The 54415-nt window shown below is 61.0% G+C and carries 60 protein-coding genes (2 of these 60 only partly in view); 20 read left to right on the plus strand and 40 right to left on the minus strand.

Annotated elements, in window-relative coordinates; all coding sequences use genetic code 11:
• The 13 genes from ACYJ11_RS08475 to ACYJ11_RS08535 form a co-directional block, all read right to left on the minus strand.
• Positions 1-243, minus strand: partial view of a cupin domain-containing protein gene (locus ACYJ11_RS08475; protein ID WP_461647466.1) — the 5' end (the start) only. The gene continues 297 nt to the left of window position 1, outside the view; the window shows 243 of its 540 coding nt (coding positions 1-243); its start codon is at positions 241-243; the stop codon falls past the left edge of the window.
• A 111-nt stretch (positions 244-354) separates the two neighbouring features.
• Positions 355-1602, minus strand: coding sequence for an aminotransferase class V-fold PLP-dependent enzyme (locus ACYJ11_RS08480; RefSeq protein ID WP_188977555.1), 1248 nt, complete (start codon positions 1600-1602; stop codon positions 355-357).
• Between the two features lie 223 nt (positions 1603-1825).
• On the minus strand, positions 1826-3205 hold the full coding sequence (locus tag ACYJ11_RS08485; RefSeq protein WP_461647467.1) for a nucleotide sugar dehydrogenase: 1380 nt from the start codon (positions 3203-3205) through the stop codon (positions 1826-1828).
• Complete coding sequence (locus tag ACYJ11_RS08490; protein WP_461647468.1) at positions 3189-4181, minus strand: Gfo/Idh/MocA family oxidoreductase; 993 nt, start codon at positions 4179-4181, stop codon at positions 3189-3191. Before ACYJ11_RS08490 ends, ACYJ11_RS08485 begins: the two co-directional genes overlap by 17 nt.
• Positions 4174-5247 (minus strand): DegT/DnrJ/EryC1/StrS family aminotransferase, encoded by a 1074-nt coding sequence (locus ACYJ11_RS08495; protein WP_461647469.1) that lies wholly within the window; start codon positions 5245-5247, stop codon positions 4174-4176. Before ACYJ11_RS08495 ends, ACYJ11_RS08490 begins: the two co-directional genes overlap by 8 nt.
• Positions 5244-5828, minus strand: coding sequence for an acyltransferase (locus ACYJ11_RS08500; RefSeq protein WP_461647470.1), 585 nt, complete (start codon positions 5826-5828; stop codon positions 5244-5246). Before ACYJ11_RS08500 ends, ACYJ11_RS08495 begins: the two co-directional genes overlap by 4 nt.
• 245 nt (positions 5829-6073) lie before the next feature.
• Positions 6074-7099: a GNAT family N-acetyltransferase gene (locus ACYJ11_RS08505; protein WP_461647471.1), complete on the minus strand. Its 1026-nt coding sequence runs from the start codon at positions 7097-7099 to the stop codon at positions 6074-6076.
• 27 nt (positions 7100-7126) lie between these two features.
• Positions 7127-8206: a GNAT family N-acetyltransferase gene (locus ACYJ11_RS08510; RefSeq protein ID WP_461647472.1), complete on the minus strand. Its 1080-nt coding sequence runs from the start codon at positions 8204-8206 to the stop codon at positions 7127-7129.
• A complete protein-coding gene (locus ACYJ11_RS08515; RefSeq protein ID WP_461647473.1) occupies positions 8203-9126 on the minus strand; it encodes a glycosyltransferase in 924 nt (307 codons plus the stop codon). The genes ACYJ11_RS08510 and ACYJ11_RS08515 overlap by 4 nt, the downstream gene beginning before the upstream one ends.
• A gap of 54 nt (positions 9127-9180) precedes the next feature.
• Positions 9181-10173 (minus strand): glycosyltransferase family 2 protein, encoded by a 993-nt coding sequence (locus ACYJ11_RS08520; protein ID WP_461647474.1) that lies wholly within the window; start codon positions 10171-10173, stop codon positions 9181-9183.
• A 162-nt stretch (positions 10174-10335) separates the two neighbouring features.
• Positions 10336-11265, minus strand: a complete 930-nt coding sequence (locus ACYJ11_RS08525) for a polysaccharide deacetylase family protein (RefSeq protein ID WP_461647475.1) — start codon at positions 11263-11265, stop codon at positions 10336-10338.
• Positions 11266-11319: 54 nt separating this feature from the next.
• A complete protein-coding gene (locus tag ACYJ11_RS08530) occupies positions 11320-12909 on the minus strand; it encodes a right-handed parallel beta-helix repeat-containing protein (RefSeq protein WP_461647476.1) in 1590 nt (529 codons plus the stop codon).
• A 236-nt stretch (positions 12910-13145) separates the two neighbouring features.
• On the minus strand, positions 13146-14468 hold the full coding sequence (locus ACYJ11_RS08535; RefSeq protein ID WP_461647477.1) for a twin-arginine translocation signal domain-containing protein: 1323 nt from the start codon (positions 14466-14468) through the stop codon (positions 13146-13148).
• Positions 14469-14681: 213 nt separating this feature from the next.
• Here ACYJ11_RS08535 and ACYJ11_RS08540 point away from each other — a divergent pair, with 213 nt between their 5' ends.
• Positions 14682-15893: a glycosyltransferase gene (locus ACYJ11_RS08540; RefSeq protein WP_461647478.1), complete on the plus strand. Its 1212-nt coding sequence runs from the start codon at positions 14682-14684 to the stop codon at positions 15891-15893.
• Here ACYJ11_RS08540 and ACYJ11_RS08545 read toward each other — a convergent pair.
• The 7 genes from ACYJ11_RS08545 to ACYJ11_RS08575 all read right to left on the minus strand — a co-directional run bounded on the left by ACYJ11_RS08545 (position 15868) and on the right by ACYJ11_RS08575 (position 23433).
• A complete protein-coding gene (locus tag ACYJ11_RS08545; RefSeq protein WP_461647479.1) occupies positions 15868-17286 on the minus strand; it encodes an oligosaccharide flippase family protein in 1419 nt (472 codons plus the stop codon). The genes ACYJ11_RS08540 and ACYJ11_RS08545 overlap by 26 nt on opposite strands.
• Positions 17287-17429: 143 nt before the next feature.
• Entirely contained in the window at positions 17430-18479 is a 1050-nt protein-coding gene (locus ACYJ11_RS08550) for a DUF354 domain-containing protein (protein ID WP_461647480.1), read from the minus strand.
• 157 nt (positions 18480-18636) lie between these two features.
• A complete protein-coding gene (locus ACYJ11_RS08555; protein WP_461647481.1) occupies positions 18637-19617 on the minus strand; it encodes a DUF1616 domain-containing protein in 981 nt (326 codons plus the stop codon).
• Between the two features lie 6 nt (positions 19618-19623).
• Entirely contained in the window at positions 19624-21360 is a 1737-nt protein-coding gene (locus ACYJ11_RS08560) for a hypothetical protein (protein ID WP_461647482.1), read from the minus strand.
• A gap of 546 nt (positions 21361-21906) precedes the next feature.
• Positions 21907-22353, minus strand: a complete 447-nt coding sequence (locus ACYJ11_RS08565; protein WP_461647483.1) for a hypothetical protein — start codon at positions 22351-22353, stop codon at positions 21907-21909.
• A 64-nt stretch (positions 22354-22417) separates the two neighbouring features.
• A complete protein-coding gene (locus ACYJ11_RS08570) occupies positions 22418-22708 on the minus strand; it encodes a DUF424 domain-containing protein (protein WP_461647484.1) in 291 nt (96 codons plus the stop codon).
• A complete protein-coding gene (locus ACYJ11_RS08575) occupies positions 22705-23433 on the minus strand; it encodes a tetratricopeptide repeat protein (protein WP_170097644.1) in 729 nt (242 codons plus the stop codon). The genes ACYJ11_RS08570 and ACYJ11_RS08575 overlap by 4 nt, the downstream gene beginning before the upstream one ends.
• A 202-nt stretch (positions 23434-23635) precedes the next feature.
• On the opposite strand from ACYJ11_RS08575, the gene thpR reads away from it, so the two are divergent.
• Together thpR and ACYJ11_RS08585 are read left to right on the plus strand one after the other, a co-directional pair.
• Positions 23636-24199 carry an RNA 2',3'-cyclic phosphodiesterase gene (gene thpR, locus ACYJ11_RS08580; RefSeq protein ID WP_461647485.1) on the plus strand — a complete coding sequence of 188 codons (564 nt, stop codon included), beginning with the start codon at positions 23636-23638 and terminating at the stop codon, positions 24197-24199.
• A 257-nt stretch (positions 24200-24456) separates the two neighbouring features.
• Positions 24457-25269: a ZIP family metal transporter gene (locus tag ACYJ11_RS08585; RefSeq protein WP_170097642.1), complete on the plus strand. Its 813-nt coding sequence runs from the start codon at positions 24457-24459 to the stop codon at positions 25267-25269.
• Here ACYJ11_RS08585 and ACYJ11_RS08590 read toward each other — a convergent pair.
• The gene (locus tag ACYJ11_RS08590; RefSeq protein ID WP_461648424.1) at positions 25266-25718 is read right to left on the minus strand and encodes a hypothetical protein; all 453 of its coding nucleotides are present in this window, start codon (positions 25716-25718) and stop codon (positions 25266-25268) included. The genes ACYJ11_RS08585 and ACYJ11_RS08590 overlap by 4 nt on opposite strands.
• Before the next feature lie 186 nt (positions 25719-25904).
• On the opposite strand from ACYJ11_RS08590, the gene ACYJ11_RS08595 reads away from it, so the two are divergent.
• Genes ACYJ11_RS08595 through ACYJ11_RS08605 form a run of 3 tightly spaced genes read left to right on the plus strand, consistent with a single transcriptional unit; the run spans position 25905 to position 27003 of the window.
• Positions 25905-26057 (plus strand): 50S ribosomal protein L39e, encoded by a 153-nt coding sequence (locus tag ACYJ11_RS08595; protein WP_004518346.1) that lies wholly within the window; start codon positions 25905-25907, stop codon positions 26055-26057.
• Entirely contained in the window at positions 26057-26335 is a 279-nt protein-coding gene (locus ACYJ11_RS08600) for a 50S ribosomal protein L31e (protein ID WP_004518347.1), read from the plus strand. Before ACYJ11_RS08595 ends, ACYJ11_RS08600 begins: the two co-directional genes overlap by 1 nt.
• Before the next feature lie 2 nt (positions 26336-26337).
• A complete protein-coding gene (locus tag ACYJ11_RS08605; RefSeq protein ID WP_461647486.1) occupies positions 26338-27003 on the plus strand; it encodes a translation initiation factor IF-6 in 666 nt (221 codons plus the stop codon).
• A gap of 20 nt (positions 27004-27023) precedes the next feature.
• Here the strand turns inward: ACYJ11_RS08605 and ACYJ11_RS08610 are convergent, their stop codons facing one another.
• Positions 27024-27188, minus strand: coding sequence for a hypothetical protein (locus tag ACYJ11_RS08610; protein WP_461647487.1), 165 nt, complete (start codon positions 27186-27188; stop codon positions 27024-27026).
• A 383-nt stretch (positions 27189-27571) separates the two neighbouring features.
• Here ACYJ11_RS08610 and rpl18a point away from each other — a divergent pair, with 383 nt between their 5' ends.
• The 4 genes from rpl18a (at position 27572) to ACYJ11_RS08630 (ending at position 30887) form a co-directional block, all read left to right on the plus strand.
• A complete protein-coding gene (gene rpl18a, locus ACYJ11_RS08615; RefSeq protein ID WP_004594032.1) occupies positions 27572-27745 on the plus strand; it encodes a 50S ribosomal protein L18Ae in 174 nt (57 codons plus the stop codon).
• Positions 27742-28203 (plus strand): prefoldin subunit alpha, encoded by a 462-nt coding sequence (gene pfdA, locus ACYJ11_RS08620; protein ID WP_188852004.1) that lies wholly within the window; start codon positions 27742-27744, stop codon positions 28201-28203. Before rpl18a ends, pfdA begins: the two co-directional genes overlap by 4 nt.
• Positions 28204-28209: 6 nt before the next feature.
• Positions 28210-29502, plus strand: a complete 1293-nt coding sequence (ftsY, locus tag ACYJ11_RS08625; RefSeq protein ID WP_461647488.1) for a signal recognition particle-docking protein FtsY — start codon at positions 28210-28212, stop codon at positions 29500-29502.
• A gap of 863 nt (positions 29503-30365) precedes the next feature.
• Complete coding sequence (locus tag ACYJ11_RS08630) at positions 30366-30887, plus strand: cell wall anchor protein (protein ID WP_461647489.1); 522 nt, start codon at positions 30366-30368, stop codon at positions 30885-30887.
• A 51-nt stretch (positions 30888-30938) separates the two neighbouring features.
• Here the strand turns inward: ACYJ11_RS08630 and ACYJ11_RS08635 are convergent, their stop codons facing one another.
• Genes ACYJ11_RS08635 through ACYJ11_RS08645 form a run of 3 tightly spaced genes read right to left on the minus strand, consistent with a single transcriptional unit; the run spans position 30939 to position 32974 of the window.
• On the minus strand, positions 30939-31589 hold the full coding sequence (locus tag ACYJ11_RS08635; protein ID WP_004964639.1) for a bifunctional 4-hydroxy-2-oxoglutarate aldolase/2-dehydro-3-deoxy-phosphogluconate aldolase: 651 nt from the start codon (positions 31587-31589) through the stop codon (positions 30939-30941).
• Between the two features lie 53 nt (positions 31590-31642).
• Entirely contained in the window at positions 31643-32017 is a 375-nt protein-coding gene (locus ACYJ11_RS08640) for a cupin domain-containing protein (RefSeq protein WP_461647490.1), read from the minus strand.
• A 48-nt stretch (positions 32018-32065) separates the two neighbouring features.
• Complete coding sequence (locus ACYJ11_RS08645) at positions 32066-32974, minus strand: AEC family transporter (protein ID WP_461647491.1); 909 nt, start codon at positions 32972-32974, stop codon at positions 32066-32068.
• Between the two features lie 178 nt (positions 32975-33152).
• Here ACYJ11_RS08645 and ACYJ11_RS08650 point away from each other — a divergent pair, with 178 nt between their 5' ends.
• The 3 genes from ACYJ11_RS08650 to ACYJ11_RS08660 all read left to right on the plus strand — a co-directional run bounded on the left by ACYJ11_RS08650 (position 33153) and on the right by ACYJ11_RS08660 (position 35700).
• Complete coding sequence (locus tag ACYJ11_RS08650) at positions 33153-33665, plus strand: hypothetical protein (RefSeq protein WP_461647492.1); 513 nt, start codon at positions 33153-33155, stop codon at positions 33663-33665.
• A gap of 117 nt (positions 33666-33782) precedes the next feature.
• On the plus strand, positions 33783-35192 hold the full coding sequence (locus ACYJ11_RS08655) for a signal recognition particle protein Srp54 (protein ID WP_461647493.1): 1410 nt from the start codon (positions 33783-33785) through the stop codon (positions 35190-35192).
• A 109-nt stretch (positions 35193-35301) separates the two neighbouring features.
• Complete coding sequence (locus tag ACYJ11_RS08660; protein ID WP_004594022.1) at positions 35302-35700, plus strand: universal stress protein; 399 nt, start codon at positions 35302-35304, stop codon at positions 35698-35700.
• Positions 35701-35708: 8 nt separating this feature from the next.
• Here the strand turns inward: ACYJ11_RS08660 and ACYJ11_RS08665 are convergent, their stop codons facing one another.
• The 6 genes from ACYJ11_RS08665 to ACYJ11_RS08690 all read right to left on the minus strand — a co-directional run bounded on the left by ACYJ11_RS08665 (position 35709) and on the right by ACYJ11_RS08690 (position 41444).
• Positions 35709-36392: a thioredoxin family protein gene (locus ACYJ11_RS08665; RefSeq protein ID WP_461647494.1), complete on the minus strand. Its 684-nt coding sequence runs from the start codon at positions 36390-36392 to the stop codon at positions 35709-35711.
• The gene (locus ACYJ11_RS08670; RefSeq protein ID WP_461647495.1) at positions 36393-37136 is read right to left on the minus strand and encodes an ABC transporter ATP-binding protein; all 744 of its coding nucleotides are present in this window, start codon (positions 37134-37136) and stop codon (positions 36393-36395) included.
• Positions 37133-37891, minus strand: coding sequence for an ABC transporter ATP-binding protein (locus tag ACYJ11_RS08675; protein WP_188977575.1), 759 nt, complete (start codon positions 37889-37891; stop codon positions 37133-37135). Before ACYJ11_RS08675 ends, ACYJ11_RS08670 begins: the two co-directional genes overlap by 4 nt.
• Positions 37888-38979, minus strand: coding sequence for a branched-chain amino acid ABC transporter permease (locus ACYJ11_RS08680; RefSeq protein ID WP_461647496.1), 1092 nt, complete (start codon positions 38977-38979; stop codon positions 37888-37890). Before ACYJ11_RS08680 ends, ACYJ11_RS08675 begins: the two co-directional genes overlap by 4 nt.
• The gene (locus tag ACYJ11_RS08685; RefSeq protein ID WP_461648425.1) at positions 38976-39914 is read right to left on the minus strand and encodes a branched-chain amino acid ABC transporter permease; all 939 of its coding nucleotides are present in this window, start codon (positions 39912-39914) and stop codon (positions 38976-38978) included. Before ACYJ11_RS08685 ends, ACYJ11_RS08680 begins: the two co-directional genes overlap by 4 nt.
• Before the next feature lie 132 nt (positions 39915-40046).
• Positions 40047-41444 carry a substrate-binding protein gene (locus ACYJ11_RS08690; RefSeq protein WP_461647497.1) on the minus strand — a complete coding sequence of 466 codons (1398 nt, stop codon included), beginning with the start codon at positions 41442-41444 and terminating at the stop codon, positions 40047-40049.
• Between the two features lie 131 nt (positions 41445-41575).
• On the opposite strand from ACYJ11_RS08690, the gene ACYJ11_RS08695 reads away from it, so the two are divergent.
• The 4 genes from ACYJ11_RS08695 to ACYJ11_RS08710 all read left to right on the plus strand — a co-directional run bounded on the left by ACYJ11_RS08695 (position 41576) and on the right by ACYJ11_RS08710 (position 44796).
• Complete coding sequence (locus ACYJ11_RS08695; RefSeq protein ID WP_461647498.1) at positions 41576-42427, plus strand: hypothetical protein; 852 nt, start codon at positions 41576-41578, stop codon at positions 42425-42427.
• A gap of 54 nt (positions 42428-42481) precedes the next feature.
• Positions 42482-43060: a magnesium transporter gene (locus tag ACYJ11_RS08700; protein ID WP_461647499.1), complete on the plus strand. Its 579-nt coding sequence runs from the start codon at positions 42482-42484 to the stop codon at positions 43058-43060.
• A complete protein-coding gene (locus ACYJ11_RS08705; RefSeq protein WP_461647500.1) occupies positions 43061-43627 on the plus strand; it encodes a magnesium transporter in 567 nt (188 codons plus the stop codon).
• Between the two features lie 122 nt (positions 43628-43749).
• Positions 43750-44796, plus strand: coding sequence for a nucleoside recognition protein (locus tag ACYJ11_RS08710; RefSeq protein ID WP_461647501.1), 1047 nt, complete (start codon positions 43750-43752; stop codon positions 44794-44796).
• Between the two features lie 21 nt (positions 44797-44817).
• Here ACYJ11_RS08710 and ACYJ11_RS08715 read toward each other — a convergent pair whose 3' ends face one another.
• Both ACYJ11_RS08715 and ACYJ11_RS08720 read right to left on the minus strand, forming a co-directional pair.
• Positions 44818-45552, minus strand: coding sequence for a GNAT family N-acetyltransferase (locus ACYJ11_RS08715; RefSeq protein WP_461647502.1), 735 nt, complete (start codon positions 45550-45552; stop codon positions 44818-44820).
• Positions 45553-45675: 123 nt separating this feature from the next.
• Entirely contained in the window at positions 45676-46569 is an 894-nt protein-coding gene (locus ACYJ11_RS08720; RefSeq protein WP_461647503.1) for a CBS domain-containing protein, read from the minus strand.
• A gap of 87 nt (positions 46570-46656) precedes the next feature.
• Between ACYJ11_RS08720 and ACYJ11_RS08725 the strand changes: the two genes are divergently transcribed.
• The 3 genes from ACYJ11_RS08725 (at position 46657) to ACYJ11_RS08735 (ending at position 49305) form a co-directional block, all read left to right on the plus strand.
• Positions 46657-47613: a lamin tail domain-containing protein gene (locus ACYJ11_RS08725; RefSeq protein ID WP_461647504.1), complete on the plus strand. Its 957-nt coding sequence runs from the start codon at positions 46657-46659 to the stop codon at positions 47611-47613.
• A 51-nt stretch (positions 47614-47664) separates the two neighbouring features.
• A complete protein-coding gene (locus tag ACYJ11_RS08730; RefSeq protein WP_461647505.1) occupies positions 47665-48720 on the plus strand; it encodes a molybdopterin-dependent oxidoreductase in 1056 nt (351 codons plus the stop codon).
• A gap of 240 nt (positions 48721-48960) precedes the next feature.
• Entirely contained in the window at positions 48961-49305 is a 345-nt protein-coding gene (locus ACYJ11_RS08735; protein ID WP_049944018.1) for a hypothetical protein, read from the plus strand.
• Positions 49306-49356: 51 nt separating this feature from the next.
• Here ACYJ11_RS08735 and ACYJ11_RS08740 read toward each other — a convergent pair whose 3' ends face one another.
• From ACYJ11_RS08740 to ACYJ11_RS08770, 7 genes are all read right to left on the minus strand, one after another.
• Positions 49357-49980, minus strand: coding sequence for an HAD family hydrolase (locus tag ACYJ11_RS08740; protein ID WP_461647506.1), 624 nt, complete (start codon positions 49978-49980; stop codon positions 49357-49359).
• A complete protein-coding gene (locus ACYJ11_RS08745; RefSeq protein ID WP_461647507.1) occupies positions 49977-50399 on the minus strand; it encodes an RNA-binding domain-containing protein in 423 nt (140 codons plus the stop codon). The genes ACYJ11_RS08740 and ACYJ11_RS08745 overlap by 4 nt, the downstream gene beginning before the upstream one ends.
• Entirely contained in the window at positions 50396-50959 is a 564-nt protein-coding gene (locus ACYJ11_RS08750; RefSeq protein WP_461647508.1) for an AAA family ATPase, read from the minus strand. The genes ACYJ11_RS08745 and ACYJ11_RS08750 overlap by 4 nt, the downstream gene beginning before the upstream one ends.
• A gap of 44 nt (positions 50960-51003) precedes the next feature.
• The gene (locus ACYJ11_RS08755) at positions 51004-51846 is read right to left on the minus strand and encodes a polyprenyl synthetase family protein (RefSeq protein WP_005536231.1); all 843 of its coding nucleotides are present in this window, start codon (positions 51844-51846) and stop codon (positions 51004-51006) included.
• Positions 51847-51907: 61 nt separating this feature from the next.
• The gene (locus ACYJ11_RS08760) at positions 51908-52858 is read right to left on the minus strand and encodes an electron transfer flavoprotein subunit alpha/FixB family protein (protein WP_461647509.1); all 951 of its coding nucleotides are present in this window, start codon (positions 52856-52858) and stop codon (positions 51908-51910) included.
• Complete coding sequence (locus tag ACYJ11_RS08765; RefSeq protein WP_188851984.1) at positions 52858-53649, minus strand: electron transfer flavoprotein subunit beta/FixA family protein; 792 nt, start codon at positions 53647-53649, stop codon at positions 52858-52860. Before ACYJ11_RS08765 ends, ACYJ11_RS08760 begins: the two co-directional genes overlap by 1 nt.
• Before the next feature lie 85 nt (positions 53650-53734).
• On the minus strand, positions 53735-54415 hold the 3' portion of the coding sequence (locus tag ACYJ11_RS08770; protein WP_461647510.1) for a helix-turn-helix transcriptional regulator. The gene runs 414 nt beyond the window's last position; only the last 681 of its 1095 coding nucleotides appear in the window; the start codon falls outside the window, past its right edge; its stop codon occupies positions 53735-53737.

A 54415-nucleotide genomic window follows, 5' to 3' on the forward strand; every position in this document is an offset into this window, starting at 1 on the left:
ACACACCTCGTCGAAACTGGGCGCGTGCGTGTGCCAGTCGATGACCGCGCCAGGGTCCATCTCGAAGTACAGCAGCTTGAATTCGTTCGTGAAACACACCGGATACGTCCGGATGTCGTCCCCACCCTGTTCGAAGTGGCTGGCATCGTCGAGCGACACCTTGTACATCGTCTGCTCGGGGAGGTGCGTGTAATCGAGCGATGCAGGCGTCAGCGGCCGCTCCGCTTCATCAGTATCAGTCATCGTCCCGACAAAAGTTATCGTCGGAGTGTCATATAGCTGCCGTGTACATCGGCACTATATCACAACTGAAAATACCATCTGTTGCATCCCATATAGGGACTGAGCGTGCGATTACGCGAACAACTGTCGGGCGTCGTCGATAGCCGACACGAGCTTGTCCACTTCCTCGCGCGTGTTGTAGATGTAGAACGAGGCTCGCGCAGAGGCAGGGACGCCCATCTTGTCGTGGAGCGGTTGCGTACAGTGGTCGCCGGCGCGGATAGCGACGGCGGAGTCGTTGAGGATCGAGGAGAGGTCGTGAGCGTGCACCGAGTCGAGGTTGAACGAGACGAGGCCACCGCGCTCCGTTCCCGCCGACGGACCGTACGTTTCCACGTCACCCTCCTCTTGGAGCTGTTCCAGCGCATACTGTGCGAGCTGTTCTTCGTGGCGCTGGATGCGTTCCATCCCGATGTCGTCGAGGTAGTCACAGGCCTCCGCGAGCGCGATGCCCTGGCAGATGACCGGTGTGCCGGCCTCGAACTTCCACGGAAGGTCGTTCCAGGTGGCGTCCTCGAAGGTGACTTTCTTGATCATCTCGCCGCCGTAGAGGTACGGCTCCATCTCTTCGAGGATGTGTTTCTTGCCGTAGAGGACGCCAATACCGGTCGGACCGGCCATCTTGTGTCCTGAGAAGGCTAGGAAGTCGGCGTCGATGGCCTCCACGTCGACCGGGCGGTTCGGGACCGACTGCGCGCCGTCGACGAAGATGTACGAATCGTGGTCGTGGGCGATGTCCGCCAGTTCCGAGACGGGGTTGACCGTCCCCAGCGTGTTCGAGACGTGGACGACGCTGACCATCGCGGTGTCGTCGGTGATGATTTCCCGGGCGTGGTCCATGTCGAGCGTGCCGTCCTCGTCGACGCTGATGTACCGGCAGGTCGCACCGGTCTTCTTGGCGATCTGCTGCCACGTCACGAGTGAGGCGTGGTGTTCCATCTCCGTGAGGACGACCTCGTCCTCGGGCCCAAGTTCGTTCAGGCCCCAGGCGTAAGCGACGAGGTTCTCGCTTTCGGTGGTGTTCTTGGTGAAGATGATCTCCTCGCGTTCGCCCGACGCGCCGATGAACTCGGCGACGCGGTCGTGGGCGTCCTCGTAGGCGACGCTGGCCTCCTGACTGAGCTGGTGGAGGCCGCGGTGGACGTTGGCGTTGGTCGTCCGGTAGTAGTCGGCGATGGTCTCGACGACCGGTTCGGGCGTCTGCGTGGTGGCCGCGTTGTCGAGATACACCACTTGCTCGCCGCCGAACTCGCGCTGGAGGATGGGGAAATCCTCACGGATACGCTCCACGTCCAGTAGTTCAGATTCAGCGTGTCCCATTGGTTTTATTCAGGGGCTCAACAGGCAACATTCCTTCGGTCGCAGGTATTAGGGAACGGTCCGGGGAGAGCGCGGCCAGTCCACGCGACAGCCTGCAGACGGGCTGGTGAACAAGAGCTCGCTCCACCGTACAGGGGCCGTGTGGATGCGTCGTGGCATCCCGGCACGTGGACTGGCCGGGGTAGTATTTTTTCGGCGGAACAGCTGACTGGATTGTCTGCGTTTACTCTACGTTTCCGCGCCCGACAGTGTAGACACGATGGTTGGTTTCAGACAGCGTCAGTGTGTCCCGCCCGGCGATGACGACTGAGCCCGCTGGTCGGCCCATCGAGTCCCAGTCCAGTGCCTCGAATTCGTCGTGCGGTGTAACCATGATGATAGCGTCGTAGTCCCTCTCTGTCGCCTGTTCAAGCGGTAGCTGATCGAGCTCGAACTCGGCGGTATCGTCAAGAAGGGGGTCAATCCCATCGACATCGGCCCCAGCCGCCGACAGCCGCTCTGCGATTGGCCGGGCTGGCGATGTCTGTGTTTCTTCGACACCGGGCCGATAGGTCAGCCCAAGCACAAGGACGCTGGCTGCGGCCAGTTCGACGCCATCGGCGGCCAGCTCCTCGCGGAGTTTCTGGACGGTAAACACCGGCATCGAATCGTTGACCTCGCGTGCGGTCTCAAGCAATGGCGTCTCAGTGTCAAACGGTTGGATCAGGAAGTGGGGGTAGACTGGGATACAGTGGCCACCAACCCCTGGTCCGGGATCATGGATGTCACAGAACGGTTGTGTGTTGGCAGCCTCGATTGCTGCCCGAACATCGACGCTGAGCTCGTCGGTGAATGTCGCTAGCTCGTTTGCCAGCGCGATGTTGACATCACGGTATAACCCCTCAAACAGCTTGACGCATTCGGCAGTGGTTGCGTCGGCGACAGTGATAACACCGCTGTCATTGATACTCGCATAGATACACTCGGCTAGTCGGGTACTTTCATCGTCGACACCCCCAACGATCTTCGGGTACGCGCCGCGGATGTCCTGGATAGCGCGTCCACTCGCGGTTCGCTCGGGACAAAACGCGACACCGAACGCATCGGTGTCTAACCCGGATGCTGCAGCCACGCTGGGCTGGACGCGGTCAGCAGTCGTCCGTGGTGGAACAGTACACTCTATCATGATGAGATCGCCGGGTTCGATACCCTCCGCAAGCCCGTCGATTGCAGCGTCAAGCATCGAAAGGTCGGGCTCAGACGTGTCCGTGAGTGGCGTCGGGACGATGACAACGTGAACGGTCGCTGCAGCCGCTGCAGCGGCCGGGTCAGATGTTGCGCAGAGGTCCCCGGCGGCGACACGGTCTGCCACCAAATCGGGCAGGCCCGGTTCGCGCTGGACGTGGCAGTTACCAGTATTAACACTTTCAACGACTGCCGGATCAATGTCGACACCGATGACAGCACCACAGACATCAGCAAACACACCAGCTAGGGGGAGCCCCATCTTGCCGAGTCCGTACACTGCGACCGTAATCTCACCGTTTTCAAACGTAGCTTGAACCCAATCAGCAGCGGCGTCGTTCCCGTAAACGCCACCTACTGACTCAGTCTGTCTGTGCATTGGTGATAAATTCTCCTTCCGAAGATCCCGTGTCGAATGCTTTTCGATCAATAGTCTGTGCTAACTCGACGGCTCTGATTCCGGCCTCACCGTTGACACGGGGTTGGCTGTTCGTCTGTACAGCATTGAGGAAGGACTCAAGTTCACGCTTGAGTGGTTCACCGGCCCGTACTGCTGGTTTCTCGACAATACTCTCATGACGGTACCGAACCTCGTTGTCCGTGGCAACGTACTCTGGAACTGACTGGCGATGGACTTCCAACGACTGATCAATGAAGTCAGCGGTCACGTAACAGGAATCAGCGGTGATTTTGAACTGACGGATCTTCTTTTCCGTGACCCTGCTTGCCGTCAGCGAGCAAACAACACCGGAAGCGAACTCTAATGTGGCCGTCGCGTATCGACCCTGCGCAGCGCCGCTGACCTGAATGTCTGACACCGAGGATGGCAGGAGATGACAGACCAGATCAATGTCGTGTATCATGAGGTCAGTGACTGCCGAGTCCTCGACGGTGCGATCAACTGACGGCCCTAGCCGCTTGGCCGAAACAGAAATAACATCAATATCTGCGAGAACCTCTTCCAAGACCTCTGACACAGGGTTGAACCGCTCGATATGGCCTACCTGAAGAGTCACGCCCGCGGCATCCGCAGCGTTGATGAGGTCGCGCCCGGTCGTGGTCTCCGTAACGAACGGCTTTTCAATCAACATCCCAGTACCAGCTTCAATACACTGTCGAGCAACCTCAGCGTGGTACCGCGTTGGGACGGCGATTGAAACCGCATCGGCTTGCCTACACAGTTCCGCACTGTCGCAAGCCCGGACCCCATTTTCGTCAGCGATCTGCCTTGCTCGGTCTGCGTCGGCGTCAGCAACGCCGATCAGCGTCGCCCCGGAGAGCTCATTATACACACGAGCGTGGTGCCGACCCATTGCCCCGACGCCAATAACACCGACATCAAGCGTCTCACCCATACGTCTGGACCACCTCCGCCACTCGCCTGACCTCACGTTGCTCCAGCGCCGGATGAACCGGCAGGGAGCATACTTCCGCAGCCGCTCGCTTCGCTTCGGGTGTGTCGGCAGTAACACCGCTGTATGCTTCCTGTTCGTTGATCGGTGTCGGGTAATAAATACCGTATCCGATATCGTGGGCGGTGAGATGGTCGATTAACCCCTCCCGATCCTGACAGCGGACCGTGTACTGATTGTACGCGTGCTGTCGGCCGGACGGCTCGACTGGTGTGGTCAGATTAGTTTCCGAGAGTGCATCCGTCAGTATCGTCGCGTGTTCACGCCGTGTCGCGACGTACTCTGGAAGACATTCTAGTTGTGCTAGGCCGATGGCGGCAGCGATACTCGTCATCCGGAAATTATGCCCTACGTCCGTGTAGCCGTCGTCGCCACGACCGTGGTTGACGAACCGTTCCGTACGGGCAGCGACCGCAGGGTCATCGGTGACAACCATCCCACCCTCGCCAGTAGTCATGTTCTTCGTTGGATAAAAGGAGAAACAGGCCACATCGCCGAGACTACCGACCGGCTCACCGTTGACGGCCGCTCCATGGGCCTGTGCCGCGTCCTCCACCAGTGGTATGTCATGTTCGTCAGCGATCCTGCGCAACCTGATCATGTCGGCAGGCAACCCGTAGAGATGGACAGCGATGATAGCGTCGACGGCCCCACTGTGGGCCGCAATAGTCTGCTCAACACTATCAGGGTCCAGTGTGTACGTTGCTGGATCGATGTCGGCAAACACCGGGTCCGCGCCGGCGAGGCGAACTGCGTTCGCGCTCGCAATGAACGAGAACGGCGTCGTCAGGACACGATCGCCACTTCCAATGCCAAGCCCCTCCAGCGCGGCGTGGAGGGCTGTCGTCCCGTTGGCGGTAGCAACGGCATGCGAAGCTCCACAGTGCGTGGCGAATTCGGTTTCGAACTTTCGCACCTGTGGGCCATCTGCCAGTTGTCCGCTATCGAGCACTGATTGCACCCGCTCGCGCTCCGCATCTCCAATGTCAGGTGTGGCGAGGTTAATCATTGCTCTAGCCTGTTTCGTGTCTCCAGTTCAGGCGGCAGTGGTTCGTAGGTGGCCGGGACGCCAACCGCCAGGCTATTCGCCGGAACATCCGTCGTGACGACGGCGCCTGCAGCAACAAAGCTGTGCTCGCCGACAGTCACATCGGGTAACACTGTGGTGTTCGCTCCAACGGTGACGCCGTCCTCGATGGTTGGCCCCGACAGTCCACTCCCGTTGCGTACAGGGTACCGGTCGTTTGTCAGGACTGCATGTGGGCCGAGGAAGACGTTGTCCCCGATGGTCGTCTGTGATGGGACATATGCCCCCGTCTGCAGGCTGACATGAGAGCCAATGTCCGTCTTCCCATCAATAACGGCGTTTGTTCCAAGTACGACATCGTTGCTGATGGTTGTCTGCTCCCGGACCAGTGCGTTGTGTCCGGTGACAAACGATGCTCCAATGGCGACGTCACAGTAGATGACTGTCCCCGGCCGTACCGTTGCCCCTGTGCCGAGGACTGCCGGTGAGACATCGTCACTGTACTCGTACCCGACTGTCGCCTGTGGGGAAATGGTTGCGCTCTCACCCACTTCAGCACGCATAGAGTGCGATACCTCCACTCACCCCGCCGCTCGAAAACACGTTGCTCAACAAGAAGGAAACCAGCATATTCCTGGCCGAGTACTGCTCTCCGTTCCACCAACAAGCCCTATTGTTAGAAGGCATATCCGAGCAGCTATTTTTACCATATAAACTTTATTATAAAGAATATATTTCAATAATACTATCATACTCGGCAGTAAGTTATTCTTTGCAACAAATACGTATATAGACACGCCCTGTAAAATCAGGAGTACCGTGCAAACCACCGGTACAGTTGCAGTAGTGAATCGATACCGGCTCCGCTCCGCTCCATAGAGTAGAACCCGGTTAGCTCGGGCCCGAAATGCAGCTTATATCTGTTTAGACGAGGATCGCCTGCGCCCACCAGTTCATAGGCTGTTCGCCCTCGCTCAATCGCATCAGTAATCCCCCGCCAGATGAGCAACTCATTGACCGGAAGGTCGACATGGTCGGGGGGCTTGACGTTCCCAAGCCAGCCCGAAATCGTCTCCCCATCATCATAATAAATGTGTCCGCCGACGACCTCGCCATCCACCCGGAGGACGTAGGGACGGATTTGTCCCGGTTGCAGCGCTTCGTAGAGCCGTCCGGGAAACCCAGTGGGAACGGGGAACGGCTCGCCCTGCTCGTTGTATCGGCTTTCGACGTGGTGCATCACCGTCTCGGTCGCGTCGAGCCCTTCCTCAGCGATCGTGTACTCGGTCTCCGACTCCTGCCCGATACGGAGGCGTCGACGCGCCTCGCTGGTGAACCGGTCTCGAACGGCCTCCTTTCCACCAGAGAGGTCGGTGACATACGTATACTCCGGCTGCACTGTACAGTCATTCCACTTGAACTGCCGGACATCATCAAGCTCGGTCGGTGTCCGCACCCGGAGGTACTTCGGGTCAATCGTGTTCTCGATGTACTCGAAGGCTGCATCGATGAACCCCTGTCGGCGTCGTTCACGCTTGCGTTGCTTTGGGTCCCCTCGAACGACGAACGCTGGACCAAGTCGGGGAATCCAGAGGTTCGGTGGTGGCGAAAAAACAGCACTGAACGGTCCCTTCCGAAGCTCAAAGATCGGAAGGACGCCGACCGGCTCCTGTCCCTTGAACCCCATCAGTCGATGGAGTTCCGTCCCTGAGTCGGCTGCCAGTTGCTCTAGAGCCGCACACTGGTGAAAGGCAGTAGCGTGTGGCGAGTGTTCAAGCGCGCTATCCCACTCTTCATGTCGGTCTGTCCCGACACACTCGATCTCGATACTCATTGTCGTGGTTGGGTTTCAGTTGTCATCTCAGTAGTTCTGCTCGCGATAGAGCCGACGTCCGAACTTGAACGCACGCCAGGCGACCGCCGAAAGCCCTCTGTCCCACTGGACGATTGGGCAGACCGCCGGTCCGTACTGTGATTTATACGTAAACAATCCGTCTCGGAAATCCGCACCCGTCGCACCGAAGTCGTAGCTATCGAAGCCAGCGTCGATGGCCCACTGAATGGCTGCACCATGGAGCTTCTCGGACGTTCCGTACTCGTAGGCTGATGTCTCCGGAACTGCCGAAAAGTAGTATCTGAGGGATGACTGCTCCTCGTCTACGATACAGATGTGCCGGCCGAGGGTATCGCCGTCGCGGCGAGCAGTAAACACCTTGACCCGGTCATCCATATGTTCGGCAAGCGCCTCAAAGAAGGCCATTGGAAAGCTGTCTGCTCCGATTCGCTGCATATTCTGCACGTAGTCGGCATGGACCGAGGCCAGCGTGGGGCCACCGAGGTCAGTACGTTCGACGGTGACTGCGTCGCTGTGTAGTTTCGTCCGTCGTGTCCGATCCATTCCCGACTTGATACGTTCCCAGCCGGGGGCAAGGTTAAGCACGAGCCGGCACGACGTGACTGTCGATTCGTACCCCTGACCGATGAGGTACTTGCTGTATCTGTTCTGTGTTGGGTTCCCGGTCCGTATTTTGTGTGAAAGCGCCTGTCGCGGCGCTGCCGTTGTGAGTGCCGACAGCATCGCATCGAGCGACGCCTCATGATCTGTGGCGATTACCGGACCGCCAGTACCGGGATGGAGTGACACCAGACGGTCAGTTGGCAACTGCGAAGCCGTCGCTTCCACAATCCGATTGGGGCCCGGTACATCCGCCGGATCGGGGGCTGCAACCGGAACCAGAACAGTTGGAAGCACGGCGACCGGGTTCGATCCTTTCGTCACGACCGCGTGATAGGCTGGACGGTCAAGCCCTGCTTCGACTGCCTGAAGCCACTCGTGCCGGTGGAACACCGTTCCGAGGTCCGACTGTGTGACGAGATTGTTCCACTGGTTCGCGTTGACGTCTGTAACCGTATTGTGGATCGTCGTCTCGCGGGCAGTCATGCACACCTCCGGTCGATCGCTGAGCGGTACACGGCAGTCAGACGCTCTGCCATCCGATTCAGACGTAACGGTTCAACAGCGGCCCGTCCGTCGACAGTCTCTGATGACTGGAGGGCCGCTGTAAGTGCCGTCGTGAGTTCTTCGTTGTCTGCACAGACGGCAGACCGAGAGACCTCATCGACTAGACTCGCGACGTCGCCGACATCCAGCGAGAGCACTGGTGTATTACACGCCAGCGCCTCTTTGACTGCGTTCGGTGACCCTTCATGGGTTGAGGTCAGTATGAGCGCATCTGCAGCGTTCATATATATCGGGACCTGTTCGTGGGCGACCCCATGGACGACCTCAAGCGATACCGGAGTGTCGAGTCGCTCATTAACCGCATCTACGACACGAACCGCCCGGGGGTGGTCCTTTTCCGCACGGTCGGGGTCGTAAGGAAACAGCACGTGATAGTTACCGTCATCCCAGCCCACCGTCTCTCTAGCAGTCTCCTTCTGGACTGGCTCGAACTGCTCGAAATCGACGGAATGAGGGATCACATGGCACGGTTCTCCAAGCGCGTCAGCCATGGCCGAGGACATCACGACGACTTCGTCGGCAAGCGTGGCACACTGGCGGCTCAGCCAGTTGTACTGGCCGAAAATATCAGATCCCCATAACGACAGGACAACCGGACGAGCTGGCTGTGCCAGTGCCATCGGCGCAGTCAACCCATAGTTGGCGTGGACAAGGTCGTATTGCCATGGGAAGGCACCGAGCGATTTTATGTAGAACCTGAGATACGCCATCGGCGATCGGGTATCTTCGTCGCCACCGGGCACCTCCAGAACCGTACAGCTGACGCCGTGCCGCTCCAGCGCCTCGACCTGCTTGTGAAAAAACGGCCGCCGGGTTGTCACAAGCTGCAGAACGTTCATCGGGATTTAGTCCCCTTCGCAGCAGAAATGGCCGCCAGATCGCGATAGACATACTCAACCATGTACTCCCACCTCTGTCCCCGGACTCTTCCGGTAATCAAGGACCACCCCGAGCGAAAAGACGATGATGCCAAACAGGTTTGCGAGCGCTGCGGTTGTAAACCCAGTGTCCTGTGTGAGCCCCAGTACGGCGGCGACCAGTCCGACACAGATCGCACTGAAACCAGCCACGTAACACAGTACGAGCGGGTAGATCCCCTCCCGGACGTATGCTCGGTCCAGCCGTGAGCAGAAGTTCCGAACCAACAGCCACGAGACCTTTGGGATGTACTCCCGATAGCGAATACTCGATTCGGCTTCATCGTACTTCGCTGGCATCGGGACATCTGCAACCCGCATCTCACTGACGCTGAGTTCCACAAGCAGATCGTTGCAGTACCCGTAGTACTCGTACATCTCGTCAAGGTCGATCGCCAATAACGCCTGCCGTGAGATCGCTGTATACCCGTTCTGGGGGTCTGTTATCCCCCAGTAGCCCGAGGCGATTCTTGTCAAAGCTGTGAGGATCGCATTGCCGACAAGCCGGGCACGAGGCATCGCTTCACGATACGCGGGTCTATGGAGGCGGTTGCCCTTTGTGTAGTCCGCCTCGCCGTCGATGATCGGATCGAGAAATGTGTCGAGAATAGCTGGGTCCATCTGTCCATCACCGCCCATCACGGCAGTCACGTCAATGTGATCTTCCAACGCATGGCGGTACCCCGTTTTGATCGCGCCACCGACGCCGCGATTGGTTTCGTGGCGTATCGGGCAGACTCGCTGGTCAAACCCACCATCTGTTTGTATGGTCTGCTCCGGGCTGGACGGGGCGTCTGCCCGGTCCAGCCTTGCGTGTGCCAGAATTTCTGTCCATGTGTCGTCCGTTGAGCAGTCGTCGATAGCGTAAATACGGTCGACGTACGCCGGAACTGTATCAATAACAGTCCCGACAAGTCCTGCTTCGTTGTAGGCTGGGACAACCACGCCAACAGTGTGTCCTCTATACATCCTCACCCATCAAGTTGAGACAGTCGACCGGCCCCACCAAGGCCTCGCTCGACCGCTTCGCACATATGTATAGTGTCATATCTATCTGCTAACTCCCACAGATAGTGTTGCGATGGCTGACTGTCAGTTAATTATAAGTTCATTATCCGCCGAAAGACGTGCTTACCAGTTTTGTTGCGGAGCCGAGCGGACAGTCCGTTGTGCGACTGTCTCCATCGTTCGAACTGCGAGACCCGGACCGCGTTTTTGATCGATATATGACAACACTGATTCCATCCGCTTGATCCCCGCCTCGTTGATGAGATTGTTGGGATGGAGCCAGAGGTGGAAGATTCCATCACTACCGTTGACCTGATCAACCCCTCGCTGGACCATCTTGACAACGGGGTCCGCCCACAGTGTCTCCGTTATCTGTCGAGCCCACCCTTCGAAGCAAAACAGTAACAGTGACGCCGGGATTTCAACGAGCCCGTGGTCGTCGACACGGGGGTGGACAATGGGTGGAGTAATACCCAGCGGCGAGCCGCTGACAGCCCGAATCAGTGGCGTCAACCGATTGTCGGTGTGCCAGCGCTGTGGCTGCTGCCCACGGTAACAATGAAACCCCGATCTTGCAAGCACATCGCGGTGTGCAATCCGGTTACGTGGGAACACGAAACTGGATAGTTCAACCCCGTAACGGTCGGCGAGCCTGCGACATCGACGTAATTCGGTCGCCGCAACCGCTTTTGTGGCTCCGCTAGACTGGAAATTAATATGTGAAAAAGAATGACAGGCGATCTCGTGGTCCACCGTCGCGTCGGCAACCGCGTCAATGAGGCCCGGTGCGCACCACAGGTCTTCGTGCTCTGATGACCGCTCTCTGTCAAACCACGTCGCATCGAGTGGGTAGTCCGGGTGCCGACCATCACAGTCCTCTAGGAACAGGTGACCAACGACCGCCCAAGTGGCAGGAACCTCATGTTTTTCGAACAGGCCCAGCAACTCCATCCACATCTCTCGGGCGCGCGCGAGACGTCGGTCCGGCAGCACCGGGAAATCGACAAACCCCCATGCCAGTTCGGCGTCCAGCGAAATGACGACGGTCCCCATCGATGCGGTGTCTTCAGAATCTAGGGTGTTAGTAACGTTCTCCTTAGCCTATTTTTACCGTCGAGGACACCCCACATTGCTGTCAGGAATGTTCTGTCCGTAGTGGTTATTTCCGAAACGAAGGTTGGCGAACGATTCGACATGTGGCTGGATAACTGCCTCGTTTCCTCGACCCGCCGATGGCTGTTTTGGGTTGTAAAACCAGTTGTGGTGGATCTCACCGCGGTCTTCGGGGACGCCACGGATGCTGATGTGCGTGCCCGGCTCCTCAGGATGCCGGCCAACGTGACGGAGGGGCGTGAAGGTGTTATGATGGATCAACAGCGTCGTCCCACCGGGCTGATGTGTCCCGACCTGATAGGAGGGTGCTTCGGTGCCACCAAAGTGATTGTATCGGACTTCATAACCGGCCTGTCCGGTCCCACTCGCAACTGAATGTCGATTAAAGTCGAACCTGTTGTACTCTATAAGCGTGTTGTCCCCGTCTAAACACTGGATACCGTAGCCCAGTCCGCCCATCGGATTATCATGGATGTGGCAATGATGGATATGTGTCGATGTTCGGAGTTTGAGTGCTGCGTGGTTGAATCCCCATAGCTCGGTGTTGTCGATTTCACAGCCTGTTCCCTCGACCGTGACGCCGCTGGATACCGGTGTACTGTACTCCCGATATCCGGTTTCGGGTCCACTGATCCGGAGTCCTGTCAATCGCACGTCTTCGTTCAGGCCCATGAGGTGTTCATAATCGGTGACCCCGGTGGAAATCTGGCCACCCGACGCGCCGTCGATACCCCGGTTAGAAGAGAGGGTTACTCCCGCAGGCACAGTTAGCCGGTCAGTGCCGGTAACTGGCGAGGCATCAATGGTAGCGTCGCCAGCAATGTAGACAATATCACCGCGGCCGGCAGCATCCAGTGCAGTAAGCAACTCGGAGAGAGTCTCGACCACGTAGCTGGCGTCTGACTCAGGAACCGTGTTCGTATAACTGTCCCCGCCGCCGATTTCTGCAGCCGGCTCTGGAGACTGTTCAAACGGCGAGAGGTCGATCTGCTCCCCGTCAACGTATACTGCAGCGAATGTCTCAACGGGCCCGAAATCGACGACTTCACCGGAAAAGTAGTACTGGTCGCCGTAGCCGTTCCCAGTATATCCGTCAATAGTCCAGGTGTTGTCGTCGTTACGTACGATGCTGTCATTGCCATCGGCGGCGTCCTCCGTATCACCAGTGCACGGAATCGGCTCACCTGTCGTCGTCAGTTCGTAGTCAAGTTCAGAGGGGTCTTCGGTGGTCTGTATCTCAACGAAATGGTCAGCAGGCGCAACTAGCTCCGAGACTGTAATCACCTCTCCGTTCAGCCGGATCTCGTAGTTTCCACTGGCACTAAAATCGGTAACGATACCGTTAATCTCGTAGCTATCGCCGAATCCATTGCCCGTCTGTCCAATTGCAGTCCATGTCTCGTCGTCGTTTCGTTCGACGCTGTCGTTGGCCTCTGCGGCGTTCTTGCCGTTATTCACCGGGACGATCTCGCCTGTTGTTGTGAACTCGTAGTCCACGTCAAGGGAACCAGTCTCGCTTTGCTGGTCCGTTGAAGTGATTTCGAGATTGCGAGAAGATGGTATCCCAAATGCTTTCGGGATCATCAGCAATGCACCTGCAGCGAGTACGCTTCCCAGTAGTTGTCTCCGTGTCAGTAGTGACCGTCCCTCTTTCGCAGAGTCCGCACATGAACTGGCCCCACGATAACTGTGGGGTAGTATATGTCTCTTTTCGACCATTCACGAGTATGTTACTAATAATGCAATAAAGCGTGATTACGGCTACCACATGTTTCTGGACCAGGTAACTACCAGCTACTATTCAATTTTTTGTCAAAGCTTCACACAGTAAGCCGATCCTTCCGCACAGATGAATTTACGAGAGAAAGCGGCTCACCGGGAACCTGAATAGTTGAGTCGGTCACTAGGCATCTGTCTGCATTGGTGAACCTAATTCCGTCCCGCCTCGTTCCCGACTGCCTGATTACGCAGTCCCGCAGTACTGTTCTGTCTCGATCGGCGATAACAACGGCAGTACCGCCGGCTGCATCGCCAGTGATACTAACGTTCTGGAGCGTAATTGGTGCCTCGGTGCCGCCACTGTCCCCATTGACGGCCCTGACCGCATTGTACTCGTCTTTGTCGACGTGGATTGTCGTGTTGCGCACGGTCGAAGAGCCGTGGTCGGGGTGATAGACGATGGCACCGAATCCGGGGCCTGCATCGCTAGTGATGGTGATGTCACAGTCGCTAACGAACTGTCCGGATTGGGCACGTAGCCTAATTCCTCGGACGTTTAGCTTCTCCAGTGACGGATGTGGTGGCACCGAATCGACGCGGACCGTGACTCCGTGAGCCGTTGATCCGGTTGATCCAAGCCGAACGTTTGCGATATTGTTATTCGCGTACAGACCGCCTTTGACGTGTACAACGCCGTCACGACCTGTATAGCTCTGACTGCTCCGGCCCGGCGCGGAGGCGTAGAGCCCGTTATTGGGGAAGTTGGCGACAGTGCAGTTCTCAAACCGGAGCGTTCCCGCGTGGTCTTTGCCGACTAAGATACCAACGCCGTTTCCCCCTTGATGTCCACCGTCAGGGGCAGTGACATCCCTCACAACCCCTGTTGCATCCGGATCGCGCACGTCAAACCGGAACCCGACGTGTGGTGTCGTCCGGTCCTGATCCGGCAACTGACCACGGAGTCCAATGTCCTGAACCAGAAAGTCTCCATTGGCAATCACCCTGAGAGTGTTTCCGAATCCCGTTCGTGAAAAGTCAAATGCCAGCCCCTCTAAAAGGAGGTCCTCAACACCCTCGAATGCCATCAGTGACTGTTGCTCGCTGGCTGGTGTCGCCGGCTCAAACAACACCCGTGCCTCGGGCTTCGCTCGTAGACCGAAGTTACGAACCGGGCCAACGTTGAGGGAGCCGAGACGGTATGTGCCCTCGGGGAACTCAATGAGGGTATCATCATCGGTGTACCCCTCGAGGACGCTGTCGACCCGTTTCGACCCATCGGGGTCTGCGCCCGCTGCGATGGCGTTGATGACGGTCTCAAATCGCGACTGGGTCGTGACAGTCCCGGGATAGCTAATACCGACTGTCAAGGCTGTAGCGGCGGTCCCTTTAAGAAATCCCCGTCGTGTCCGCTGACCTCCAGTCATTGCCGCCTGTCGGTGTCTGGGATATTATATAATACGCACCTTACCGGCGTCAGGTCGGGTGGATATTGCTGACTTCCCGTGCGGGCACCGGGTTGTATACCCATAACTCCCCTTTACTTATCACCACGAACAGAGACGTTCGATGCAAATGATAGCAGGAATAACCACACGACGCACTCGACCCGCACCAGTGGGTCTGTAACTCCTGAACCGATGGCACAGCGTCGCTCTCTACTACTGATTCATCACCGCGATGTTAGGTCACCGTTCAGCGCGACCGTCCCGCACTATATCTCAACAAAGCTTGCAGCCGCGCACACTGTTCATGTCATCTGTAGCGCCGACAAAGACCACGATGCTGGGGATAGCGGTAACACATCAGTCGTATACCATCCACTCCGTACCGGTAACACCCGCCTCATTTCGACGATAGCGTTCTTTATCATTGCCACACTGTACGCGGCCGTACTCGGGGCTCGGCACCGATTCGACGCAACCTATGGCTTCCAGCGAACCCTCGTTCAGGCCTGGGTTGGCGCTATTGCCGGCGATTCGCGCTTTGTCGCTGGTCTTCAGGTGGTTCCGGTCCGACAGAAGCGTGATTTTGTCACGTCTAGACAGGCAGATATGTCGCCCGCAGAGCGTCTCTCCGTCATGATATGGGCAGGGTACGCCGCCGCGGTCAAGGTGGTCTTGCAGCGGTGTGACCAGATAACCTGTCTGACCGAAGGGATCCGCAAGGTCACCGAACAGGAGTACGGGCTTGATCTCTCGTCGGCGGTAGTCATTGGGATGGGTGTTGATACTGAAACGTTCGAGCCAGCTGACGGGCGACAGACCAGTGACTCCTTCTCTAGACCACTGACTGTGACATACGTCGGCTCGCTTGGGGCTGCCAGGGGTCTCCCACATGTTATTGAGGCGCTTGCAGAGTGTAGTGTGGCGTTTGAGTTCCATATCGCGGGTGATGGCCAATCCGGTTACATTGATGCAATGCAGGCAAAGGCTGCGCAGCTGGGAGTGGCTGACCAGATCGTCTGGTACGGACGAGTGCCCCACAGTGACGTCCCGGAGCTGTTGACCCGGACTGATGTGGCCATTTCTCCACTAGAGGACATCGAGTCATACCGGATCAGCTTCCCGGCGAAACTGCTTGAGTACATGGCAGCCGGCACAGTTATCATGGCAACGGATATTCCGCCACACCAGCGACTGATTACAGATGGAAACAATGGGATCCTGTACGATGGAACCGAAACAGGGCTTTGCTCGGCGATTGAGCGGTGTCTCAATGATCCGGCTGCCGCCAGTCAGATAGAGACCACGGCCAGAGAGACTGCTGAGGCGCATGACTGGGATACTGTTGTCAACAAACACGCCGCGGTGCTGTTCCCAACTGCTACACCCAGCCAAGCGAGCGTATAGCCTGCCGTAACTGGATTCTGACACCGGAGCTAGCCAACAACAGCCCGCCGTAACTCAATACACCAACCGCAAGTCCAACACTGAGACGAAGCCAGCCGGGATCAAAGAGACGAATCACCAGTGCAACCGTACCAGCCATCAGTGCAGCCGCGACAGCGCTCCAGACGATTCGTGTACGGGGGAGCGGAATGCGGACGAACTGCCGCACGTAATAGATTGACACTACGGCCGCCGCCGCCGCGCTCAGAGTTGTTGCGACCGCTGCCCCACGGATATCGAAGACAGGAATGAGCGCAAGATTGAGTACAATGTTCGTACCGATGGCGACGACACTACCCCGGTAGCCCAGTTGCGGCGCATCCATTGCGTACAGCGCCGGGCCGACAACAAGCTGTACTGACCGGAGGATCTTCTCTAGCATAAACACGACCAGCACAGGATAGCCCACAGCAGCCGCGCTTCCGAAAATAGTTGTCAAAAGGTCGGGGCCAAGGACGACTGCGCCGGCGAACGCTGGAATAGTCGCATACAGCGACAGCTGAACCCAGGTACGGAAGGCGTCTTCAATGCGGTCAAACCGATTCCGTTCGTGCCATCTTGAAATCTGTGGGAATAACGATGTGCGGATAGCGTTAGTCAACAGCAGTGCAACCGCGGCAACCCGCCAGGCGATCTCGTAGACACCGACAAGCGATACCGGGACAAATAGACGGAGGATCGCCACGTCGATCCACTCGTAGACGATTCCGCTGACACTCCCAACGAACAGGTACCGCCCGAACCCGACGAGTGCACGCGCCCGGTCCAGCCGGGGCCAGCCAACGCTGACGTCGAGCCGAGCCATGGCTCCGAGCGTGGTCGCGAGGTCGCCTAGCACGAACCCGAGAACGAGGCCAGTTGAACCCATGCCATTTACCACGAAAACGGCACTCGTTGCAACCCAGGTCAGCTTTCCGAGTACTTTCACCGCTGCGTTCCGATCAACCTGTAGTTCTCCCGCGAGCAGGCGCAGCGCAAGCCCTCGACCCTGTCTGATGATAAGACCTGCAACCAGTATGGGTACAACGCCCGGGATGCCGACATACTGTTCCACATACGAAGCAAATACTGCCAGACCGACCAGCCACGGCAGCAGCAGCAGTGTCTTTACCGCGAGTGCTGACCCGAGAACTTCGCCCATCGGAGCAGTAGCAGAAAGCTGTTTTTCAACCGCCTTTGAGACGCCCAGATCAGCAGGGATATTGAGCATCCCAATGACTGCCTGAAAAAGAAAAAACGAGCCAATAGCCGCGGTACCCATGGCCCGAGTGAATCCGGCAACCGCCGCGAACTCAATAATCGCGAGTGCGATATTTCCGGAGAATAACTTCAGGACGGCCGTTCTAACTTCCATGTAGCAACACCAGTACCCCGTGGACTACGCCGGCATCCATTTGTTAGCGGGAGATTATTTAGCTATAGCATGGAGCGTAGCCATTGAAATAGATACATACCAATGGGACAGGTGGTGGGTGAGCCGGTTCACTCTCACTGCAGTCAACCCCCAGTACGGATAAGCTCGACCATGTGCTCCGTCACGTCGCGTTGCTGTGCGAGGAGCCGTTCACGTTCGCGTTCCCAGCGCTCCTCGTCGTCATCAGCCAGCAGGGAGTCGGCCCGGTCGATAGCCGCGTTCCCATCCGCATACGAGTACAGCAGCTCCCGCTTTTCTAGTTCAAGGAAATTATGCATGTCATTATCACCGACAACGGAATTTATTCGGACAGCTGGTGTTCCCAGCAGGGCAGCCTCCGTTGGCATCGTCTGTGAATCACCGACATAGAGGTCAGCAAAGTAGAGGAGATCGTGGACCAGATGCGGCGGGACAGTGAGCTGATACTGGTCGTACTCGGATGGTAACTCCCCTTCACAGGTAATATACACCTCTCCCTGATCGCAGAGCTGCTCAACAAGCTGTGACCTGGCAGCCGCGTCGAGCCCCTTTTCACCGATATCGTGGTACGCATCCCAGCCCGCCAGTCTGACCACGGTGTAGGTCCCATCTGGGTTGACACCGTGGGCTCGTAGACGCTCGGGATCCGGATTGAACCGGTCGGGGTGAAGGTACGCTAGCTCCTGAAATCCGACTGTGTGCGACCGTCCAAACGGAACGTGAAAATCCAGCCCTGGTGGTGAACAGATATCATCGACGAACGGGAGCGTGAGTCCGTGGTACAGCAGTCGAACCGTCCGCGGGCGAAGAACTGTGTCCATATACACAAGGTTCCGGCAGCCCAGAGCAGTGGCGACGTGGACCGCTGGTGGGGCCAGCCGCGCGACGATTACGGAGGGATCAAACTCACGGGCCAAATTGTAGAGCCGTCGCTCTCGCTTGGCGAGTTCAGCCGTCAGCTCCACCAGCCCGTCGCTTTCAGTAGTAAGTGTGGCGTAGTCCAGTCCCTCGGCTGAAAGCAGATCAAGCGTCATTTCCTTCTCACGAGCAGCCACGAGCGTCTCGAAACCTTCTGCTTCGAGCTCTTGGGCGGCATGTTTGAAGAGATGGACCTGTGCGGGATGGTTGACGCTAAACAGGACTCGTTTACTCATCAGTTGCCTCCCTCGTTGACGTTGTCGCCAATGGACTGGGTTTCCCGGGGGCCAGTATCGGTCGGTGCATACCCGTTTGGTATCTCTGCAAGCGATGCACAGTAAGTTATACTCGAATTAGTTGTTGAGAGTTTGCAGATATCGCAGTCATAGTGGCTCACGACGACTTGATCTCGACGGGAATGGACACTGCCCTGAGCGCATTGTCTCGCGTCGGTGTTCCTGGGGCCTGTCCCTCATACAGGAGAACCACGATGGTTCCGTTACCCGGTGGCCCACCGGGTTGCACGCTCACCTTGTCTGTCACCGGAGTTGACGGTTGAGCGGTAACAGATGTCCGCTGCCTGACTGACCAGGACTTGGAGCTGTTCTCCAGCTGGCGCTCAAAGCCGACAACGTACGTGTACTCTCGGGGTGCATCGCCGTGGTGTTCGATCTGGACTGTGTAATTCCCCGTATCATCTGGGAAGTAAACGCCCTGATAGTCCTCGATAGTCACATTCCCTGCAGCATTCTCAGTCCCGATTGCGAGTTCGGCGTTCGCCGTTTCCCCGTTTCCGTCAAGAACCACTACGCCAGCGGCAGCGATCAGTACCACTGCAACGACAGCAGCCAGGACCGGTAACACGTCGAAAAGTGACTCGATACCGAGCACTTCGCGTCCGAACCCGCCGGCTGCCGGCGGTTCCCAGTCTGTAACAGGCCGCCGACTCGCAGCGATGGCACAGCACCCACCTGTCCCGATAGCGACGACAGCACAGATCAGCGAGAGGCGTATCCGAGTCACCAGCGAGAGTCCGTACAGTACCATCGGGAGTAGCGATGCGCTTGCTACAACCGCGAGTGTCACGCGTTCAACCGGAACAAGCCCGTTTAGCCGGTTACGAGGTCGCGTAGGCGGGGCTCTGTCATCGCTCGTGACTGATTCGACAGTCAACGTCGGGAAGATTGCAGTGACCAGCGCATATCCTGGCGCGAACAACAACACTGGCAGGGCGACGGGGATCCGTGCTGTCGGTCCCATCCATTCTGGAGACTGCAACACTGAAGCCACCACGGTCGTATAGCTGGCGACGAGCAGCAGATCGGCGTATGGTCCCGTCCGGCGTAGCAGCTGGGTACACAGTGTGCGAATCATTGGTAGCTACCCTGACTCCTCGAACATACGGCAGTACTGGACCGCTCCATTAGTGTAAACTACAGCGGAATCAGACGGACAGACGAATTCTCTTTCAAGCTGTACTTTTCTGAACTGACCGTTCGCAGTGATTATTGGCGACCCAGTGGACTGGTAGCGACGGTACACCCGGTCTCTGCTTGCAAAGCCGCCGCTATCGGAGTCGTACGCTAACGGTCGCGACGACTGGTTTTGCCAGAGTGGAAACAACATCCGGTAGGGATGATCGGTTACGACTGTACTCCGGTCCTGTGGCCGGAGTGCTGAAATCGATTCCACCGCAGCCAACTCCGATTCCGTGTGTGAGTACCGCGGGTACGCTTCCTCAAAGGCTGGATTCTCAAGTGTCGCCTTCCGTGAGACGAAGACTGACCCGGGGAACACAAGCGCGAGAAGTAGCATACAGCCGACGACAGTTCGGGTCCCGAAACGGCGTGTAACGTACCGCAGGCCAAATACGCCAACGATTGCCATCAGGATATAGAGGAACGCGAACCAACGGTCCGGAATGAAGACGTTGACGCCAAACAGTGGCAGCCCCAGCGTGAATACAAGCATAATCCCCGCACCGACAACAAATATGGCGGAGAGTTGGGTGAGACGGTGTCGCTGGAGCAACACCAGTAGTCCCAGCACCAGCAGACACAGCAGGATCGAGAATCCCATTGCGTCAACAAGGGTCACTGTGGTGGGGACCTCCTGCACGATTGCGGTGGGCAGTTCTCCACTGGCGGCGTTACTGCTGCGCAGGTTGAGGAAGCCGGCACCCGAGAGGTCGCTGCTGAGCAGTACAATCATCCGGCCAATGAATGATTGGTCTCCATAGGGCGTAACCGACCAGAACCCCATTGCCAGCACCGTCGTCGTGCCGAACAGCCCAATCGTGTTTACCGTTGGAATCTCTGCGGGGACGCGATCCGCGACGCCGCTGAGATAGTCAGTATAGTCTGCGACGAGTTTGGCGACAACACCGGCACCAAGCAGTGTAAGGACGATGAATGTCGACACTTGATGGACCAGCACGACCGAGAGACAACAGTACAGCGTAAGCCCATACAGTGGCCGTCGGGTGTCGGTGTAGAACAGCTTCGTTAATCCGAACAGGACAGCGGCGAAATAGACGAGACCCAGACTGTTCGGGATAACGTCGATACTCCAACGCAACATGTAGTCGCTCATCGTGAACAACGCTGCAGCAAGAAGTGAGCCACGCACTGCCAGCATATATCGGGCTGTACTGTACACCAGGAGTGGGGTTATCGGAATGACGAGTGCGGCGCTTGCAAACATCGCTGTCCGGAGACTGGACCCGAACAGTGCCGCCCCGCTGACTACGAGTATATGATACACCGGTGCCACCGAATACTTCGATTCGGAGATGGCAGCGGTTGTTCCGGCGGACTGTATGTCCGCGATGAACTGCGTTACGTGAACCCATGTGTCGACGCCAATAAATCCTGGAGTGGTCAGCAGGGCGGTGTACTGGATCACGAGCAGGAGTCCGAGTAGTTCTGCCAGCACGACCCGGGGCCGCAATGCCGATGTCTTGGCGAAACCGATCTGTACAATGATTGCTGAGCCAATGACGCTGCTCAAGAGGTGGAACTGAATCGTCCGGCCGTTCTGGAGTGCCCCAAGCAACGCCAGGGATCCAATTCCGATGATGACAACTGTCTCTCCGACTCGTACCGCGTTCTTTCCCACGAACGCCGTCGTGTGCGTGTGTGATTCGGCGGTTCGACGCCACCCCACAAGATACGTCAGGCCAGCAACCCCACCACATAACGGGACTATGAGAACAAATATTTCTGTTGTGAACAGTACCAGTGGCGCGAGCAGTACTGTGGCAATTATTCCGACACAGGCGATAGCGACGTCTCTTGGAACGGACTTGCGGCTGATTTTCGGGACCGACGGCAGGTTCATGCTTGGCCGTCAGCTAACCTCCACCAGATCATGGTCCCTCCTTGCGTGATCCGGTACTTTGTTAACCAGATCTTTCGGCGTAACCAGCTTGGAGACGGCTGCTTTCGGCGAATGAGTGTGCTGTACTACCACGACACACAGATGTGGCTAGCAAAGTCTGTGCTTTCTCGCTAGTCAGACACTTCGGGGTATGTTGTGTACCACTTAAGAGAAGCAGTACTAGCTATAACTGCGGTAATGAGACGTTATCAGATAAATGAAACATATTTCAGAACTCACCGTACACAGGAAGTCGTCCGCTATCGATAGCGGGCGTACACTGACCTACTCTGAGTCAGACCCAGCAGCCATCAGGTGCTGCTCCCGATAGGTCTCCAGTAGGTAGTTGTCCCAGACGAGGTCGGCGAGAACGTGGGCATACAGCACGACAGCGGTAAACAGGGCCAGCGGCTCGGAGACGAGCCAGAGGCCGAACACGACTACACCGCCGATGAGATGGTGACTGAGGAGCCGCTGGAGCGGCCAGAGGTCTTGTGGGCCGAAGATTTCGTCTTGGTCGAGCACCGCGATCTTCGGATTGCGGAGGCAGCGGCGGAGCGCGGTCCAGTCGCCGGTTTCCAGTCGAGCCACTGCGAAGTGGTCCAAATCGATGACGACGCCGACGACGACCGCGTAGCCGACGGCGGCCCACCAGGGAAGCGGGATCGGCAGAACGGCGACGCCGGCGGCCCCGACGGCAGCGGAGACGATAGCGTGGTCTCGAGAATACATATGTGTCACTCTCGACGCGCGTGTGCAAAGACTGTCGGGGTCGGGCGTGCGATAGCGACCGCAGTTACATCCAGAGCAGTTGCGCGTGGCGCGTCTCGCCCAGATCGAGGACGTTCTCCTCGTCGACGAAGCCGTGCTCGACGGCGACGCTGACGGCGTCGTCGCCGACGATGTTGGCGACCGAACACCGGGAAAGACTGTCGACGATTTCGTCTTCGGTAGCCGCCTCGCCACCGTAGAAATCCTCGTTGACGGTGAGCGAGACGGGTCCGTTCTCGAACGTTTCGCCCATGATGTCGGGGTCACAGACGGAGACGAGCAACCCCTCGTCGGTGTCGCGTTCGTTGAGTATCATTCAAGCAGTTGCTGCTCGGCCTCCTCGCGCATCTCGTCGACTTCTTCAGCCAGCTCTTCGGCGCGGTCGAACTCGCCGACCTCTTCGAGGGCGCGGGCCTTCTCTTCGAGCACATCGGCGTTGCGGAAACCGAGGCGGACGGCGTTGTCGAACGCGTCGATAGCTTCGTCAGCTAGCCCGCGTTCGAGCAGGAAGAAGCCGCGGTTGTACCAGCCCTCGCCGAAGCGAGGGTCGATTTCGACGGCGCGCTCGGCGTGTTCGAGCGCCTGTTCGGAGCGGCCGGATTTCCACAGCGCGTATGCGAGGTTCGTCTCGGCCGTAGCGGCGTGGTCGGACTCCTCGTCGAAATTGAGGGCTTCCTTGTACGCGCCGATGGCGGCGTCCCACTCCTCGAGTTCCGCGTGGGCCGCACCCTTGTTGGTCCATGCCTCTTGGAGCAGACGCTCCTCCTCTGTGTGCTGGGCAACGCGCTCGAAGGTTTCGGCGGCCTGTTCGTGGCGGTTGATGTGCATATACTCTAGGCCGACATCGAGTAGCTTCTCCGGTTCCACAGAGTCAGCGGAGATGTTCCGCTGGTCAAGCAGGTCGGTGACGACACGCGAGTCGACGGGGTCGACCTTGTCCGGATCGACTTCGAACTCTGGCGGTTCGAGGTCGAACCCCTCGTAGGGGTCGTCGAACCCCTGCCCTTCCGAAAAGGCGTGATCGTCGTCGTTGTCTGTCATACTACCTGATTGACGGCCAATCCGGTTAAGGGCTACGTCCACGGCTCGCCAGGATTTAGGTGTCCTGCGCCCGGATTTCCGGCCGCTCGGAGCCCGTTATACCGGACGGCCCTTGTCTCCACGGTGTCGCTTGCGGTCGTCCTGAGGAGTTCTGGCTGCGGTGCCCGGTGCTTTCTTGCGAACCGGCCCGCAACCCTCAGCTATGACAAAGCGCCTGTTCGTCAGCGTCGACCTTGACGGGCTGGCCGACGCCGTGGCAGCCGTCCAGAACCGGTTCGACGGGGTGTCGGGCCTTCGACTCACCGACCCCGAGCAAGCTCATGTCACGCTGAAGTTCCTCGGTGACACCGACTCGGATCGCATCGACGACGTCGCCGCCGCCCTCGAAACCGCGGTCGAAGACAGCGGCGTCGATCCGTTCGAAGCTGAGTTCGGCGGGCTCGGCGTCTTTCCGTCGCTGTCCTACATCAGCGTCGTCTGGATTGGCGTCCAGGACGGCCAGGGTGATGCGGAACTGACCGCGCTGCACGAAGCCATCGAAGACCGGACCGTCGCGATGGGGTTTGACCCGGAGGACCACGGGTTCACGCCGCACGCGACCATCGCCAGAATGGACAACGCCGGCGGCAAGGAGACTGTACAGCACGTCGTCGAGAACGACGATCCTGGCGTGGGGCGCCTACGGGTCGCGGAAATCAGGCTGAAAGAGAGCGAACTGGGTCCCGACGGACCGACATACCGGACCGTCGACTCGGTGTCGCTGTGAGTGTGTACCGTTACAGCCAGGCGGTTGCTGTCGGTGCGAGTTCTATGCGAACGATGCTGACGGCCATTTAGTGATAGAATTTTGTTAGAAACTGTTTGGTGGTGTCGGGAGTGTCGTAGTTTTGGCTGGGATTCGCACTGAGGGCATGAATTAGGCACCTGTATAACTCCGTGCGGCGTACTGGCAGTCCGTTTAGGCCGACCAAAACAAATCAGGTTAGTGACAATTTTTATCGGTCCGAGCAGCGTAGGACCGATATGGTCGCCGTTGAGAACGTTGCTTTCGTGTTCGTCGCGGGGTTGCTCACGGCACTCGCCACCGGCCTCGGTGCGATACCGTTCTTTCTGGTCGACGAGTTCTCCGACCGATGGAACGTCCTGCTGTGGGGGCTCGCCTCGGGGATCATGGTTGCCGCCTCGTTGTTCGGACTCGTCCGGGAGGGGCTGGCCTACGGATCGCCAGTGCTCATGGTTCCCGGTATTCTGGCTGGGGTCGCGCTCGTCGCTGTAGCACACGAACTGTTAGACGATTTCGACCAGTCGCCCAAGCAGTTCGAACAGGCGGATTTTACCAAGCTGCTGCTAATTCTGGGCATTCTGACTGTCCATAGCTTCCCGGAGGGCGTCGCCGTCGGCGTCTCCTTCGCTGAACTCGGGTTGGAGTCGGCCACGCCCGAATCCGCTGTCGGTATCCTTGGTGTCTCCGTCCCGCTGCTGGCGGTGTTCATGACCATCGCCATCTCCATCCACAACGTCCCTGAGGGGACTGCTATCGCCATCCCGCTTCGCTCGCTGGGTGTCAGCGAGTGGAAGATGGTCTGGTGGGCGGTGTTCTCCTCGCTGCCCCAGCCGGTCGGGGCCGTTATCGCGTATTACTTCGTCACGCTGGCGAAGGCGTTCCTCCCGTTCGGCTTCGGCTTCGCCGCCGGGGCGATGGTGTACCTCGTACTCACAGAGTTCGTCCCCGAGGCGCTGGAGTACGGGGACGGCTTGCCGGGTGGAGGCAAACGTGAACTACTCGCAGGGGTCGCTGTCGGCGTGTTGGCGATGGTGCCGCTGGCGTTCGTTTAGAACGGGAGCTTGTTCCGGATGACGGTGAGGTCGACAAAGGCCTTCAGCGGGTCGCCGTAGTCATCAACACGGGTCTCCATCCGGTAGTTCGAGTGGTCGACGGCGAAGAAGTACGGCCCGGGTTCGTCAAGTGACTCTCGCGCGCCGCCGTCGTCCGTCGACGCTTTGTAAATATCCGACCCCTCCGGCTGGACCGCTGTCTGGCTGAACTCGGGGTTCCCCGGCGGTGTCTCGTCGGGCTTCCGACCCTTGATGAACGTGTCGTACTGCTCGAACCGCTCGCGATCAGTGAAAAAGTACACGCTGAACGGGATGTCCGCTTTGACGATATACCGTAGTTCACCGCCGGGGTCGGATACGTCCGGAATTTCCTCCTTGATCCACGCTTCGTGTGGGTTGACTCTGACGTCCTGTTGCACGCTGACGACGACCTCACCGCCCCCACCCATGCAACCGGAGCCGACAGCTGTTGCACCGACACCCATTGTCTGGAGGAATCTCCGGCGCTTCATCCATTGATAATCAGGGCCACGGACTACTTAGTTCTACGTCCGCAGTTATAGCCGCTGATAACGGGCCGTGACCGGCTCGAAAAGGAAGGAATTTAAACCACGGCGCGGAACAAGCACCATACCATGGGTAAGAAATCGAAGGCTACGAAGAAGCGACTGGCCAAACTCGACAACCAGAACAGTCGAGTCCCGGCCTGGGTCATGCTCAAGACGGACCGCGAAGTCCAGCGCAACCACAAACGACGCCACTGGCGGCGCAACGACACTGACGAATAATGAGCGCCAGTGACTTCGAGGAGCGTGTCGTCACCGTCCCGCTCCGAGACGCGCGAGCCGAACCGAACCACAAGCGCGCAGACAAGGCGATGATCCTCATCCGCGAGCACCTCGCCAAACACTTCTCTGTCGACGAGGACGCCGTCCGCCTCGACCCCTCGATCAACGAGGCGGCCTGGGCCCGCGGTCGCGCCAACACGCCGAGCAAGATCCGTGTTCGCGCCGCCCGCTTCGAGGAAGAGGGCGAAGCCATCGTCGAAGCAGAGACCGCAGAGTAACGTTGCTCCGCGCGGCTTTCTCCGGGTCGTCGTACGTGGGTGTGTTCGCCCGTGCGACCGACGACTGCGTGCTGGTTCGCCCAGACTTAGACGAATCGCTGCTCGACGACCTGAGCGACGAACTCGACGTTCCAGCCGTGCCGACCACCGTCGGCCGCTCCGGGACCGTCGGCGCGCTCGCGACCGGCAACGAGAACGGACTGGTCGTCTCCGAACGCGTCCGCGAGACCGAAATCGAACGGATTCAGGACGTCGTCGACGTGCCCGTGACGCGGCTCCCCGGCCGAATCAACGCCGCCGGCAACGTCGTCTGCTGTAACGACTACGGCGCGTACGTCCACCCTGACCTCTCCAGAGACGCCGTGCAGGCCGTCAAAGACGGGCTGGAGGTCCCGGTCGAACGTGGCGTCATCGCCGGTGTCACAACCGTCGGGACCGCTGCCGTCGCCACCAACAACGGTGTGCTCTGCCATCCGAAGGCCACGGACGGCGAACTCGATGCCCTCGAGGACATCCTCGACGTACCGGCCGACATCGGGACCATTAATTACGGTGGCCCGCTCGTTGGCTCCGGACTGGTCGCCAACGACCACGGCTACGTCTGTGGTTCGGACACCTCCGGGCCAGAGCTGGGCCGTATCGACCAGGCACTCGGCTACATCGACTGACGCGACTTCTCTGTCACCGCTCAGGATGGATGCTGGTGGCTGAGTTTCTCTGCCACCACGCCCGGAACGGGCAGTCCACAGTCCCCACACGCCCAGAACCGACTGGTCCCGCCGCGCTCCAGTGTCAGGTCTTGCCTGAACCGAAGCGTCGCACCGCACTCACACTGGTAGGTCGTCTCGCTCATATCTCGACGTACGTGATGCCCCCGCAAATCCGCCGTGGTCAGTGACCATGACAGATCGTGTCAAAGAATAATATGGTGTGTTCCCAAATATCATACATGGTCCAGCGAACACCACCCGCGGAAGACCAGAACAGTCTCGTCTGCCGGAAGTGTGACTACTCGACAGGTGTACTCCGCCCGTCTTGTCCGGAGTGTGGCGGCGATATGGTGTACGCACCAGATCCCGGTGAATAGGAGCTGAATCATCTGTTTCTGGGTGGCTCGGATGCCACTGGATCGGTCCGAATAGCGGTGAGTATTGCCCGGATCTGTCGTGGATCGCTGTGTCTCTGGAAAAAGGCGGAAGGGGAAGATACTTCCCTGCCCTGCCCGCATCTGCGTGTATGAGCACGTACACTGTTCGCGGTAGTTTCCCGGCCCGAGACGGCCCACAACAGTTCGAGAAGGAGGTCGACGCGCCAAACGAGAACGTCGCTGAGGAGCGCGTTTACAGCGACTTCGGCTCCCAGCACAACCTCAAGCGCACGCAGATCACGATCGAGGAGGTGGCAGCATGATGGGCGGTGGCGGCGGTGGCGGCGGCGGTCAGATGCAGCAGGTCGCACAGGAGATCGAGCAGATGGAGCAGGAAGTCGAGGCTATCGACGAGGAGATCGAACGCCTCCGCGAGAAGCAGACTGATATCGACGAGGCCATCGAGGCCATCGAGACGCTCGACTCCGGTTCCACGGTACAGGTCCCGCTCGGTGGCGACGCCTACATCCGCGCGACTATCGAGGACATCGACGAGGTCGTCGTCTCCCTCGGTGGCGGCTACTCCGCAGAGCGCGAGCAGGACGGCGCTGTCAGCACGCTGGAAACCAAGAAGGAGACACTGGACGACCACATTAGCGACCTGCAGGAAGAGAAGGCCGAAGTCGAGACCGAGATGGAGGAGCTCGAACAGCAGGCCCAGCAGATGCAACAGCAGCAGATGCAGCAGATGATGCAACAGCAAGAGCAGGAAGACGAGTAAGGCCGCATGTTCGACGGACTGAAGGACAAACTCAGCGGGTTCACGAGCGACGTTGAGGAGGACGTCGACGAAGAGGCACTTGAAGCGGAGGAAGAACCGGACGCCGACGGGGCGGACGGGGAAGTGCCGGCTGATCAGGCGACTGATTCCGAGCCCGCAACGGACACGCAGCCGTCCGAAGGCGATACGCAGGCGGCGACGCCAGCAGCTACGGACGATCAGTCCGGGACTGGCTCTGAACCGTCAGCCGCTGACTCCGAGGTGATAGATGAGTCAGCCACAGCGTCGTCTACGGCAGTCGAAGACGGGGATGCAGTCCCTGACGTAGATTCACAGTCGGACGATGCTGCGGAGACCGAGGCGGACTCGGCGTCCGAAGCCGATTCGGCGTCCGAAGAAGACGACGACGGCGGCCGCGGCCTCGCCGCGAAGGCGAAGCTCATGGCGACTGGGAAGACGGTCATCGAGGAGGAGGACCTGCAGGACCACCTCGACGACCTCGAACTGGCGCTGCTGTCGAGCGACGTGGAGATGAGCGTCGCCAACGAGATTCTTGATGGCGTCAAGGAGAACCTCACGGGCCAGACCCGCCGGCGGCTCTCCAGCACGGGGAACCTCGTCCGGGACGCGCTCCGCGAGTCGCTGTACGACGTCATCAACGTCGGCCAGTTCGACTTCGACGATCGGATCCAGCAGGCGGACAAGCCGGTCACCATCGTATTCACCGGCGTCAACGGCGTCGGGAAGACGACCTCGATTGCGAAACTCGCCCGGTACTTCGAGGAGCGCGGACTCTCGACGGTGCTCGCCAACGGCGACACCTATCGCGCCGGCGCGAACGAGCAACTGGAGAAACACGCCGAGAACCTCGACAAGAAGATCATCACCCACGAGCAGGGATCGGACCCGACGGCGGTCGTCTACGATGCTGTCGAGTACGCCAAGGCCAACGACATCGACGTGGTACTGGGCGATACGGCCGGCCGACTCCACACCTCGGATGACTTGATGGCCCAACTGGAGAAGATCGACCGCAACATCGACCCGGACATGACGCTGTTCGTGGACGAGGCGGTCGCGGGTCAGGACGCCGTCAACCGGGCGCGCGAGTTCAACGACGCCGCCGAGATAGACGGTGCGATCCTGACGAAGGCCGACGCCGATCCGCAGGGCGGCGCGGCGATCTCCGTTGCTCACGTCACGGGGAAGCCGATTCTCTTCCTGGGGACCGGCCAGGACTACGACGACCTCGAACCGTTCGACCCCGAGGAAATCGTCGACAGCCTCATCGGCGAATAAGGCTCGGACTTCGAGGTTATTATCGCCGCAATATCTGGGCTATGAGCAGCTATTGCTGGCCCTTATTGTCGAAAAACCGGCGCAGTCGCGCGCTCTCGACGGGACTGCACTGCGTACGATGCAGCAAATATCACCACATCGGCGGAGGTGTGGTCGTTTTCGCCGACAGGAGCGCGTTGAAGTCGATCGCTGCTCATCACTGATTTACGCAATATTGTAGCGTGACACCAATGCAGACAATTGAACGATGTGACGTTTCCGGCGATATCGTGAACGGGGGAGACAGCGATGTCTGACCGACGCTACCGTCGGCAAGCCGTGCCGGCTGATGTCGCACCTGAACTCCTCGGGCCATCTTCGGATGACCGCCGTCTCCCCACCGACGAGTACAGTTCGTAACTGACGGGAGCGAGCCGATGCCCGGTGTTCCGGGCGACGGTGACGACAGTTGCGGCTGCGGGAGTTCCTGAACGTATGGAGACTGGTGCAGGCACTGACCGTCCACGGGTTATTACGTTGCTAAACTGAGATTGAGCGGGTTTTGACCCCGGTGCGGGTGTCTGACTCACGGCGCAGGGCAGGCTAGTGCAACCTGGGACGCACATACCTATGTACTCGATAACCGCTCGGGAACAGTGTGCATAATTATAACCCGAGTATCGAACCACACCGCGGCACGTCGAAGTTCGAGCGATCGAAGCGTAGAACTACTTGTGAACCGGTCGAAATACTGGATTCGAACTAATCAGGGTCTGAAACCGATTGTTTTGCGAACTAGCACACCTTCGGGTGTGGCTAATCCGCTCTGTCAGACACTTAGCAGGTCATTCATAAATTGCCTTGGTAGTCTTCGGGCAAACGCTATGGGACGACTGACATCTCGACGAAACGTTATCAAGATCGCAGGCGGCGCACTCGTGGCGCTCGCTGGCTGTAGTGACACTGGCGGTAGCGGCGGGAACGGCACTATGGAGACCGACGGCGACGGCGGTGCAGAAGCCCCGGACACGCCCACGGCCGAAGAGACTGACGCGATGACGGCCGACGATACAGAACCGGCGATGGAGACTGAGACTGCCTCCGAAACTGAGGCCGAAACCGGAATGGATACCGAGACGGAACTCGGCGAGAACGAAACCGATGCTCCCGGGAACGAGACCGAGATGCCGGATACTGAAACAGATCTACCAGGCAATGAGACTGAAGTACCGGGCAACGAAACTGAAACGCCTGGCAACGAGACAGATATTCCGGGCAACGAAACGGACATATCCGGTAACGAAACTGAAGTACCTAGCAACGAAACTGAACTACCCGGAAATGAGACCGATACGGCCGGGACCGAGACAGGCAACGAAACGACCGCGAACGAAACCGAAGTGTAACCCGCCCGCACCGTACCAGAGCCGTTCCCCACCGGTCGGGTGAGATTGTTGCTACTCTCGGGCGGCCTCGACGGCGTCGACGAACGCCGCGGCCTGTTCGCGGACGCCGTCCATGTCGTCGTTCTCGATTGCTTCGTAGTTGACCAGCGCCGAGCCCGCGCCGACGGCGACCGCACCGGCGTCGAAGAACTCGTCGACGTTGTCGGTCGAGACGCCACCGGTCGGCATAATCGGGACGTCGCCGAGCGGACCCTGTAGCGCGCCGATGTGGGCCGGGCCGACCGTTTTCGCCGGGAACATCTTCAGGATGTCCGCGCCCGCTTCCATCGCGTCGGCGGCCTCCGTCGGCGTCATGACGCCAGGGATCGCGAGGACCCCCTCGCGGTTGCACACGTCGATGACGTCCTCGTTGAGGTTCGGCGCGAGAACGAACTCCGCGCCAGCCTCGATGACGTTGCGGGCGGCGGCGGCGTCCATGACTGTCCCAGCCCCGATAATGGCGTCTGTGTCGTCGAGCGCTTTGTCGACGGCGGCGATCATGTCCGAGCAGCGCTTCGCGTCGGCCGTCAGCTCCAGCGCCGTGACGCCGCCCTCGTGGACGGCTGTCGCCACGTCGACCATCTTTTCCTCGGGAATCCCGCGCAAGACTGCCGTGACGCCGCTGTCGACCAGTTCCTGTTGTACCGCCTGTTTACTCGTCATAGGCGCAACTGTGACGGGGTGGCTGAAAAGCGTGTCTGAACCGCCGAACCACGCTACGCGTCGGGGTCGTACGGGCGCGCGATGTCGGTCGGCGGCGCGCCGACGCCCAGCACAGTAACTGATTCGTCGGCGTCAGCCGGGTTGTGCGCGCGGTGCGGGCTCTCCGGCTCGGCGACGAACGCCTCGTCGGCCGAGACGACGTACTCCCCGTCGGGCGTTTCGACGTGAAGCGTGCCGTCGAGTACGTAGAACAGTTCCTCGCGCGTCTCGTGGTAGTGATAGGCCCGCGAGAGGTCCTCTCCGGGCGCCATCTCGTAGGTGGCCGCGTGGAGCGCGTGGAGTTCGGCGGCGTCGGAGATGCCGCGCCGGTCACAGGGGTAGTCCTCGGTTTCCGACAGGTCCTGCGGATCGATCTGGTGATAGCCCATACCGTCGGTGGGGGCGTCGGCGGGCAAAAGCGTGACCACGGCGGGGCGTCAGGTGAACAGCCAGACGAGGAGCGACAGCGTTCCGATGGAGACCACCGTCGACGTGAAGACGTTCAGTGAGGCGAACGCCGCGTCGCCGCCGAGTTCGGTCGTGTAGACGTACGTCGACACCGCCGTTGGCGTGCCGAGCATCACGACTGCCGCACCCAGCGCTGTCGCGTCCATCGACAACGAGGAGTACACCAGCCACGCCAGCGCCGGCATCCACAGTACCTTCAGCCCGACGACGCTGACGGTTTTTTGCAGATCCGACACCGGAAGGTCCGTGTCGAGCGTCGCACCGATACACAGCAGGGCGACCGGCAACGCCAGTTCTGCCGGTGGACCGAGCGCACCGATGAGTAACTCCGGAACGGGCAGCGACAGGACCGAGGCTGTGATGCCAGCCACCAGCGCGATGAGTACCGGGTTCGTCACGAGTTTCTTGCACTCGGTCAGCAGCGAGGCGTCGCTGCCGTTGATACGGACCAGCAGGAACACCGTCACTGGGACGTGGGTCACCGCGCCGATACCGAGGATGACGCTGGCGACGGCTGTCGCTTCGCTGCCCATCGTCGCCGCCACGAGCGGCAGCCCGAGAAACCCCATGTTGCTGTGATACGACTGGACGACGGAGACGCTGCGGCGGTCGGCGGAATCCAGCCGTCGATGGACGAGCCAGCCCAGCGCTATCGTCAGCGCGATGACGGCCCAGAACCCCCCGAGTAGCGCCGGTGAGACGATCTCCTGTAACGGGCGGTCGTACGTGGACCGGAATATGAGCGCCGGCAGCGCGACGGTAAAGACGAGTGTGGTGAGGCTATCCGTCCGCCGCTCGGTCAACAGCCCGAAATGGCCGGCGGCGACGCCGGCCGAGAGAAACGCGACCATGAATCCGAGCTGCCCGAGAACGGCCATGTTGGTCCCCAATCGGTTCGTCTTTTTGACCCTTTCGTCACGGGCAGAAACAGTATCAGTGGAGAAGCTGGAGAGAGTTCACAGAGAATTGGGACTGAATTTGAAGGATCTTTGAAAAATATTCTCAATATCCCTCTCCGTGGTGAACCGTGGAGGCGGAGAAAGCCTCCGAAGCACAATGACTGGAAGCGAACAACCGACACGGCGACAGGTTCTCCGGTCAACAGCAGCCCTCGGCGTCGCAGGTGTTGGGCTGTCTGTGACTGGAGCAACTGCAGCGAACCCTGGAAACGGTGATGAGCGCGGTACGGGGAAAGAGTTCGGCCGTGTCTATGCGAACGACGTACTCTGGCGGACAAACGTTGTGAACGTCCTCGACGAGCGTCCCGACCCGGAGGACAAAATCTACTTCCTCCATGACGGACATAAACCGATCGTGGCTAACGAGAAGGTGAGTGCCGACCAACGCTCACCGTTCGTCTCCGAGTCAGCACCCGGTGACCGAGACTGGAACGGTGGGCAGTGGACGCATTTCTCGGCAGCGGTGACTGACATCCAGGCGTTCAATGACGATGCACCGCTGACAAGCGATAGCGATATCTTAGACAAAGACTACACCAACGTCACTCTCGGTCGTCCCGGCTTCGGCCCACCCGACTTCTTCGTCTGCCCGCTGAACGGTCGCGCATAGCGGCTTCCCTACAACCACTTTCTCTGACTGCTGTCAGCCCGCGGCTCCGGACTTGCAGGGGAGTCGGGCGCATGACAACAAGCCTTTACCCGCACCGTCGCGTATCTCGCGCTAACAATGGTACTCGACGATCTTGGGAGTTCACTCCGGGGGACACTCGACGACCTCCGGGGGAAGTCCCGGCTCTCTGAGGAAGACATCGAGGATATCGTCAAGGAGATTCAGCGGTCGCTGTTGCAGGCTGACGTGGATGTCGGGCTCGTACAGGACCTCTCCGACAGTATCGAAACACGCGCGCTGGATGAGGAGCCACCGGCAGGGACGACTCCGCGGGACTGGGTCCTGCGGATTGTCTACGAGGAACTGGTCGACCTCGTCGGCGAGTCGACCGAACTCCCGCTGGAAGAACAGACCATCATGCTCGCCGGCCTGTACGGGTCAGGGAAGACGACGACGGCAGCGAAGATGGCGTGGTGGTTCTCGACGAAAGGGCTCCGGCCGGCAATCATCCAGACTGACACGGACCGGCCCGGTGCGTACGACCAGTCCAAGGAGATGGCCGAGCGCGCCGAGGTGGACTTCTACGGCGACCCCGACGAGGACGACCCGGTGAAGATCGCCCGCGACGGGTTGGAAGCGACGGAGAGCGCGGACGTTCGCATCGTCGACACAGCAGGCCGTGACGGCCTGAACGAGGAGCTTATCGAACAGATCGAACGCATCGAGCAGGAGGTCCAGCCCGACCGGGACCTGCTCGTGCTGGACGCGGCGATGGGCCAGAGTGCCAAGAGCCAGGCCGCCGACTTCGAGGAAGCCATCGGTATCGACGGTGTCGTCATCACGAAGCTCGACGGGACGGCGAAAGGTGGGGGCGCGCTCGCTGCGGTCAACGAGACCGACTCCACCATCGCCTTCCTCGGCTCCGGGGAGACGGTCAAGGACATCGAGCGGTTCGAGCCCTCCGGGTTCATCTCTCGACTGCTCGGCATGGGCGACCTCAAACAGCTCACCGAGCGCGTCGAGCGCGCAATGGAGGAAACGCAGGAAGGTGACGAGGAGGACTGGGACCCCGAGGACATGATGGAGGGGAAGTTCACCCTCAAGGACATGCGCAAGCAGATGCAGACGATGAACAACATGGGGCCGCTGGATCAGGTGATGGACATGATCCCCGGCCTAGGCGGCGGGCTGATGGATCAGCTCCCCGACGACGCGATGGACGTGACTCAGGAGCGGATGCGGGACTTCGATGTCATCATGGACTCGATGACCGAGGAGGAACTGGAGAACCCCCGCGTCGTCGGCCAGTCCCGAACCAGGCGCATCTGCCGCGGCTCGGGCAAGCCCGAGGAACGGGTTCGTGAGCTCCTCCAGCAACACAAGCAGATGGAGCAGATGCTCAAGCAGTTCCAGGGCATGGGTGACGGCGACATGGAGCGGATGATGAAACAGATGCAGCAGGGCGGTGGCGGCGGTGGCGGCATGGGCGGTATGGGTGGCGGCGGTATGGGGCCGTTCGGCGACTAACGCCGCTGCGTCGATCTGCGGGACGTGATACGTGGCGTTATTTTTGATGATCTATGTTCGAAATCCGGGCCAGAACTAAGGGTTGGCCCGTCCTACGGATGAAGCGAGCATGTACGAAATTGTCGCTGGGATAGACAAAAGTGAGGCTCGTGGGACCGCCATCGCGGAAGCGATAACCGAAGTTCCGATGGACGCCAGCCAGGTCCGTGTCACGCTGCTACACGACTTCGAGGAAAACCCCGAAGGCGCGTCCGTCGATCAGGTGGCCTCCGTGCGCCGGGCACGAGAAGTCCTTGAGGACGCTGGCGTCGAGGTGGCGCTGGAAGAGTCAAGCGGCGAACCGGCCGACGCAATCCTCCGGCTGGCTGACGAGCAGGACGCCGATATGATTGTCGTCGCCGGACGAAAGCGGACGCCGACGGGCAAGGTTCTGTTCGGCAGCGTTACACAGAGTGTGATTCTCGGTACGGATCGTTCCGTGCTCGTCTGCAGCGGCGAAGAAGAGTAACGCCGCAGTCAGACGTCGTACACTTCTTCGACTCGTTCCGCGAGCGGCGACGGGTCCGTCCGCCCGGTGATCCGCTCGACGGGTTCGCCGTCCTCGAACAGCACGACGGCGGGGGCCGCGTTGACCCCGACCGACTGACAGAACTCCGGGGACCGCTCGCCGGCGAGGCCACCGACCGGGACGCCGTCGGGGAACGCGGCCAGGACCTCGTCCAACTGCTCTTTCATCGCTTCGCAGGGTTCACAGAACAGTTTCCACACGGTGATGACACACCGGTCGTGGGCGTTGACGAACGCCTCGTAGCTGTCGTCGTCGAGATGTTCGACTCCGTCGGGGACTGGCGTCTCCGGCCCCAGTTCGGTCGCCATCTGTGCCATCGTCGTCAGTTCCACGATGGTGTAAGAATCGTCGACGTTCGACCGCAGGGTCAGGAACGTGGCGAACTCCTCGCGTGACACGTCGAGTTCGTCGACCCGTTCGGCCGCTTCGGCAGCCGAATCGAGGCCGAACACCTCGGCGACAGACTCGTGGAACTCCGCGTCGCCCATCGTCACGTAGGTGTCGTAGTATACCTCGCGGTCGGCCTCGAACGCCTCTGTCGTGCTGACTTCATCCGTTTCCGCGTCGATGACGACGACACCCTCCGACTGCAGTGCGTCGAGTAGCGCTTCGGGAGATTGAGTTTCCGACATTCAGACACCCAGATATTTGTCGCGTGTTTCTTGATCCTGCTGTAGTTCCTCGGCGGGCCCTTCGAAGACCACTTGCCCGCGGTCCAGCACGTAACACCGGTCGGCGATCTTCATCGCTGCCACGGCGTTTTGCTCCACCAGCAGTATCGTCGTCCCGTCCTCGCTGATACGCTCGATGGCGTTCTCGACGGACTGGATGATCTGCGGTGCCAGCCCCTCGTATGGCTCGTCGAGCATCAACAGGTCGGTACTCTGGTGGAGCGCGCGGGCGATGGCGAGCATCTGCTGTTCGCCGCCCGAGAGCGTGCCGGCCTTCTGGGAGCGTCGCTCGTCGAGTCTCGGGAAGTACTCGTAGATCTCGTCGGCCGACATCCCTTCGTCGCGGAAATCGAGCTTCCGCCGCCAGGTGTTCGACTTGTTGCGGACGGTGTCCGCGAGGTGGAGGTTCTCGGCGACAGTCAGGTCAGTGAACACGCGCCGTTCCTCCGGGACCAGCGAGATGCCGCGGACGGCGATGTCCTCCGGCGGGGCGTTGGTGATGTCCGTCCCGTCGAACTGGATCGTGCCGCTCCGGACGTCCGGCGGCGTCGCCCCGGAGATACAGCGGAGCGTCGAGGTCTTCCCCGCTCCGTTGCGACCCAGCAGGGCCGTGATTTCGCCGTCGTCGACGTTCATCGACACGTCCTGAATGATGTGGCTCTCACCGTAGTAGCCGTTGATGTTGTCTACGTCGAGCAGCGTCATTCCTCGACACCTCCGAGGTACGCTTCCTGTACAGCGGGGTCGTTCTGTACCTCCGTCGGCGTCCCCTCTGCGATAACCGACCCGCGATTGAGGACGACGATGCGGTCGGAGATGTCGAAGACGATCTCCATGTCGTGCTCGACCAGCAGGAATGTCAGGTCGAGTTCCTCCTTGACCCGCTTGATGAGGTCGACGGTCGATTTCGTCTCGTCGGGCGACATTCCCGCCGTCGGCTCGTCCATCAGCAGCATGTCCGGTTCGGCGGCCAGCGCGATGCCGAGTTCGAGCCGGCGCTTGTTCCCGTAGTCGAGGCTATCGGCCTGGTTCTCTCGCTCGTCGTACAGACCGACCGACTCGAGGACCTCGTTCGCCAGTTCGTCGACCGCCGGGTAGCTGTTCTGATTCCGGAAGAAGTTGAACCGGAACGAACCGTGCTCGGCTGCCAGCGCTGCGATGGTCGCGTTCTCCTTGACGGTTAGTTCGGGGAAGATCGAGGCTGTCTGGAAGGACTTGCTCATCCCCCGCTGGACGACCTCGTGTGGGTCCATCCCGATGATGGAATCCCCTTGGAACGCGATCTCGCCGTAGCTCGGTTCGAGCCGTCTGGTGACGAGGTTGATGAACGTCGATTTCCCCGCGCCGTTGGGGCCGATGAGGCTTACCCCCTCGCCCTGTTCTATCTCCAGATCCACCTCGTCGACGGCCGTGAGGCCGCCGAACTGCTTGGTGAGCCGTTCCGTCTTGAGGACCGTCATTCGTCCTCACCTCCGACGACCATGTCACGAACGTAGTCGATACCGCCCCAGATACCGTTCGGGAAGAGGACGACGGCGACGACGAACACGATGCCGAGAATGAGGTGCCAGAACGGGCCGAGCGTCTCGAACCCGCTGACGATGTTCTCGATGTACAGGTACAGCCCGGCACCGAACAGCGGCCCGAATAGCGAGCCGACACCGCCGAGCACAGTCATGATGACGATACGACCGGACTCGGTCCAGTACAGCGATTGCAGGGGCACGTAGTTCCCCTCGATAGTGAACAGGCTTCCGGCGATGCCAGCGAAGGCCGCCGAGATGATGAACGCCATCAGCTTGTACCGCCAGACGTCCAGCCCGACGAACTCTGCCCGTCGCTCGTTCTCCCGAATCGCGCGGAACACGGTTCCGTACGGCGAGTGGAGAATGCGATTTGCCATCGCGACTGACAGCACCGTCATGACGGCGACGAACACATACAACATGTTGTCGACCAGCATCGTCAGCGGGAACGGGACCCCGCCGTGGATGTCGATAACGCCCAGCAGGTGGCCGATGTCCACAGAGGTGAAGCCGTTCTCACCGTTGGTGAGGAAGGCCAGCGGCGAGGCCGCCAGGTAGAACGACATCTGGCCGAACGTCAACGTCAGGATTGCGAAGTAGATCCCGCCGCGGCGCAGCGACAGGAAGCCCACGATCCACGCCATCAGCACCGCAAACGCCGTGCCGGCGAACAACACGAGCAGCGGCGAGCTACTGACGCTCGCACTGAAGATACCAGCGGCGTACGCCGCGCCGCCGAAGAAGACGGCGTGACCGAACGACAGCAGGCCGGTGTAGCCAAGCAGGATGTCGAAGCCGACGGCGAAGATGCCGTAGATGAGCATCAGCGTCGCCAGCTGCGTGTAGCCGTCGAGGAGATTGTTGAACAGGAACGGGAAGACAGCCACACCAATGACGGTGAGCAGGACTGTCGAGATCTCCCGGTCGCGGAAGCTGGCCCAGCGGTCGCCGAGACCGCTGGTGACCTCCGCGTCGGCGTCGGCCGCCGCCGTGGCGGTCGCATCGCGCGGTTCGTCGCTCACGAGACATCCACCTCCGAGCCCAGCAGCCCCTGCGGACGCACCAGCAGAATTACGGCCGCAAGCGCGTAGATTCCGACCTGGCTCCAGGCGGCATAGCCGGTCTGGATGAGGAGTACCTGTAGTGTCCCCAGCATCAGCCCGGCTACCACGGCTCCCTCTATTTTCCCGACACCGCCGATGACGACGGTCAAGAACGCTGGCACCAACTGTTCAGTCCCGATGTTGGGGTTGACGTTCGCGAGCGGGCCGCCGACGACGCCGGCCACGCCGGCGAGTGCGGCACCGATGCCGAACACGACGAGGTACGGGCGGCTCAGTTTGATCCCGAGCAGTCGAACCATCTCGCCGTCGAGGGTACCGGCCTGGACGATGAGGCCGAAGTCAGTGTACTCGACGAGTGCGTACACGCCTAGAACGAGGACTGCGGTAATCGCGATGACGCCGAGCCGCCAGCGCGGGAAGTTCCCGACCACCGGCAGCGCGATTGGACCGGATGCCCACGAGGGTTGTGGGAACGGCTGGCTGTTCCCGCCGAGCATCGCCCGGAGCAGCTCCTGAACGATGATTGCGAGCCCGAACGTCACGAGAATCTGGTCGGTATCGGGTCGGTCGTAAAACGCCTGTGCGATGAACCGCTCCATCAGGAGGCCGATGACGAACACGACAATCGGCACGATGACCAGTGCGGCGATGAACCCCAGTCCGATGCCGTACGACTGGATACCCCATTCCACCAGTTGGCCGTCGTTCAGCGGGACCTGCGCCGTGATAAACAGCCCGAGATACGCGCCGACGAGGTACAGTGCTCCGTGGGCGAAGTTGACGAACTTCAGCGTCCCAAGGATAATCGATAGCCCGACCGCGAGTAGGACGTAGATTGCGCCCTGTTGCAACCCATTCAGTAAGATCGTGAGGATATCTGCGAGTAGCGTCACGTCGGAGTCACCCCACTGCACTCTGCTCGTACTATCTGCGTATTCCTAATCATGCTAGTTTTTGTGTATCAAGTAAGGCAACCTCATGCACTATAAATCATGAGGGGTACGCTCCCCTGTCCGGATTCTGCTCTATTCGTCGCCGTATTCGCCGAGTTCGCACTCCGCGGCCGGTCCGGAGTCACAGCCGTAGCCGACGTCGTCCCGGGACGTGATCTCGACAATGTCGATGAAGTTCCCGTCGCCCTGTTCGCTCTCAGGCAGCCCTTGGGCAACCGGAATGTCCCGCTGGGCCTGGTGGTCACAGGCACGCATCGTCTCTTGGCCCATGCCGATGTTGCTGTATTCGTAGTCCTCCAGTTGGCGGATGACCTCCGGCGGGTAGAACGTGCCCGCTCGTTCGGCGGCGGCTGCGTACTGGAGCGTCTGTGCGTATGCGAGCTGAGCCGGTCCGGACGGGACGCGGTCGTACTCGTCTTGGAACGCCTGCGTGAACGCGTTCGACGCCTCGTTGTCGATCTGGGAGTCCCAGGCGATCGTTCCGTAGATACCTTCGATAGAGCCACCGGCGGCCTGTGCCATCGGGCGGTTGTACAGCGGGACGACGAGTTCCATATCCTCGTCGATACCGGCATCGACGGCCTGTGAGACGGAGTTCGCGCCGTCCAGCCCGTAGTGGTTCAGGACGAGTACATCCGCGCCACTGTTTGCGGCCTCGGAGAGATACGAGGAGAAGTCGCTGGTCCCGAGTGGCGTCGGGACGCTGTCGACTTCCTCCCAGCCGATCTCCGAGAGGAACTGGTTCATCGAGTCCTGCTGGGTCTGGCCCCAGGAGTAGTCGGCGTACAGCTGGTAGAAGGAGTTGTCCGAGCCGTACTCGCTTTCAAGCACCGGTGCGAGCGCCTGGCCGGTCATGTACGCGTTGAACATCTCTCGGAACCCGTACCGAGCGCAGTCTTTCCCGGTCGTGTCGTTCGAGTGGGTCAGACAGGCCATGAACATCACGTTCTCAGTCTGACAGAGGCCCTGCACGGCGATGGCCACTGCACTGGAAGAGCCGCCTGAAATCATCACCACGTCATCCCGGTTTATCATCCGCGAAGCGGCCTGTCGAGCGGTGTCGGCGTCGGTCGCGGTGTCACCGTTCACCGAGTCGACCGTGTACCCGAGGACGCCGTCGCCGCTGAGGGCCTCAAAGCTGTCCACCCAGCCACCCCCATTATTGAGGTGTTTCTGGGCGAGTTCGTATGCCCGGAGTTCGTCCTGCCCCTCAGAGGAGTAGGGTCCGGATTGTGGAACGTTGAATCCGAACGTGACTGTGTCGCCCTCGACCGGGAAATTTCCGAGTGACGGGTAGTCGTCGCCGCCGTCACCGCCACCGTCGCCACCGCCATCGCCACCGTCGCCGCCACCGCCGTCGCCACCGTCGCCACCGGAACAACCGGCCAGTCCCGTCAGCCCTGCCACACCTGCGACGCCCGTACTCTTCAGCAACTGTCGTCGGTTGACCGATCTGCCATTAGTTGGCATGTTCCATACGGTGTCTGTATATATCATAATAGTTTCGGTAGGTTAATCAACGATTTCACATCTATAGAACGACACATCTCGGATAAATGGGGATCCGTAGACTTATTCCGACCTGATTGGTTTGTTAGAACATGACGAGGAATCTGCGTCGGCAGCTACTCGTCCTCACCATCGTCGTTACCGCTGGCTGTGGCGGGTTCGGGTTCAGCGGCGGTGACGGCTCGCCGACGCCGGTGACGCCTGCGCCGGTACCGACCGACTCTGGGACCACATATCCTGCTGGTGTTGGGTCGACGGGCGTCACCAGCCCATCCCTCCTCGGGTCCGCTCACGGGGGCCGTCTCAACGGAACCGGATACACGCTGACGATGAACCGGACCGTCCGGTATGCGAACGGATCGTTGCGGTCCCACCTCCGGGTCCACGTCGCGCTGGACGCGAACCGGACACACCTCGCTAACATATCTGTCCGTGGCCACGCGGCCCCGGTGCTCCTCGGTCGGCCGCCGGCGACCGCGTCGTTCTGGTCCAACGGCGACACGTATCTCCGCCGACTCGTGCGCGACAATCAAACGGTCCACAACGAGTACGACCCGCCGGACAGCTATGCGGGTACGTGGCGATACTGGGTCCACGCCGCCGCGCTGAACGGTCGTCCCGCCGCCGATGTCACTCGGACTGTTGCCCCGTTCCACACCCGGACCCTGCAGCCCCAGCAGTCAGACGGGACCGTCTACGTCATCAGGGGCGACCGACTGCGGGAAAACACCTCGTCGACAGCGTGGGCGTCCCGGGAGAACGCGACGCTCGTCGCCCACGTCACTCGGTCGGGACTCGTCCGCGACTACCGGACCGAGTACACGACGGTCACGAACGGCGGCGACCCGGTCACCGTCACCAGAACTGTTCGGTTTAGGGCAGTCGGGAACACGACAGTCGGGCGGCCACCGTGGTACGACAGGGCTCGGTCGACCGCCGGCTGAGTGGGGGCCAGCGCATCAGGGGGCTTTTTTTCGCTCGCCGTCCTTCGCCCTGCAATGACTGTCCGCGAGGTGGCACTCGAAGCCTACCGGGAAGCGCTCCCGGTGCTGGCACTCAGTGCAGTCGGTGGCCTCTTCGCGGGTGTTGTCCTTGGCGGCATGGACGCGGAGTTACAGGATGTCGCCGGACTGCTCGTGCTCGTCCCGGCGCTGCTCGCCACTCGAGGGAACGTCTACGGTTCACTCGGTGCACGTCTGGGGTCGGCACTCCATCAGGGGCTTATCGACCCGCGGTTCTCCTTCGATGACGACCGCATCAACGCCGCCGTCGCGGCGGCACTGGCAAACGGCGTACTCATCAGCGGGGTCGCCGCGGTGATGGCTGTCGCCCTGCTCGCGTTGGTCGGACGACCGTCGGCCCCGCTCACGACCCTCGTCGCCATTGCGCTCATCGCGGGCTTTGTCTCCGGACTGTTGTTGACCATTGCTGTCGTCTCAGTCGTGTTCATCGGCTACCGTCGTGGACTCAATCCGGATACGCTGGCCGGGCCGGTCGTGACGACAACGGGTGACGTGGTCGGTATCGCGACGCTGCTGGGCGCGACCCGCCTCGTCCTCGCGCTGGGGGGTGGCTGAGTGGCGGAGTTCGCCTCCCAGTGGTCGGTTCCGGGCATCGTCCAGACGATGTTTCCCATTCTGATCGTGCTCACCGCTATCGAACTCGGCAGCGGCCTCGTGCTGGATACCTTCGAAGGAACACTGCTGCAGTATCCCTCACTGCTCGTGCTCGTCCCGGTGACCATCGGGATGGCGGGCAACCTCGGTAGTATCCTCGCAGCGCGGTTCTCGACGGCGTTTCACCTCGGCCTCCTGTCGTTTGCGGCGACCGACGACCGGCTGGCCGGCAACGCTATTGCAACGCTTGCTCTTGCGGTGACACTGTTCCCGCTCGTGGGTGCCGGTGCGTGGCTCCTCCAGACCGTCATCGGCGGCGCTGCGCTCCCGCTCCGGACGGTCGTGCTGGTCGCGCTCGTCAGCGGGAGCCTGCTGGCACTGTTGGCTATCGTCGTGACGACGGTGACGACCTACGCCGCCTACCGGTTCGAACTGGACCCCGACGACGTGGTCATCCCCGTCGTCACGAACGTCTGTGACGTGCTGGGCGTGGTGGTGCTGTTCGGTGCTGTTCGCGTCCTCGTGTGACAGGTCGGTGTCGGCACTGCGGTAGCCGTCGTCCCGCGCGGCCATCGTGCCCGGCAGTCGTTTCCTCGAAAGCGACCGACGCTATCGATGGGCATTTGCGGACCAGAGTCGTACGTCTCAGTGTGCAGTCGTTCGTTGCCGCAGTGCTCGGCCACCCGGCGGTCGCTGTCCTCGGAGAGGTCGCTGTCCGGGTTCTCCGGATCACGTTCTTCCTCTCCTTTGGCGTGTTCCTCGCGGAACTGGCGGTCGCGTTCGGACTGGTCGAGAAAATCGCCGTCGTCTCACGCTATCTCACATCGCCGGCGAACCTCCCGGACGAGGTCGGCACCGCTATACTGACGACGACAGCGTCGACGACCGCCGGCTACGGCATGCTCGCCGACTTCCGCGAGTCCGGTGTCCTGTCCGACCGCGCGACGATAATCGCCGTCACGATCAACACGTTCTTCGGTTTCGCCCAGCACATCATCACGTTCTACGCGCCGATTCTCATCCCGATTCTGGGCTTTCGGGTCGGGGTGTTGTACGTCGCCACGCGGGGACTCATCGCGCTCGCGATTACGCTGACCGGCATCGCCGCCGGCGCGGTGCTGCTGGACGCGTCCAACGTCGGCCGGCCGACCGCCGGTGCGGGCCCGACTCCGGACGGCGGGACGGCTGACGACGCGGCCGACGTGTTCGACGACCGTCCAGAGAACCGCCGGGCGGCCGTCAGGACAGCGTTCGACGCGACGGCCGAGAAAGTCCGCGACATCCTGCCGCGGCTAGCGGCGATCTACACCGTCGTCTCGCTACTGCTTGCCTACAGTGATGAACTGCTGGCACTCATCGGTAGCGACGGGGCGTCCGTGACGACTGCCGCCGACGGGTTCGCCGGACTGCTCGGCCTGCCTGGCGCAGCCATCCCCGTCATCGCCGCCTACGCCCTCGATACGACCTCGGGGGCGACGGTCATCGCGCCGCTCATCCGGAACGGGACCTTCTCCGCGCGGACCGCCGTGGCGACGATGCTCGTCGGCGGCATCATCTCGTTTGCCGTCTCGACGTTCAAGCGCTCGATCCCGTTCCAGTACGGCATCTGGGGCCGGGAGTTCGGCTCGAAAGTCATCGTCGTCAACACGGGCCTGAAAATCGTCTGGATCGCGCTGGCGCTGGTCGTGCTCCTGTAGCGAGACGCCGGTAGCCCGGCGTCAGTCAAACGTGTAGGCCATCATCACTTCGTCGACCTGCTCGCCGTCCACGGTGTAGTGGTTCCGGCGGATTCCCTCGGTGTGCCAGCCGTGGTCTTCGAGGAACACCATCGCGTTCTCCGTGATCGCTGGCACGCTGTTGTACAGCTTCCGGTAGCCGTTGGCCTTCGCCCAGTCCAGCCCGCGCTCGATAAGCTGGCTCCCGATGCCCTGCCCACGCTGCTCCTCCCTGACGCCGACGGTGAGTTGAGCCGTCTCGCGGAGCTTGTCCAGTTGCGGGATGTCGAGATGACACCAGCCGATGACCTCCCCATCGACCGTGGCGACGAAGAACACTCTCGATTCTACCGTATTGTGCCGCGTGACGGCGTCCTCGTACAGCAACTGCTCGGCGACGCTCTCGGCGACGACGTACGTGCCGTCGCTGGAGACGTTCCGAATGGTCTGGACGAGCCCCTCGAAGTCGTCATTGTGGGCCGGCCGAATCGTGTAGGTCAGCCCGTCCGTGGTGTGTTCCTCAACTGAACCGACATCGAGCGCCAGCGTCAGGGTCCCACCGTCGTCCTCGATGTATCCCTTGGATAGAAGATGCGTCAGGGCCTTCTCGAACGCTTCGGGAGAAAGGTCCACCATCTCACGGACCCTATGCCGTGCCGCCGTCCCGTGTCGTTCGACGTACTGGTACACCTCCATCGCCGCGGTCGTCTCGAATGTCGGCCGTTCGACAGCGTCCATATCGGACATATATACTAGCAGATTATTAACAATTGTTGTTTGGTAACATAAAACATGAAACGCGGTGGGAGTTCTGTGCGAGCAGTCCCGGTCGAACGTAACGAGACGGCCTTGACTGGTGGGTCAGGCCGTATCCGGAATTGGGTCCGAAATGACGACGGCGTCACCCTCGATGACGCAGTTCCCCTCGGAGTCGTCGACGGCCGTGGCCAGCCGGAATCGGTTGTCCTGAATGCGCTCGACGACCTCACAGCGGGCCGTGACCTCCTCGCCGATATCGACGGGTCCCTGATAGCTCAGTTCCTGCGAGAGGTAAATCGTCAGCCCGGGGAGTCTCGCCAGGGCCGCACTGATGATACCCGAAACGAGTGTCCCGTGGACGATTCGGCGACCGAACCGCGTCCCGTCTGCGAACGCCGCGTCGAGGTGGAGTCTGTTCGTGTCGCCGCTGGCCTCGGCGAAAGCCTTCACGTCGGCCTGCGATATCGTCTTGCTGAACTGGACGTGGTCTCCGACATCGATCCCGTCGGCGGTCCCGTAGCTCTCGAAGGTCCAGTCCTCGTTCTCATACAGCGTGTCGGGCCGGGTGAACCGCTTCCGCTGGGACTGGTCATCGAACGCTCTCCTTGCCCGTGAGAGGTGTGGGATGTAGTCCGAGAGGTCGGTCGTCGTGACGATACCGACGAGAGACCCGTCCTCGACGACGGGCAGTTTCTTGATGTTGTTCGTCCGCAACCGATCCACGGCTGTTTCGATGTCCACGTCGGGCGTGACCGTCACCAGCGTCTCGGCCATTACATCGCCGACCGACAGCGCTCTGGTATCCCCCTCGGCTGCGGTGACGGCGACGATATCACCTTCCGTGATGATGCCGACGCAGTTGCCGTCGTCCTCGACGACGAGCGAGCCGATGTCTTCGTCGCGGAGACGCTGAGCTGCCTCGATGACCGGAGCATCGGGACTGATTGTTTTGACCGGCGTCCGCATGATATCTCTAACTGGTAGCGGGACGAGCATCGTACCGGAATCCAGACATGGCAGACGTATAACAGTCCGCCCGGTGACACCGGCACCCTTGTGTCGCCGGCCATCGACATTTCGACAATGTATCGGCTCGCGTTCGGCCTTGTCGTCGTCCTTGTGGTTGCTGCCGGCTGCAGTGGCTTCACCGCGGGACCATCCGGGTCGGTGGGGACCGCCGTCGACGGCCAGCCGGCAGTCGACGTTCCGGCGTCCGCTGTCACGGTGACCGTCACAGCCGTCGTCGACGGCGACACGATACAGGTCGCCTACGAGAACGGGACCGGCGACACGGTCCGGCTTGTCGGCGTCGACACCCCCGAAGTCCACACCGAGAACAAGCCCGCGGAGTTCGAGGGCGTTCCCGAAACCGACACCGGAGCGTCTTGTCTCCGTGGGGCCGGCACGAACGCGTCGTCGCTCACCAAACAGCGGCTTCTTGGTGAGACAGTCGGGCTCGCCTTCGATCCGAATCTGAACCGGCGCGGCTACTACGACCGACTACTGGCCTACGTTGTCCACGACGAGACGCTGTTCAATTACCGGCTCGTCGAGGCTGGCCACGCGCGCGTCTACGACAGCGAATTCACGCGAGCCGACCGATTCTACGCGGCCGAGGACGCTGCCCGCTCCGACTGGCGCGGACTCTGGCGCTGTACGGATTCGGACGCAGTGACCCGCACGGCTATCGCCGACGGCGGGTCCGAGAGCGCTAGCGGCGTCGAAATTGCGAACATCCACGCCGATGCGACGGGCAACGACAACGAGAACCTGAACGACGAGTACGTTACGCTCGTGAACACCGGCGATGAGCCGGTCGACCTTTCCGGGTGGGCGGTCAGCGACGAGGTGGACCACCAGTACACGTTCGCGAACCTGACTCTCGACCCGAACACGTCGGTAACTCTCTACACTGGTAGCGGTACTGACACTGACACGGAACGGTACTGGGGCCGGGACGGAGCGGTCTGGAACAACGACGGTGACACCGTCACGGTCCGCAACGCCAGCGGTGCGACGGTCCTGCGACGGTCGTACTGACGCCGCTGCGCTGCCACGACAGTATAAGCCGCTCCGGTGCTAACCACTGTCATGGACACCCGCCGGCTGACGCCGACACCACGGGCGGTCGACTGGGGGCTGTTCGCGGCGGTGGCGACGCTGCTTACCACCGGTATCGCCACCATCTTTGCAGGCATCCCCAGCAGTGCGTGGATTATCGACGTTCATGCCCTCTCCGGCGTGGTGCTAACGCTCCTGCTGCCGGTGAAGCTCCGCCGTGTCGCCCACCGCCTCACCCCGTCGCGGCTCACCGGGGTCCGCGTTCTCTCGGTCGGTCTGGGCGTTATCACACTGGGGGCGCTCGGCACCGGCGTCTGGTGGATATTCGGCGGCACGCTCGATCTCGGTCCGTGGGGGCTGTTTCACCTGCACGTCGCGCTCGGCCTGCTGGTCCCGCCGCTGTTGCTGGTGCATCTCCGCGCCCGGTTTTACTCCCCGGTACAGGCCACCCGCGGCGGCCGCCGGGATGTCCTCCGGTACGCTGGACTGGTGACCGCAGGGGCGCTCCTCTGGCGAGTTCAAGGGCCAGTCAACGACGCCCTCGACACGGCCGGCGTGGACCGAAGGTACACCGGCTCGCGAGAGCAGGGAACCGACGACGGCAACCGGTTCCCTGTCACTAGCTGGGTCGCCGACGACCCGGACCCGGTCGACGCGGCCGACTGGTCGCTGTCGGTCGCTGGCCGCGTCGCCAGCCCAACTAGCTACGCCACCGGCGATCTCTCCCCGGACGCAACCGAGTCGGCGGTGCTTGACTGCACGAGCGGCTGGTACTCCGGACACGAGTGGCAGGGCGTCCGCGTCGGCGACCTGCTCGACGCCGCCGACCCCGACGACGCGGCGGCGTGGGTCCAGTTCCGGTCAGTGACCGGCTACTGGTGGAGCCTCCCGCTGTCGGAGGCTCGTGATGCTATGCTGGCCACCCATGTCGACGGCGAGCGCTTGGCCCACGGCCACGGCTACCCGCTCCGCCTCGTCGCACCGGGCCGCCGGGGCTTCCAGTGGGTGAAGTGGGTCGAGTCAGTGCGGGTCAGTAAGCGCCGCGAACTCGGGGAGTGGCTTGCGATATTCGTGAGCGGGCTTTGATCCGGTCTACGTACTCGGGGGCAGCGCGGTCGCTGTTCTTCCGGGGTAGTCCCGCGTGGAAAGAGGTGATTACCTGCGGTATATGCCAACTTCGGACGGGGAAAACACCGAGTACTGTCTCTCTACGTTGGCTCAGGGCTCAGTACAGTACTACAGGTCCAGCGATCGAAAGAGTAGCTTACCGCTGTAGTTATCATTGAAGCTACCACTAACGAAGTAATGTGGAACGGTAGCGGGGGTATGAACTGGCGGCAGCCCGCCCGAATCGCCGGTCCGTCGAACACTGCCGTCGCCTTGTGGGCGGTTGCCGTCGCTTTCTTCGGCGTCGGCGACCTCGTCACAACGCTCGTCGGCTACAGCATTACTGGCGTGACAGAACTCAGCCCGGTCGTCAAACTACTGCTGGAACGGCACGCGCTGTTGGTGCTGACTGGGCTGAAAGCCGTCGTGTTCGTTGGCTTTTTCGCCATCTGGAAGTACGTCTCCTGGCCGTACTCCATCGGTGTCCCGCTTGGGCTGGCGCTACTGGGCGTCGCGGTGACGGCGTGGAACACCGGCATCATCCTCACTGCTGTACTGGCCTGAGCGCGGCGGTCGGCCGCTTCCAGTCCCCATGTGTGCCAGCAGTTACGCATGCTACACCAGTGCGTCGATAGAATCCCAGAGGTCCGGCCCGCCGTCGTCGCCCGATTCGTAGTGAATCGGCACGAAGCCCGCGTTGCGTGCGCCCTCGACATCGGTTTTGTACTCGTTGCCGACCATCACGTACTCGTCGGCCGGAAGCTCCTCCCGGACCCGGTCGAACGGAGCGCTGTCGGGCTTGTGTGCGCCGACCTCGTAGGAGGCGACAAAGAGGTCGAACAGGTCGGTCAGCCCGTGGTGGTCGAGCTTGGCGACCTGCCGCTCCCGGACGCCGTTGGTGACAATCGCGAGCTGGTTGTCGGTAGCGAGTGCGGTCAGGCTATCCCGGGCTGCGTCGCCGACGGTTGTCGACGCGAACTCGGTCTCCTTGAGCGTCTCGACCAGCGCATCGAGGTCCGCGTCGGCTCCGGCCGCCTCCACGACGGCAGCCATCGACTGGCGGTACGGCTCCGGCTCCAGTGCCTCGAAGGCCGTGTAGAACGCCTCCTTGCTAACGGCCCGGAGCTCGTCCGTGTACTCGATACCGTGGGCCTCGACCGTCCGACGGATGATGTTCTTGTACGGCTCCGGATAGTGGACGACCGTGTCATCGAGGTCGAAGCAGATGGTCGTCGTCATGTGTCCTCGTCGTAGACCGGCTGGCCGTCCTCGGTCGGCGGTGCGACGTAGTCGATGTACTCCTCGGCCGTCGGTTCGGTGACGGTCACGTTCACGTGGATGTCGCCCAGTTCCGATGGGTCACCGACTGCGAAGTTGATCCGCCCCTCGAACGCCGCTTGCTTCTTCACGTCGAACGCGAAGGTGTCGTCCTCCAGATTGTCGAAGAAGACCGACCGGGCTGTGTCCAGGATCTCCCGCCGGTGAAGCAGTTCGGAGAACCCGTCCATCGTGTGTACCTCCGCAACGAGTGCGCCCTGCTGGTGGGTCGGGTCGGCCTCCGGGAAGAGGCTCTGGATGGCGTCGGCGACTCTGTCGGTTACTTCGGTGTCGTTGACGGGGGCCTCGATTCGGACGTCGACGGAGTAGACGGCGCTCATTGGTCGAGTGCCTCCGGGCCATCTCGAATCAGTGTGCGGACGGTCCGCTGGAACGCGGCCAGCGTCTCCGTGTTCTCGATAGTCAGGTCGGCCATGTCCATGGCCTCGCCCATCCCGAATCCGAGTTCGCGAGCGTCGCGGTCCTCAAGCGATTCGCCACCGTCTTCCGCCGAGGTGTCCCGCCCACGGAGATCAAGTCGGTCGGCCCGCAGTTCGAACGGGGCATCTATCTCGACGAGCAGGAACCCGTCGCCGAACGCCGACTCGAACGCCTCGACTTCTACATCCGACCGGATACCGTCGACAAGGACGGTGTCGTTCGATTCGAGTTCCGCCTCGATCATCGGTAGCGAGCGCTCGGCGATGGCGGCGGGACCGTTCTCTTCCCGGAGCGCCTTCGCGACCGTCCCGTGGTCCGATGCGGGGTCAAGCCCACGGTCACGGCACTCCTCGCGGATGACGTCGCCCATCGTCACGACCGGCACGTCCATCTCGGCGGCGACGTTCGCTGCCTCGCTTTTCCCGCTGCCCGGCAGCCCGACGATACCGATAACTGTCATTGCCGGGCGTAATCGAGCAGCGGGCAAAAGCCTCCCGTTCGGCCTCACCGTTCGCGGACGACGACGAACTCCGCGAGGTCCCGCAGGTACTCCATCGACTGGGATTCCGGTGCGTCGATGGTCGACAACGACTCAAGAGCGGCGTCGGATTCGGCCCGCGCCCGCTCGTTTGCCTCCTCTGTCGTCAGCTCAGTCACTTCCACCAGCGACGGTCGTTCCATCTCCGCGTCGGTCCCGGCCGGCTTGCCCAGCGTTTCGGCGTCGGCCGTCGCATCGAGCACATCGTCGCGCATCTGGAAGGCCACGCCGACCCGTTCGGCGTACTGGCCGACCGCCTCAACCGTGTACGGGTCCGAGTCGGCAGCGATCGCGCCCAGCTCTGCCGCAGCCCGGAACAGCGCCCCGGTCTTCCGGCGGGCCAGTTTCATGTACTCCTCCTCGTTGGATGGCTCCGCGACCAGCTCCATCGCCTCGCCCTCGCCCAGTTCAACCATCGACTCGGAGACGGTCTGCATGGCGCGCTCGTCCGTCGAAAAGAGATTGAACGCTTCGCCGAGCAGGCCGTCGGAAGCGATGATTGCCGGGCCGTGGCCGAAGGCCTCCCAGGCGGCCGGGGACCCCCGCCGGAGTTCTGACTCGTCGATGATATCGTCGATGACTAGCGAAGCGTTGTGGACGAGTTCGATGCCGACCGCGAAATCGACGGCATCGGCCGGCTCCCCGCCCAGCGCCTCACACACCAGCACTGTCACCGTCGGCCGCACCCGCTTCCCCCCGGAAAGCGCCACGTGACGCACTTCGTCTGCGAGTTCCTCCGGCTCCACGCTGTCGAGAACCGCCTCCAGACGCTCCTCGACCCGGTCGCGCCGGCGCTCGAGATACTCCATTACCGCTCCCTTAGGACTACCATAAAAAGTACCTTGTCACCCGCGATTCAGTGTGTGGTGGCTACTGGAACTGCTCGGTGAGTGCCGGGACGACCTCGAACAGGTCGTCCTGAATGCCGTAGTCGGCGATATCGAAGATCGGCGCGTTCGGGTCGGTGTTGATGGCAACAATCGTATCCGAGCCCTTCATCCCGGCGACGTGCTGGACGGCCCCGGAGATGCCGATGGCGATGTACACGTCCGGTGTGACGACCTTGCCGCTCTGGCCGACCTGGCGGTCCTTCGCAAGCCAGCCGTTGTCGATAAGCGGTCGGGAACCCGACACCGTCGCGTCCAGCGCATCAGCGAGGTCGTGGATGATATCCAGGTTCTCCTCCTCCTCGATCCCGCGGCCGACGGACACCAGCACGTCGGCGTCAGTGATGTCGATGTCGCCACCGCCGACCTCTTCGAAGCCCTTCACGGTGGACTTGACGGCGCTCTCGTCGATGGTCGCGTCGAATGCCTCGATTGCGGCGTCACCGCCTGCTTCGACTGTCGGCCACTCGGCCGGGCGGATGGTCACGGCCGCTTGGTCGGCGTGGACATCGATTGTCGTTTCGACCTTCGAGCCGTACAGCTCTCTGGTAGCGGTGAGCCCGTCCTCGGCGCCGATGTCGACCACGTCGGTCACGAGCGGTCGGTCCAGCCGGTTAGCGACTGCCGGCGCGTAATCGAGACCGTTGACGCTGTTTGGCAGCAGGAGGACGGTCGGGTCCAGCTCCGTGGCCAGCTGGGTGACGACCTGCGTGTACACGTCGTGGTTGAATTCCTCGCCGATATCGACGGTGTGAACGGTATCAACGCCCTCCCGGTTCAGGTCTGCCCCGAACGCCTCGACATCACCGCCGATGACGGCGGTGTGTAGCTCGCCACCGAGTTCGTCGGCGAGTTCGCGACCGGCTGCTAGCTGTTCCAGGCTCACCGGTCGGAGCTCCCCGCGCCGGTGCTCGGCGATAGCGAGGACCGACATTAGCTGGTCACCCCCTTCTCCGCGAGCAGTTCAGCCAACTCGGTCGCCGTCTCCTCGGGACTCCCTTCGAACACCGTCGCCTCACCTTCGGTTTCAGGCTCGTACAGCGATGTCTGTTCCAGCGGGCTTTCAATCCCGGCCGCGTCGAGGCCGATATCCGCTAGGCTGTACTCTGCGAGCTCCTTGCTCTGGGCCTGCCGGATGCCTCGAAGACTCGCATAGCGGGGGTCGTTGATCCCGGTCTGTATCGTCAGTACGGCAGGGATCTCGATGTCGGTGAGTTCCTCGACGCCGCCTTCCAGTTCCCGATGGACACTGGCGACACCTGCCTCCAGATCGAGGTCGAGGTTGTTGACGACAGCGCCCCACTCCATGTCGAGCTTATCGGCCAGCGTGACGCCGGTCGCCCCGAACCCATCGTCGGCGGACTGGACGCCGGTCAGCACCAGATCGGGGTCTTCCTCTGCAGCGACGGCGGCCAGTACCTCTGCCTTCGTCTCGGGGTCTAGCAGGCCAGCATCGTCGAGTGCGTCGTCCCAGACACGGATGGCGCGGTCGGCCCCCTTCGCCAGCGCTTGCCGGATCGTTTCGTCCGTCTCGGACGGACCGATAGTGGCGGTAACGACCTCGACGTCGTCGTGAGCCTCCTTTATTTGGACGGCCGCTTCGACAGCGTACTCGTCCCACTCGTTGAGGTCGGCTGTGACGTACCGATCGTCGATAGCGAGTCCGTCGATCTCGAACTCATCGTCGACGGCTGCCACCTCCTTCACCGTGACAAGGATTTTCATGCTGAGACGTCCGACCGGACAGCGAATAAACGTTTTCGAACCAGAAACCACGCCCGGCTCGTTTACAGTCAAATGATCTGGACAGTTACTCGTCGAAGTCGGTGATATCCTCGTCCGGGAACGAAATGAGGTTCTCCCGACCGATGCGGAGCTTGTCGATGCGACCCTCCTCGTCCATCGCTGAGAGCAACTGCGACACCTTCGCGTTCGACCAGCCGGTCTCGGAGACGATACGGGCCTGCTTCATCCGACCGCCGTTTTCTTCGAGGAGCCGCTCGACGCGTTCCTCGTCGCTCAGTAGCTCGACGTCGACGTCGTCCGCGGCTGCGGTGTCGCTCACTGGGGCTGCCGTCCCGGCACTGTCGTCCCCGTCGTCGGTCCCGGCTGCGACTGATGGCAGCGCGTCAGTGTATCCAGTCTTGAACATGTAACCGACGGCCCCGACGAGCAGAAGCATTAGTACGGCCCCGCCGATCAAGGTCGAGTCGACGCCGCTGAACATCGACTCCGGGCTTTCTGTTGGTGTCTGGGTGGTCGGTTGTTCGCCAGTGTACACGACGGACAGGTACCCCGGCTCGAACGTCCGTCGCCCCTCGAAAACCAGCTTTCCGTCGTCGACGGCGCTCGGGGCGCTTTCCACCCCGTATTCTGGCGGTGGCGAGATAACGAGTCGTTGGTCCGCAGTTAGCGTCCCGAACCACGTACCGTCTGTGGAATTGAACGCGTCTCTGACGACGATGTTTTCACCGGTGACAACTGCGAAGTT

Source organism: Haloarcula sp. H-GB5, assembly GCF_054850705.1.

Bases quoted from the DNA above. Each gene is read 5' to 3' on its own strand.
- ACYJ11_RS08480 (WP_188977555.1), bottom strand. From the start codon at position 1,602: ATGGGACACGCTGAATCTGAACTACTGGACGTGGAGCGTATCCGTGAG.
- ACYJ11_RS08485 (WP_461647467.1), bottom strand. From the start codon at position 3,205: ATGCACAGACAGACTGAGTCAGTAGGTGGCGTTTACGGGAACGACGCC.
- ACYJ11_RS08490 (WP_461647468.1), bottom strand. From the start codon at position 4,181: ATGGGTGAGACGCTTGATGTCGGTGTTATTGGCGTCGGGGCAATGGGT.
- ACYJ11_RS08495 (WP_461647469.1), bottom strand. From the start codon at position 5,247: ATGATTAACCTCGCCACACCTGACATTGGAGATGCGGAGCGCGAGCGG.
- ACYJ11_RS08500 (WP_461647470.1), bottom strand. From the start codon at position 5,828: ATGCGTGCTGAAGTGGGTGAGAGCGCAACCATTTCCCCACAGGCGACA.
- ACYJ11_RS08505 (WP_461647471.1), bottom strand. From the start codon at position 7,099: ATGAGTATCGAGATCGAGTGTGTCGGGACAGACCGACATGAAGAGTGG.
- ACYJ11_RS08510 (WP_461647472.1), bottom strand. From the start codon at position 8,206: ATGACTGCCCGCGAGACGACGATCCACAATACGGTTACAGACGTCAAC.
- ACYJ11_RS08515 (WP_461647473.1), bottom strand. From the start codon at position 9,126: ATGAACGTTCTGCAGCTTGTGACAACCCGGCGGCCGTTTTTTCACAAG.
- ACYJ11_RS08520 (WP_461647474.1), bottom strand. From the start codon at position 10,173: ATGTATAGAGGACACACTGTTGGCGTGGTTGTCCCAGCCTACAACGAA.
- ACYJ11_RS08525 (WP_461647475.1), bottom strand. From the start codon at position 11,265: ATGGGGACCGTCGTCATTTCGCTGGACGCCGAACTGGCATGGGGGTTT.
- ACYJ11_RS08530 (WP_461647476.1), bottom strand. From the start codon at position 12,909: ATGATCCCGAAAGCATTTGGGATACCATCTTCTCGCAATCTCGAAATC.
- ACYJ11_RS08535 (WP_461647477.1), bottom strand. From the start codon at position 14,468: ATGACTGGAGGTCAGCGGACACGACGGGGATTTCTTAAAGGGACCGCC.
- ACYJ11_RS08540 (WP_461647478.1), top strand. From the start codon at position 14,682: ATGGCACAGCGTCGCTCTCTACTACTGATTCATCACCGCGATGTTAGG.
- ACYJ11_RS08545 (WP_461647479.1), bottom strand. From the start codon at position 17,286: ATGGAAGTTAGAACGGCCGTCCTGAAGTTATTCTCCGGAAATATCGCA.
- ACYJ11_RS08550 (WP_461647480.1), bottom strand. From the start codon at position 18,479: ATGAGTAAACGAGTCCTGTTTAGCGTCAACCATCCCGCACAGGTCCAT.
- ACYJ11_RS08555 (WP_461647481.1), bottom strand. From the start codon at position 19,617: ATGATTCGCACACTGTGTACCCAGCTGCTACGCCGGACGGGACCATAC.
- ACYJ11_RS08565 (WP_461647483.1), bottom strand. From the start codon at position 22,353: ATGTATTCTCGAGACCACGCTATCGTCTCCGCTGCCGTCGGGGCCGCC.
- ACYJ11_RS08570 (WP_461647484.1), bottom strand. From the start codon at position 22,708: ATGATACTCAACGAACGCGACACCGACGAGGGGTTGCTCGTCTCCGTC.
- ACYJ11_RS08575 (WP_170097644.1), bottom strand. From the start codon at position 23,433: ATGACAGACAACGACGACGATCACGCCTTTTCGGAAGGGCAGGGGTTC.
- thpR (WP_461647485.1), top strand. From the start codon at position 23,636: ATGACAAAGCGCCTGTTCGTCAGCGTCGACCTTGACGGGCTGGCCGAC.
- ACYJ11_RS08585 (WP_170097642.1), top strand. From the start codon at position 24,457: ATGGTCGCCGTTGAGAACGTTGCTTTCGTGTTCGTCGCGGGGTTGCTC.
- ACYJ11_RS08590 (WP_461648424.1), bottom strand. From the start codon at position 25,718: ATGGGTGGGGGCGGTGAGGTCGTCGTCAGCGTGCAACAGGACGTCAGA.
- ACYJ11_RS08595 (WP_004518346.1), top strand. From the start codon at position 25,905: ATGGGTAAGAAATCGAAGGCTACGAAGAAGCGACTGGCCAAACTCGAC.
- ACYJ11_RS08600 (WP_004518347.1), top strand. From the start codon at position 26,057: ATGAGCGCCAGTGACTTCGAGGAGCGTGTCGTCACCGTCCCGCTCCGA.
- ACYJ11_RS08610 (WP_461647487.1), bottom strand. From the start codon at position 27,188: ATGAGCGAGACGACCTACCAGTGTGAGTGCGGTGCGACGCTTCGGTTC.
- rpl18a (WP_004594032.1), top strand. From the start codon at position 27,572: ATGAGCACGTACACTGTTCGCGGTAGTTTCCCGGCCCGAGACGGCCCA.
- pfdA (WP_188852004.1), top strand. From the start codon at position 27,742: ATGATGGGCGGTGGCGGCGGTGGCGGCGGCGGTCAGATGCAGCAGGTC.
- ftsY (WP_461647488.1), top strand. From the start codon at position 28,210: ATGTTCGACGGACTGAAGGACAAACTCAGCGGGTTCACGAGCGACGTT.
- ACYJ11_RS08630 (WP_461647489.1), top strand. From the start codon at position 30,366: ATGGGACGACTGACATCTCGACGAAACGTTATCAAGATCGCAGGCGGC.
- ACYJ11_RS08635 (WP_004964639.1), bottom strand. From the start codon at position 31,589: ATGACGAGTAAACAGGCGGTACAACAGGAACTGGTCGACAGCGGCGTC.
- ACYJ11_RS08640 (WP_461647490.1), bottom strand. From the start codon at position 32,017: ATGGGCTATCACCAGATCGATCCGCAGGACCTGTCGGAAACCGAGGAC.
- ACYJ11_RS08645 (WP_461647491.1), bottom strand. From the start codon at position 32,974: ATGGCCGTTCTCGGGCAGCTCGGATTCATGGTCGCGTTTCTCTCGGCC.
- ACYJ11_RS08650 (WP_461647492.1), top strand. From the start codon at position 33,153: ATGACTGGAAGCGAACAACCGACACGGCGACAGGTTCTCCGGTCAACA.
- ACYJ11_RS08655 (WP_461647493.1), top strand. From the start codon at position 33,783: ATGGTACTCGACGATCTTGGGAGTTCACTCCGGGGGACACTCGACGAC.
- ACYJ11_RS08660 (WP_004594022.1), top strand. From the start codon at position 35,302: ATGTACGAAATTGTCGCTGGGATAGACAAAAGTGAGGCTCGTGGGACC.
- ACYJ11_RS08665 (WP_461647494.1), bottom strand. From the start codon at position 36,392: ATGTCGGAAACTCAATCTCCCGAAGCGCTACTCGACGCACTGCAGTCG.
- ACYJ11_RS08670 (WP_461647495.1), bottom strand. From the start codon at position 37,136: ATGACGCTGCTCGACGTAGACAACATCAACGGCTACTACGGTGAGAGC.
- ACYJ11_RS08675 (WP_188977575.1), bottom strand. From the start codon at position 37,891: ATGACGGTCCTCAAGACGGAACGGCTCACCAAGCAGTTCGGCGGCCTC.
- ACYJ11_RS08690 (WP_461647497.1), bottom strand. From the start codon at position 41,444: ATGCCAACTAATGGCAGATCGGTCAACCGACGACAGTTGCTGAAGAGT.
- ACYJ11_RS08695 (WP_461647498.1), top strand. From the start codon at position 41,576: ATGACGAGGAATCTGCGTCGGCAGCTACTCGTCCTCACCATCGTCGTT.
- ACYJ11_RS08700 (WP_461647499.1), top strand. From the start codon at position 42,482: ATGACTGTCCGCGAGGTGGCACTCGAAGCCTACCGGGAAGCGCTCCCG.
- ACYJ11_RS08715 (WP_461647502.1), bottom strand. From the start codon at position 45,552: ATGGACGCTGTCGAACGGCCGACATTCGAGACGACCGCGGCGATGGAG.
- ACYJ11_RS08720 (WP_461647503.1), bottom strand. From the start codon at position 46,569: ATGCTCGTCCCGCTACCAGTTAGAGATATCATGCGGACGCCGGTCAAA.
- ACYJ11_RS08725 (WP_461647504.1), top strand. From the start codon at position 46,657: ATGTATCGGCTCGCGTTCGGCCTTGTCGTCGTCCTTGTGGTTGCTGCC.
- ACYJ11_RS08730 (WP_461647505.1), top strand. From the start codon at position 47,665: ATGGACACCCGCCGGCTGACGCCGACACCACGGGCGGTCGACTGGGGG.
- ACYJ11_RS08735 (WP_049944018.1), top strand. From the start codon at position 48,961: ATGAACTGGCGGCAGCCCGCCCGAATCGCCGGTCCGTCGAACACTGCC.
- ACYJ11_RS08740 (WP_461647506.1), bottom strand. From the start codon at position 49,980: ATGACGACGACCATCTGCTTCGACCTCGATGACACGGTCGTCCACTAT.
- ACYJ11_RS08745 (WP_461647507.1), bottom strand. From the start codon at position 50,399: ATGAGCGCCGTCTACTCCGTCGACGTCCGAATCGAGGCCCCCGTCAAC.
- ACYJ11_RS08750 (WP_461647508.1), bottom strand. From the start codon at position 50,959: ATGACAGTTATCGGTATCGTCGGGCTGCCGGGCAGCGGGAAAAGCGAG.
- ACYJ11_RS08755 (WP_005536231.1), bottom strand. From the start codon at position 51,846: ATGGAGTATCTCGAGCGCCGGCGCGACCGGGTCGAGGAGCGTCTGGAG.
- ACYJ11_RS08760 (WP_461647509.1), bottom strand. From the start codon at position 52,858: ATGTCGGTCCTCGCTATCGCCGAGCACCGGCGCGGGGAGCTCCGACCG.
- ACYJ11_RS08765 (WP_188851984.1), bottom strand. From the start codon at position 53,649: ATGAAAATCCTTGTCACGGTGAAGGAGGTGGCAGCCGTCGACGATGAG.